Here is a 52,039-nt window from a genome sequence, read left to right on the forward strand (position 1 = left end):
GGGAGGCAGGGGAGGCAGGGGAGGCAGGGGAAGATTAATAACCCAATGCCCAATGACTAATGACTAAGGACTAATGACTATGAACATCAGAATTGGTAACGGCTACGATATTCACAGATTGGTGAGCGATCGCAATTTAATTTTAGGCGGTGTTCACATTCCTCATGAACTGGGTTTATTAGGACACAGTGATGCTGATGTCCTCACCCACGCAATTATGGACGCAATACTGGGAGCATTATCTTTAGGCGATATTGGCCATTATTTCCCACCTACTGATCCCCAATGGAAAGGTGCTGATAGTCTTGTACTATTAAAACAAGTTCATCAGTTAATTCGTGAGCAAGGTTGGAAAATCGGCAATATTGATTCTGTGGTTGTGGCAGAACGTCCCAAATTAAAACCACATATTAATTCCATGCGGGAGAAATTAGCAGCGGTTTTAGAATTAGAACCCAATCAAGTTGGTGTCAAAGCTACTACTAATGAGAAATTGGGTCCCACAGGTAGAGAAGAAGGTATTTGTGCCTATGCTGTAGTTTTGTTGGTATCAGGTGATTAATTAATAGGAGGATTGCTATATGTTTAGTTTAGATAAACCGGAAGAATTAGTTAAATTAAGGCTGATATCCAGTATTTGGAATAATGAATTTGATTCACCGGAAAAAATAGAAAGATTATTGCTTCTGTCTTATCCAGATATTGTTGTATTAGATAAAAATCAGCAAATAGCACTATTGGTTGACATAAAAGCAAAAAAAATACACGACGAAGACAAAAAAAGTAATTTATCAAAAATTACACAATTATATTTACAGAATTCTCAAAAAATTCGTTTTGCAATGCTGGCTGAATTAGACAATATCACTATTTTTCAGTACAAAAATGGTACAACACAAAATAGTCCATTAAAGCTAGAAACTGCTGAGATTCTCAGCACTTATGACAGCGATTTTAAAGACAAGAAGCATAAAATATTTGCGTTCTATTTGAAAACACTAGTAGAATCTTGGTTAAGAGACTTAGCTTATCACTGGAAATCAGACAAACCACCAGCATCTAACCAATTACAAGAGATTGAATTATTGGATAAAATAGAAGGGGGAGATACTTATTCGCACAATGATGAATAAAAAATATAGAGAATTTAATTATCAGGTAGATTAAGGTGACAATACTTTACATAGAAACTAATTTTTTAATGGCTATTGCTAAAGGGCAAGATCCAGAAGCAGAAAATTTACTATATAACCCACCTAATGAAGTACGTATATTTGTACCAAATATTTGTTATGTTGAAGCTGTATCTGTATTCAAGATAGAGAAACAAGCAATAAAGTCTTTTAAAATGGAAATAGAAAATAAAATTAAAGAAGCTAAACGTGATCGATCTTCTGCTAATGCTATATCTTTAATTAACAATTTAGAACAAGCAAAAAATGATAATGATTCATTGCTTAATGATATTCAATATCGTCTTTCCAGTGCTATTGATGGAGAAAATTCTCAGGCAGAAAGTATATTTCTACCCGATGATCAACTCCAGCATACTTGTAGAATAATGTTAACTCAACCAGAAACATTGTTAGTCAAAAACGATATCATGGATAACTTAATCTTAAGATGTATTTTAAATCATGCGGATTCACATTCTCAAGAAAAAAAAGCATTTATTAGCGATAATAAAGAGGACTTTGGTAAACCAGAAGTAAAAGAATCTTTACGCAAAGCAGGTATTAAATATTTTACCAAGGCACAATATTTTCTTCAATGGGTTAATTCTAGTTCATCAACTTAAATAATATTTCTATTAGTGAAATTATGGCATTTATTAAAAACATTCTCAACCACACAAAAAGCCTTTTATTAATCATCACTATCCTCTCCTTCACAGTATTATCAATCACAGGTTGCAATCACAGTAATTTCAAAAGTAATGCCAGTCAAGAAGTACCGCAATTAGTCACGAGTATTCTCAGTGTTCCTACAACCTTTAACTATGCCCTAAGTCCCGAATCTCCTAATATTTTCGGTTATACTTATGAGGGATTACTCAATCAAAATCCCCTCACTGGTGAACTAGAACCAAATTTAGCTGAATCCTGGGAAGTTTCTGATGATAAATTAAAAATAACTTTCACTTTAAAGGATACTTTAAAATGGTCAGATGGTAAACCATTAACAGTAGATGATGTCGTCTTTACCTATAACGATATTTATCTAAATGAAGACATACCCACTGATGTTAGAGATATTTTGAGAATTGGTAAAGAACGCAAATTACCAACTGTGAAAAAAGTGGATAATAGAAGGGTAGAATTTAGTGTACCCGAACCTTTTAGACCTTTCTTACAAAGTGCTGGTGCGGCTATTTTACCTGCTCATATATTAAGAGAATCCATAAAAACAAAAGATCAAGATGGTAAACCGAAATTTCTGACAATATGGGGTGTGGATACTCCACCTGAGCAAATAATTGTTAATGGTCCTTATAAACTAGAACGTTATGATACCAGTCAACGAATAATTTTCCGTCGTAATCCTTATTATTGGCGTAAAGATGCTGAAGGTAAACCCCAACCTTATATTGAGCGTATTGTTTGGCAAATTGTCGAATCAACAGATACCTCTTTGTTACAATTTCGCTCTGGTGGTTTAGATTCTGTAGGGGTGACACCTGATTATTTCTCTTTGCTGAAAGCACAAGAAAAACAAGGTAATTTCCAAATTTATAATGGTGGTCCATCTACAAGTACAAGTTTTGTATTTTTTAATTTAAATCAAGGCAAAAGAAATGGTAAACCATTAGTAGAGCCAATTAAATCACGTTGGTTTAATAATGTAGACTTTCGCCAAGCTGTGGCTTATGCAATTGATAGACAAACCATGATTAATAATATTTATCGTGGTTTAGGTAAGCCGCAAAATTCACCGATTTCTGTCCAAAGTCCCTATTATCTTTCTCCAGAACAAGGGTTAAAAGTTTACAATTATAATCCCGCAAAAGCCAAGGAAATATTACTCAAAGCAGGATTTAAATACAATGCTCAAAATCAACTAGAAGATGCTCAAGGAAACCTGGTCAGATTTGCTTTACTTACCAATGCTGGAAACAAGATTCGTGAAGCAATGGGTTCGCAAATTAAACAGGACTTGAGTAAAATTGGTATTCAAGTTGATTTTACTCCTCTAGCATGGAATACTTTTACAGATAAACTATCTAATACTTTAGATTGGGAAGCATCTTTAATCGGATTAACTGGTGGATTAGAACCAAATGATGGAGCTAATGTATGGTCTCCTGAAGGTGGTTTACATATGTTTAATCAAAAACCCCAACCAGGACAAAAGCCAATAGAAGGCTGGAAAGTTGCACCTTGGGAAGCTCAGATTCATGCACTTTATATTCAAGGCGCACAGGAATTTGATGAAGCAAAAGTTAAAGAAATTTACGCAGAAAGTCAGCGATTAACACAGGAAAATTTACCGTTTATTTATTTGGTAAACTCCTATTCTCTGTCCGCAGTAAGAAACCGTTTTGAAGGGATTAAGTTTTCGGCTTTGGGTGGTCCATTCTGGAACATTCATGAAATTAAAATCACAAAGTAGGTGACAGGTGATAGGTGATAGGTGACAGGTGACAGCAAGAAGGGAATAGTCCGCATCTCACCAATTAAGCGTTACCAAAATATCAATCTAAAATCCAAAATCTAAAATCCAAAATCTAAAATCTAAAATTGAATGACTCAACCTGAAGCTTTGCGATCGCTCCTAGAAGCGGTTGCCAATGGTAAAATAAGCCCTGATATAGCCTTTAACTCACTCAAAGACCTAGCTTATGAATCTGTCGGTGAGTTTGCCAAAATAGATAACCATCGTCAGTTAAGAACAGGTTTTCCAGAAGTGATTTGGGGGCCTGGTAAAACTATCGATCAAATTGTGCAGATTATAGAAGTGATGCGCCAGAAGACTTCTGTAGTCATGGCAACCCGCATAGAACCGTTAGTTTACGCTGAACTGCAAAAAAAAGTCAGAGGTCTTAAATACTACGAATTGGCAAGAATTTGTGCCATTACTCCCCCAGAAATCGAAATCAAATTCCCAGGACAAATCGGTATTCTCTCTGCGGGAACCGCTGATTTACCTGTAGCAGAAGAAGCCGCAGTCACCGCAGAACTTTCTGGTTTCCGTGTCCAGCGTCTTTGGGATGTGGGCGTAGCGGGAATTCACCGGTTACTTAGTCACCGTTACCTGCTAGAATCCTCTTCGGTATTAATTGTTGTTGCGGGTATGGAAGGGGCTTTACCCAGTGTGGTAGCGGGTTTAGCAGATTGCCCAGTAGTTGCCGTTCCCACTAGCATCGGCTATGGTGCGAGCTTTTCGGGTTTAGCCCCACTATTGACAATGCTTAACTCCTGTGCAGCGGGTGTGGGAGTAGTTAATATTGATAATGGCTTTGGTGCAGCAGTTTTAGCAGGACAAATTTTAAGAACTTCAGAAAAATTACGCTTGGCATCTCAAAGTTAGTAAGCTAATACAGTAAAAACTCTGTATAATTGCGGTGATTAGCTATGAGACTAGTTACGGCAATTCTTGAGAACAGTCTATAAGTAAACCCTTGGGGCTGAAGATTATGGAACATCTGCATGATATTGTATTTCCCGTCTTAGGAAATTTGCATTTCGATCTTATCTTTCTAGCTGCTGATTACACCAATGTAAAAGATCCAGATGTTATCGGTCAGATGCAAGGTGCTTGGAATAACTTTGTCAAAACTGGGCAAATTTGGGCAACTTTGATTGGTATAATTATCGGCTATGTTTTTAAGAGTTTAACCAGTTATGGTTAAGATAATTTGGGATTTTAGATTTTGAATTGATGGTACTTTAAAGTCTAAAATCACAAATTGTTTTTTCCTCTTCCTTCTAAATTTATGACCGAAAAACAAACTTGGAGCCAGCGATTTGAATCTGCACTACATCCAGCGATCGCTCGTTTTAATGCCAGTATAACTTTTGATATTGAACTGATAGAATATGATATCACTGGTTCTCAAGCTCATGCTCAAATGCTGGCTCACACAGGAATTATTTCCTCAGAAGAAGGAGAGCAATTAGTTACAGGGTTAGAACAAATTCGTCAAGAATACCGACAAGGTAAATTTCAGCCCGGTATTGATGCTGAAGATGTACATTTTGCTGTAGAAAAGCGACTGACGGAAATTGTTGGTGATGTTGGTAAAAAGTTACATACCGCCCGTTCTCGTAACGACCAAGTAGGAACTGATACTAGACTTTATCTGCGCGACCAAATCCAACAAATTCGCCAGCATTTACGGGAATTTCAAACAGTTTTACTTGACATCGCTGAAAAAAACGTTGAAACCCTAATTCCTGGCTATACTCACCTCCAACGCGCCCAACCCCTCAGTTTAGCTCACCACCTCTTGGCATACTTTCAAATGGCACAACGGGACTGGGAACGCTTAGGAGATGTTTTCCAACGGGTGAATATTTCCCCCTTGGGTTGTGGTGCTTTAGCAGGAACAACTTTCCCTATTGACAGGCATTACAGCGCCAAACTACTGCATTTTGATGATATTTATGCCAATAGCTTGGATGGAGTCAGCGACCGAGATTTTGCCATAGAATTTCTCTGTGCAGCAAGTCTGATCATGGTTCACCTCAGCAGACTCTCAGAAGAAGTTATTCTCTGGTCTTCAGAAGAATTTCGCTTTGTCACCCTCAAAGATAGCTGTGCTACAGGTTCTAGCATCATGCCCCAAAAGAAAAACCCGGACGTGCCAGAATTAGTACGAGGGAAAACAGGGCGTGTTTTTGGTCATCTCCAGGCGATGTTAGTAATTATGAAGGGTCTACCCCTGGCATATAACAAAGACCTGCAAGAAGACAAAGAAGGCATATTTGACAGCGTGAATACTGTGAAAGCCTGTCTAGAAGCCATGACTATTTTGCTGCAAGAAGGCTTAGAATTTCGTACCCAGCGACTAGCACAAGCGGTTACAGAAGACTTTTCTAACGCTACAGATGTAGCAGATTATCTAGCAGCACGAGGAGTACCCTTCCGGGAAGCCTATAACCTCGTCGGTAAGGTAGTAAAAACCAGTATAGCAGCAGGTAAACTGCTCAAAGACTTAACCTTAGAAGAATGGCAACAACTACATCCAGCCTTTGCAGCGGATATTTATGAAGCTATATCACCTCATCAAGTAGTTTCATCCCGCAACAGCTACGGTGGTACTGGTTTTGCACAAGTGAGACAAGCTATTATCAAAGCCCGTACTCAAGTTAACTAGCTAGACCTCATCAGCTGTTAAACCAATAAGAGTTACACATTCAGGACTTACGCACAAAATTTATCATCCGGGCTGGGTGTAGGGTGTGGGGTGTAGGGTGTAGGGGTTTTTTTCTTTGATGAACCTATCCTCCGAAAACCTTATTTTTTCTTTTTTTTGCGTAAGTCCTAACATTGAGGCAAGCAGAGGGGCTTCAGGAGAATAATGTATTAATTACCTATTCCCTCTCACCTATCACCTATTCCCTCTCACCTATGACCTGTCACCTGTCACCTATGACCTGTCACCTGTCACCTGCTATAAACAAGGGCGTACAAATAAAGATAAATGTACGCCCAAATATAGCAAATTAATCCCAGAGGAAATATTTAAACAGTTAATTTAATCAGCTGCATCCATTGCTGCTGCTCCTGTTTCTTCATCTTCACTCTTAGGTGGTCTTTGTTGGAACCTTCTTTGCATTCTTCCTGTCGTAGTCCGTTTACGAAACTTTCTGGCATAAGCCTGGTTCCGTAGCGCCTTTTCTTTTTTCGGGTTGCGGCGCTTGGCCATATTCACCTCATGAATAAACAACAAAAAATCGACATCTAGGCATTACGTAGGCAATATCAGCTACCGACGTTATTGATATAGTTCCTAAAAGCATAGATATTTATTTATCTCATGCCTTGGGTCAATCGGGTATTAGGTTATGAAACCATAGACTCCGTTTCCCTAGACTATAAAGCGGTCGGGATTATTTTTCGCCTAGTGCAGTAAATATCAACACTTTAAACAGCATACCATCTTAGCGTACTCAGATATTTGCTGTCAAGCTAGATTGATATTTACTCAGAGAATAGGCTAAAACCCTAAAGCACAAACAACAAATTTCATCGGGTTTCTCAGTTTGGCAATTTTCATACACCAACTAGTACTACCATGGTTTCAAAATTCAAAATGAATACAGAGTAAGCGTTTCAGTGATTGGGAATGGTTGAGTTATTTCCGCCGTTATGTACTCAGAATCTTATGACAGCTAAAAAATTCGTAATCTCCGCATTTCAATTTTTATTAAAACAGCCGGAATATAGTTACATACCCTAGTATTTATTATTGCTGTCAATCAAACTAATACCAGCTAATAGTCTTGAAAATCAGGAAACACTTAAAACTGTCGAGTTATCTATTTTATCTTGGCTGAGAATGAAAACACAAAATGAAGACACAAAACAGCGGGATGAATTTAATCATCTTTGTTGATTTATGGATATACGTATTATAAATTTTTGCTATTCAATCATGTCTAGTAAATAGTAAAATTGATGTATTATACGTATATCATCTACAAGAAAATCTCTCACTAAACCATGTTTACAGACAACAGAACTCAGTCTCTATTTTATTAGGGAAATAACCAACTACAATCTAAAATTTGCAGCTTGAATATTATTACTTTTTTTATGCCAGTGATTCAGTCCACACGCAGTTTATGGCACTTTGGACAAACGGTTTTGGGTATTATATTTCGTCATCCCATTACTGGTACTAGTGTGATTCCAATTTTACCTGATGGTCGAATAGTATTGATTCGACGGAGAGATGATGGTTGTTGGTCTTTACCTGGTGGTATGGTGGACTGGGGAGAAGATATTCCTCATGCAGTGCGTCGAGAGTTAATGGAAGAAACTGGACTGGATGTACTAAAAATCCGGCGCTTGGTGGGAGTTTATTCTTCACCAGATCGTGATCCAAGAATTCATTCTATTTGTATTGTTGTGGAAGCAGAAGTACAAGGAGAAATGAAGGTTAAAGATGATTTGGAAGTGATGGAAATTAAAGCTTTTGAACCTAGTTGTTTACCTCAACCCAAAATGTCTCATGACCATGCAAGACAACTGCAAGACTATTTGCATGGTTTAACTACTTTGGCATAAAATAATTTTTTGATTTTTGATTTTTGATTTTTGATTGATATATGTAGGGTGTGTTAGCGACAGTGTAACGCACTGGATTTTTGATGATTGTGCATTCAAGATTTCTTTAGATTTCTTTTTTTATTAACGAACCGCAGAGGACACAGAGAAATAGTTTAAGATACCTGCATTTTTGAAGACGTAAAGGATCTGGGTTATTTATATAGGACTTACGCAAAAAAACGAAAAAATAAGGTTTTCGGAGGATAGGTTGATCAAAGAAAAAAACCCCTACACCCTACACCCCACACCCTACACCCAGCCCGGATGATCAATTTTGTGCGTAAGTCCTGTTATATTGCCTTTACTCAAAGAATGTGACAAAATAATTACTGTATCTGCTTATCCTCAGTAAATCACTGCTTTATGGGTGTCAAACTGCGTCAACGCTATGAAATCATCCGCGTTTTGGGTAGCGGTGCTTTTGGTGATACCTACCTAGCAGCAGATTTAGATTTACCTAACCATCCTCAGTGTGTGGTGAAACATCTGCAAATTAAACCACCCAACACCGCAGCAGCTTTACCTATCGCTAGAAGGTTATTTGCACAGGAAGCAGAAGCATTACAGAAGTTAGGAACTCATCATCAAATTCCGCAACTCTTTGCTTATTTTGAAGAAAATAATGAATTTTATTTAGTTCAAGAATTTGTTAACGGTCAAGATTTAACTAGGGAAGTTTATCCTAAAAATAAGTTACCTGAAAATCAGGTGAAAAAGTTACTCAGAGAAATTTTAGAAGTTTTAATTTTTGTCCATCAACAAAATATTATTCACCGCGATCTTAAACCCCAAAATATCATGCGTCGCAGTGGTGATGGTAAAATTATGTTAATTGACTTTGGGGCGGTAAAAGAAACGATGAGGGTAAATGCCCAAGGTCAAACTATTTTAACCGTTACTATTGGTACTCCTGGTTATATGCCTAGTGAACAAACCGCAGGAAGACCAAAGTTAGCGAGTGATGTTTATGCGGTGGGAATGTTGGGAATTTATGCGTTGACGGGTATACAACCCCACGAATTACCTACAGATCCTACCAATGAAGAGGTAATTTGGCGGAATTGGGCAAATGTCAGTGAAGATTTTGCTAATATTTTAACTAAGATGGTGCGTTATCACTTCAGCGCACGTTACCAAGATGCACAGGAAGCACTAAAAGCTTTAACTCCTGCACCACCACCACCACCACCACCTCCTCCTCCAAACCGTCGTCATTTTTTACAACTTGCTGGTGTTGCTGTGGGAAGTTTTGGTTTAGCGGTTGTTGGTAATAAGTTATTTTCTGGAAGTGGGGAAAAAACAACTTCTGTTTCGACCACATCTTCTCCTTCACCTTCCCCAGAACCAGTTCCCCAAGTTTCTCAAACTCCTGTTTCGACCACATCAAATAATTCCAACCTGAAAACTTTTAATTTTGAAGTTGTGAAAACCGACTCACGGGGAAGCATTATTGATAGGAGTAATTCTTCCGCAAGATACTATGAGGAAGATTTAGGAAATGGTGTAGTTTTGGAAATGGTGGAAATTCCAGGGGGAACTTTTATGATGGGTTCACCGGAAAGTGAGGAAGGGAGGTATAAAGATGAAAGTCCCCAACATCAAGTGACTGTTCCCAGTTTTTTTATCGGGAAATATCAGTTGACCCAGGCACAATATCAAGCTATTATAGGTAGCAATCCTTCTGAATTCAAAGGTGATAATCGTCCAGTTGAAACAGTCAGTTGGGATGATGCTTTTAAATTCTGTGAACGGTTAAGCGAAAAAACAGGAAAAACCTACAGATTACCGAGTGAAGCAGAATGGGAGTATGCTTGTAGGGCAGGAACTACGACACCATTTTATTTTGGTGAAAGTATTACCCCAGATTTGGTAAATTATGATGGTAATTCAACCTACAAAGATGCACCGAAGGGATTGTACAGGAAACAAACCACTAATGTAGGAACTTTTCCCCCCAATGCTTTTGGTTTGTATGATATGCACGGGAATGTCTGGGAATGGTGTCAGGATACTTGGCATGAAAATTATATAAACTCGCCTACAGATGGTAGTGCTTGGATTGGACAAAGCACTTTCCATGTTGTTCGAGGCGGTTCTTGGAACTACGATTCTAGGTTCTGTCGTTGTGCGACTCGCGTCATTTTCGACGGCAACGACCTCGACCTCGGTTTTCGTGTTGTGCGTGTTCCCCCCAGGACTTAGTAGCCCTTTACACTTTTGCCCTCTTGCCCTATCGCCTTCGGCGATCAAATTTTTTTAGCGATTTTTAATATGTCTGAATCGGGCTATCCAGGATTTAAGGATGTACAGGATTGAGATTTTTGACTTCTTGGGTTTAGGAACTTCCAAATAAAAAATATTCAATTAATTCTTGTGGGGTAGGCATACTTCGACTTCGCTCAGTACAAGTCTTGCCTGCCCTTAAACATGGACGGGCTAGAAGCCCATCCCACAAGATTGGATAATTTATTTCTTGGAAGTCTCTTAGTTATGGGAAGTAAGAAAAATCTATTTTATTAAGTTGAGTATTTTGGATAGACAGATATAGGAATCCCTTGGGTCTGTCTTTTTTATCATAACATAAGCTGTGGAGATGTCAAGAACCTTGAAAATTCGTTGACTGATTTTGGCTTGTTGACATGATTCTCAATAGTTATTGAGAATAAACAGTTTTTTTTTGAGAATCAGGGGGTTGGTTGTTCTTTTTTTTGTCAGAATCAGGATTTAAGGATGTACAGGATGTACAGGATGTACAGGATGAGGTTTTTTGATTTCTGGTGTTGATTTTTTGTCAGAATCAGGATGTCCTGATATGGCTGGTGCCACGCTACGCTATCAGACAATTTCCCAATCTTCTAATTTTAATTCGGGTATACGTGAAAATTCTCTGGTGTTGTGAGTGACTAAAATTAAATTGTTAGTTAAAGCAATAGCAGCAATTTGTAAATCATAACCACTTTCGCTGTTTGTTGATAACCCGCCTGGGAATGAATTCCCAGTCTCATAGCTAAAGTCATCTAAAGATGACTAAAATCAACAAAAAATGTTTATTGAAATTGATTTTCTCTGTGTTCTCTGCGCCTCTGTGGTTCGTATTTCTTATATAAATTAGTCAGAAATTGAAATAAATTCCGGTGCTTTGATTTAAGAAACATCATCAATAAAATCCTGTAAATTCTTAAATCCTGGATATTATCTCGACTTCGCTCGATAACCACCTGATTCAGACAAAATAAACTTCCCACATTCCGCGAAATATCAAATTTTTATCTATAATTAACCGTTCTCCAATTTCGGTGAACTGTTGTATTAAATAGGCTTTCAATAACTCACTATCTCCTCCTGTAATTGCAATTTTACTATCAGGAAATAATAATAACCAGTTATCAATAAAATCCTTGATTCCTGCTAATAAAATGTAAATAATTCCACTTTGAATTGCTGATTTTGTATCCAAAGAAAAACGCGGTGGCAATTCTACAATTTCCCTAGTTTTTAACAATGGTAATTGTCCTGTATTTTGTCCCAAACTGTTCAACTGTAAACTGAGTCCTGGTAAAATTGCGCCACCTACTAAATATTGCTGATTATCAACACCTGTAAAAGTTATTGCTGTACCGGCATCAATGACTAACATCGGAAATCCATAAGTTTTCCCGGCACCATATAAAGCCAGAGCGCGATCAACTCCTAATGAGGAATACATATTTTGAATAGGAATGTGATTTAAGGTAATTAAGCGAACATTTGGGTAAGTTTGCCAAAGTTTTGTTTGACTAGGAACTACGGAAGCTAAAACGAGAGTGATGGGGAGGTTGGAAGAGAGGAACATGGGACGAGCGGAAGATGGCGAGAGAGGAAGAGTATTGGTTTTAGCTAACTTTTGCATATCAGATGCTGATAGATGGTCTGTATCCCAAGTTGAGTTGAGAGTATTGTCTACAAACAAAGCCCAATGTAAGCGGGAGTTACCAATCATTAATCCTAGCCAAAGATTATCTGTGCCTTGTTGGTAAGTATTCTGTTTCACACTTTTAACTTTCTTAAGTCAGTCATAGGTTTTTTAATAAAAATTAATATTCAACCCGTGTCACAATAAAGCAAGAGGAATAAATACTCAATGAGAGTTAAGGAGGGGAGTTATGGTATTGCTCACCGATAAATATGATGGACAGGGAAATCCTATCACTGTTAAACGGCTTACCATACAGACTGTAGAAATTACTCAGGATACTACGGCTATTCGTTCTTTGGACTGGGATCGAGACCGCTTTGATATTGAGTTTGGTCTGCAAAACGGTACAACATATAACTCGTTTTTGATCTGCGGTGAGCAAACTGCCCTAGTTGACACCTCCCATGAAAAGTTTCGTCAGCTATATTTTGATACACTCACTGGTTTAATCAATCCCCAAGATATTGATTATTTAATTATTAGCCACACAGAACCAGACCACAGCGGCTTAGTGAAAGATTTGCTGCAAATGGCTCCTGATATCACTGTAGTTGCTTCTAAGGTAGCAATTCAGTTTTTAGAAGACTTGGTACATCGGCCATTTAAACGGAGAATTGTCAAAAATGGCGATCGCCTCGACTTGGGAAACGGTCACGAGTTTGAATTCGTGATTGCGCCTAATTTACACTGGCCTGATACCATTTTCAGCTTTGACCACAAAACCCAAACTCTGTTTACCTGTGATGCCTTTGGGCTGCACTACTGCACAGAAAGCACGTTTGATGATAACTTGTCTGCCATTGAAGAAGACTTTAAATATTACTATGACTGCTTAATGGGTCCTAATGCTCGCTCTGTGCTTTCTGCTATGAAGCGGATGGCAGAATTAAAAACCATCAAAATGATCGCTACTGGTCACGGACCATTACTGTACCACAACGTTGAGGAATTAACTGGACGTTACCGGAATTGGAGTCAAAGCCAAACCAAGGCAGAAACACCAGTCGGGATATTTTACGTTTCTGAGTATGGATATAGCGATCGCTTGGCCCAATCAATTGCTAACGGTATCACTAAAACCGGTGTAGCAGTGGAATTGGTCGATTTGGGTGGAGCAGTCGATTTACAAGAGCTACGGGAGCTTGTAGGACGCTGTACAGGTATAGTTGTGGGAATGCCACCTGTTTCTGGTAGTGCCACTATTCAAGCTGGACTGAGTACGGTTTTAGGTTCTGCCAAAGAAAAACAGGCAATTGGTATTTTTGAAACCGGTGGTGGCGACGATGAACCCACTTACCCACTCTTAAATCAATTCCGGGCTGCGGGTTTGAGTGTAGCTTTTCCCGTGATTGAAATTCGGGAAACACCCACAGAAAACATTTACAAAAAATGTGAAGAAGCCGGAACTGATTTAGGTCAATGGGTGACTAGAGACAAAAGTATCAAAGCCATGAAATCCCTTGGTGCTGATTTAGACAAAGCACTAGGAAGAATTAGCGGCGGTTTATATATCATCACTGCTAAAAAAGGTGATGTGTCCAGCGCCATGTTAGCTTCTTGGGTGAGTCAAGCCAGTTTTAAACCTTTGGGTTTTTCCATTGCGGTAGCTAAAGATCGGGCGATAGAATCTTTGATGCAAGTAGGCGATCGCTTTGTTCTCAATGTATTAGAAGAAGGCAGTTATCAACCCTTGATGAAACACTTCTTAAAACGGTTCGCCCCTGGTGCTGACCGCTTTGAAGGAGTTAAAACCCAACCAGCAGAAAATGGTGCGCCAATTTTAGGTGATGCTCTCGCTTACATGGAATGTGAAGTAGTCAGTCGGATGGACTGCGGTGATCACTGGGCAGTATACAGCACAGTTTATGCCGGCAGAGTATCTAAACCCGAAGCACTGACAGCAGTACACCATCGGAAAGTTGGTAATCACTATTAATTCGTAATTCGTAATTCGTAATTCGTAATTCGTAATTCGTAATTCGTAATTCGTAATTAAACAAAAATTTCCCATCACGAATTATGAATTACATTTTATCAATTACGTTGTTGTGCGGGTAATGCCCACTTTGTAAAAAATCAGGCATTTTATCCTAGGAACTAATGATTTTATCAACGAACCAATCCAGGCACAGAGAACGCAGAGAAATTCTATCGTAGGCTTTAAGTTGAAATAAAAAACTAGAAATACAAGATATTTAAAAAAGCAAAAAAGGAGATTACAGTTATGTCAAATACTAAACCCCGTGATGTTCAAATATTGCCCATTGGCACAGATACTACTATATTGCGATCGCGCAGTTGGGCAAGATTAAGATTTGAAATAGAATATGCTCTCGCTAAAGGTACAACTGCTAATTCTTTTATTATTCAAGGTGATAAAATTGCCTTAATTGATCCACCTGGTGAAACTTTTACAGCCATTTATTTAGAGGCTTTACAACAGCGGTTTGATCTCAAAGCGATTGATTATGTAATTCTCGGTCACATTAATCCTAACCGCGCCGCAACATTAAAAGCATTACTAGAAATTGCCCCACAAATTACTTTTGTTTGTTCTAATCCAGGGGCGAAAAATTTAAAAGCTGCATTGGAAAATGAATATCTACCAATTTTGGTAATGCGGGGTGAAGAAACTTTAGATTTAGGTAAAGGACATCATCTGCAATTTATTCCTACACCTAATCCCCGCTACGCTGACGAACTTTGCACCTACGATCCTCAAACAGAAATTTTATTTTCCGATAAATTATTTGGGGCGCATATTTGTGGTGATCAAGTATTTGATGAAGGTTGGGAAGTATTTAACGAAGATAGGCGTTATTATTTCGATTGTCTCATGGCTCCCCACGCCAGACAAGTAGAAACAGCCTTGGATAAATTAGCAGATTTGCCGGTGAGATTATACGCCACTGGTCACGGTCCATTAGTTCGTTATGGTTTAATTGAACTTACCCATTCTTACCGAGAATGGATTCAGCAACAAACCAATGCTGACATGAGTGTAGCTTTGATTTATGCTTCTGCTTATGGGAATACTGCAACTTTAGCTGGTGCGATCGCTCGTGGTATAACGAAAGCAGGTGTGAGTGTTGAATCAATTAACTGCGAATTTGCAGACCCGGAAGAAATCAAAACCGCAATTGAAAAATCAGCAGGTTTTGTCATCGGTTCTCCCACATTAGGAGGACACGCACCCACACCAGTACAAACAGCTTTAGGAATTGTTCTATCAACAGCTACTAACAACAAACTTGCAGGTGTTTTCGGTTCTTTTGGTTGGAGTGGAGAAGCGGTTGATTTAATTGAAAGTAAACTCAAAGATGCAGGTTACAGATTTGGTTTTGACACCATTCGCGTCAAGTTCAAACCCAACGAAGTCACCTTACAAACCTGTGAAGAAGCAGGAACAGATTTCGCCCAAGCATTAAAACGCGCTGCTAGAAAATCCGTAGTTGCTAAACAACCAGCCACAAATGTAGAACAAGCCGTTGGGCGCATTGTTGGTTCTCTGTGTGTTGTCACCGCTACTCAAGGAGAAGTGAAAACGGGAATGTTAGCATCTTGGGTGACACAAGCCAGCTTTAGTCCTCCTGGTTTAACTATTGCAGTTGCTAAGGATAGGGCGATGGAAAACCTGACTCACACGGGTAATCAATTTGTTGTCAATATCTTGACAGAAGGTCGGGAAATACGCAAGCAATTTATGAAGGTTTATGCGCCTGGGCAAGATAGATTTGCTGGTTTAGAAACCACAGAAGCTAGTAATGGTGGTGTGATTCTCAATGGTGCTTTAGCTTACTTGGAATGTACCGTAAACAATCGGATGGAAGTGGGCGATCATTGGTTGGTTTATGCCACAGTTGATGATGGTAAGGTGTTAAACCAAGATGGTGTAACTGCTGTGCATCATCGTAAATCAGCGAGTTATTATTAAACAGTAGGGTGGGCATTGCCCACCTAAATGTACAGTTTAATTAAAATTACCAGCTTTAAAAATTTGTTCCGCAGTCAACTTTAATTCTGGGAAAGTTGATGATACTATCAATTCACTACCTGTAAATTGACTAACTTGGTATTCTCCATCTATCATTTGATGAATAGAAATAGTTGGTTGTTTAGGACTACCAATAAACCTTTTACTTCCCAGTGCTAAATAATCCACAATCCAATATTCAGAAATACCTAATCTTTCATAATCTCCCAGCTTTTTATAATAATCATCTTGCCAATTTGTACTCACAACTTCAATAACTAAAGGAATAGAATCAGGTTCAGAAATTACTGCTGATTTTCTCCAGTTTAGGTCAGTTGCTAGAATGTTTCTATTGATTACTAACACATCTGGTAAATAGCTGGATTCGCTTCCTGGTGTTTTAACAAAAGTAGTTTTTGGGATTCCATAGGGTAAATTTAAGCGTAAATATTCAGCCGTGATTCTCTCAGCTAAAAAACAAATAATATCTTCATGAAAACCTACTGGTGGATTCATTTCAACAATTACTCCATCATGTAATTCATAGCGTCCCTTATCAGGTAGCCATTCTATAAATTCTGCAAAAGTTACTATTTTTGGTAAGGCTTGAAGCATAATTTACCTACCTTTGTAAATTCAAAATCATTCAAATTGCAGCGACTCCTAAAGGGAATGATATTTCTAAGCGAGTATAGACAAGTCTAGTCTCATCTCATCGTTGCGTTATGTATATGCAAATACTAATATTCAACCAAGAGCATCCATTTTACATATTTAACCATGTTTTATTTTAGTTATTTTACTTGTTTTAGAATGGAATTAAAACAGACATACTGCTCGTTCCCAGACTCCGGCTGGGAATGCCTACAGTTTAAATTCTACAATTTAGATAACAATTCTATTTAAATTCTACAATTTAGATAACAATTCTATTGCCTACCGGGAGGCTCTGCCTCCAATCCCAGAATACAAGCCATTTTACCTGGTTTTGTGCTGGTAGTTGAGTCAGAGACTCATCAACTGCATTCCTAGTCAGAGACTAGGAACGAGAAAAACTCGTTACGATAATCTAAAAACTCCTGTAAGACTTGACGACGACAGGTGAAAGTTGTAATATTAAATATGTCAGTAAAAAAAGGGCAGTGCTACCAACACCACCCCTATTTTTGTGCATTTAAAAATACAAGCAAAATCTAACAATGCTTGTTATAAGTACACGAATATGATTGATTTGATTTAAGCGTAAGATTTTGTTATCTTACTTCTCCTTAATTTTCGTAACTACTGATTCTACTGTCTTGACCGTTGAATCGCTGTACTTGGCTGTAGTTGCAACATTGTGAGATATATAGGATATCGCACACAAGCACGCGAAAATACAAAAATAGTGCTTAAGCACTTTTTCCTCCATGAACTCATTTTAGATTAAAATTCACCCCATCTAACAAATAGTTACTGGGGTTAATGCCCTATGTATTGCTACATAGGATAATTAGAAGTGTAACATACTATGAATGAATTTAGTGCAATTTTTTAAACCTAATTGCTGATTTAGGTAAAAAATCACCAGATGGTAATTCCATGCAAATGGAAAAAATATCAATTTCCTTACCAGCGCCATTAGTAGAGTTTGTTGATAACTACAAAATTATTAAAGTCTGTAAATCTAGTTCTCAAGTAATAAGGTTAGCACTGGATTGATTGCGATATCAAGAATTAGAACAAGCATATAGTGAAGTTGACATTTCTTTTTTGCAGCCGTTATGTATCAAACAGACCCACCGCGTTCTGCTAAGGAATTCCTACCGACAATGTATGATTTACCTAGCGAAGATCCAGAGGAACCCGGGTTGCCAGACGAATTTCATCTTTTACAACCGCAGTTATTACGGGAAACTTTTTGTCTGTCAAACTTCCCGGAAAATCAGGTATTTATCGCCACAGACTTAAATCTTTACTATGATGTTCATCATCCATTATGGTATAAACGCCCTGACTGGTTTGCTGTCGTTGATGTCCCCAGGTTGTATGCACAAAAAGAACTACGGCTGAGTTATGTGGTTTGGCAAGAAGGCGTTAATCCTTTTGTGGTGGTAGAATTTATTTCACCAGGAACAGAAAAAGAAGATTTAGGGAGAACCTTACGAGATGCTAGTCAACCTCCAACTAAGTGGGAAGTTTACGAACGAGTTTTAAGAGTACCCTATTATATAGTTTTTGATCGTTACACTGACCAGTTAAGAGGATTTCAATTACAGGGAAGTAGTTATGCTGAATTGGAAATCAATCAACTGCGTGTATGGCTAAATGATATTGAATTAGGTTTAGGACTGTGGCAAGGTGTATATCACGGCATTGAACGGCAGTGGTTACGCTGGTATGATGCTTCAGGTAACTGGGTTCTCACACCGGAAGAACGGGAAAGAAAACAAGGGGAGCGAGAAAGACAACGCGCAAATAAAGAAAGACTACGAGCAGAAAGATTAGCAGCACAATTACGCGCTCTTGGTGTTGAACCTGATTTTGGTGATGACGAAGAAGGTTAAACGGCTGACTCTGAAAAATTGAAGCCAGAACAATTGCACTAATGATCTGCTATGAATACCGTCACCTTAAACCTAGCACCTATTATTCACCTTACAGACGACCAATTCTACCAACTCTGTACGATAATAAAGACTTAAACCTAGAACTAACTGCAACAGGACAACTAATAATTCTCCCAGGTTCAGGAGGAGAAAAAGGTATTCAAGAAGCAAACTTAACTACTAGTGTAGGTAATTGGAATCACCAAACAATCAATTGATAATTGACAATTGACAATTGACAATTGTTTCATTCAAGGTTTAAAACCTCTCCTTTCCAGGAGAAAAAAGAAAAAATTTCCTATTTCCCAATCCTCTCACTTCCAGGTAAGGACAGGTAATTGTCCATTTTTGAAACCTGGAAAATTAAAAATCAAAAACTTAAAAAGCAACCCACCCCGAAGTCGGAGTGGGTCACTTTTAGTTAATGGAAATTAGCAATACGGGTGAATATTAGTAGCGATTGCGACCGCCGCCGCCGCCACCACCGTAACCACCGCGACCACCGCCACCACCGTAGCCACCGCCACGGTCTTCTTTGGGCTTGGCTTTGTTAACTTTTAAATCACGACCCATCCATTCAGCGCCATCAAGTGCTTCAATGGCAGCAGTTTCTTCTGCTTCTGAACTCATTTCTACAAAAGCAAAACCACGTACACGGCCTGTTTCCCGGTCAGTAGGAATCTGAACTCGCTTTACAGAACCGTATTCTGCAAAGACTTGAGTTAAAGCATCCTGTGTAACTTCATAAGAAAGATTGCCTACGTAAACTGACATATTATGTCTCCAAAATCACGAGTTTGTAGAGATTTAGATTTCGGAGAGCAGTCTGTAAATACCACAAGTAAAAAGCCTGTCAATACTAACAACAAAACACTAATCGCCGAATTAATTCTCTCCCTTATGATGACATACAAACTAGATTTTTGGGTGAAGATTTTACAAAATTTTGAGAGAAAATTTTGCCAGCCCTGTAAATACAAGTTGTGGCTAGTGTTTCCAGCTAATAGCTGATGAATGTAGACAGACTTTGAGTCAAGATGATTTGAAATTTTGTATTAGCGTTACAGCTTACGATTCAATCCGCTTTTCCAAGTATTGACCAATCATTAACTGCTCACCAGCACGGGAAATAATAGATTGTCTGGTGCGGTACTTGTCACCAATGAGTTTGATTTCTTCCTCAAATACTGAATTGTTGTACTCAGTTCGCAAACACAGGGTTTTCTGGCTGGGGAAATAATATTGCGCCGTGACTGGTTTAGTCGTCGCAAAACCGCGATCGCGGTACAAAATATCTCCCAAAGCACCGAACACAGTTGTTCCGCTGGCTTCCTTTGTGGCGCTGCGTACATTCATACTATCCCAAGCGACTTTTGCACCACAAGTCAAACTCTCTAAATCTGACAAATCATGTAAAGCAGCCAAGTTTTGCAATTCATCATCCCCCTGTGCCAGAAATTGGATGGTAACAATACTCACAATTTCCTTAGTTTCTCCTTGGGGGAGAGTGTAATAGCGCCGTTCAGAACGCCATTGACCTACTGATGCTTGGAAAAATTCAGCAATTTGCTGTTCATCAGCAGTTTGGGCAATTTTCAGCAGTGATGTCACTTGTTACCTTCCTCACCTAACGTCAAACAACTTTGGATTTTAGATTTGGGATTTGAGATTGACTGCTGACTGCACCTGGCTTGGCTTCATCTATGCCACAGCTTCATCACAAATCTGGCTATACTTGATAGTGGTTACAAAATCAATATTTGTTTACTATTTTTAATATATACATAAAATCCTCAAAAATTCCAGCTTCATTCCCCTTTAATCGAGCAATTTGTCGTGAAAACCAAACTTTGCATAACTAAATCATGACCAATTACCTATTACTCATTGCTGGCATAATCTTTATACTAACTTTATAATTTTTGATAATCTGAGCAGTTCTATACATCTATATCCTGTGGATATAGTGGGAATTCTGTCAGTTTTATTTGGCTAAAAAAGTAATGCGGAATACATAAATAGCAGAAAAATAGCTGAATTTTGATCGCTATTTTTCGTTATTCATTTCTATTGAAAATCACTTGCTTGCTAAAAACTTTTTGAATACGAATACTTGCCCAATTGGAGAAAAGTTCATGGTTTTGGACAAAAATAAGTCACAAAAACAATTGAAAATACCAACTCCTAAAGTTACCAACCCAGTCATAAATAACCATAATTTATTGATGTTCTGTATGTTACTGCTGGCCTTACTAACAGCCAGTTGTGGTTCATTACCAAAAGAATCAGCCGAAGCCCAATCGAGGCGGCCTGGTGGTAGAGAAAGGGGTAATAGAGAAACATCTGTAGATGTAGCGATCGCTCGGACTAACTTACTACGTCCGCCAGCAGATTATATCGGTAACACCACCCCATATAGAACGGTTTCAGTGCGATCGCAAGTAGAAGGAAGACTAATAGCATTAAATTTAGATGTGGGAGATATAGTCAAACGGGGACAAATCATTAGTCAGTTAGACGACGTGCTACTGATGACCGCATCACAGCAAGCAGAAGCAGAACTAGCAGCCAGTCAATCAGAAGTAGCCAGGGCGATGACACAGGTAAGTAATGCTCAAGCCGAAGTTGAAAAAGCCCGCTTAGAAGTGATCCAAGCTCAATCAGACTCCCAAAGACAACAGCAATTATTGAAAGAAGGGGCAATTTCTGAACAAACCGCCCAACAAACCCGAACCAAAGCCCAAACAGCAGCCCAAGCCCTCAAAGCTACTATTGAACAAGTTAGAACAGAAAAACAAGCCGTAGCCGCCGCCCAAGGAAGAGTATTTGCCCAACAAGCAGCAGTAAAAGCTGCCAAAGAACGCCGTTCCTACTCCCGCTTAATCTCTCCTATCAACGGCGTAGTCACAGAAAAAGTCACAGAACCAGGAAATTTACTGCAACCAGGAAGCGAAGTTTTAAAAATTGCTGACTTGAGCCGAATTAAAGTCGTAGTCCAAGTTTCTGAATTAGAACTAGCCAAAATTCAAGTCGGTCAATCTGTACAAGTGCGTTTAGATGCCTTCCCAGATCAAACAATTATTGGTAGAGTAGAGCGCATTTCTCCCTCAGCTAATAGCACAGCCCGGTTAATACCCATAGAAGTAGTTATTCCCAACAGTGGCGGAAAAATTGGCAGTGGACTACTAGCACGAGTCAACTTTACATCCCCAACACCACAGCGAGTAGTGGTATCAAAAACAGCAATTAATGGCATAGACCAACAAACACAATTAGAAAACACCACAGGGACAATATTTATTGTCCAAGAAACTGACGGTAAAGCCAAAGTCAAAGAAAGATCCGTCACTTTGGGTAAAAAAGCAGACGGTAATGTAGAAGTTCTTTCTGGCTTACAACCAGGAGAAAGTTATGTTGTTCGCAGTAGTAAGCCTTTAAAAGATGGTGAAACTGTCAAGTTATCAATTTTGTCAGAAACAGATTTAAACAAACCGCAAAGACATAATTTGTAAGTTTTTTAGCAGTCTCAACTCTGTCACCTCTCACCTGTCAACTGTCACCTCTCACCTGCTATAAAAATGCAAACAACAAACAATAACGGCTTTAGTATTAGCGCCATTTCTATCCGTCAGCATATCGGTACTCTGATGCTGACTTTGGCTGTAATTGTCATAGGCGTATTTTTCATTATTCGTTTACCTGTAGATTTACTGCCATCAATTACTTATCCTCGAATTAGCGTAAGAATAGACGCACCAGGAATTTCTCCAGAGGTAGCAGTTGATGAAATTACTAAACCTTTGGAAGAATCTTTTTCGGCGACAGAAGGTGTAATTCAAGTTTTTTCTCGTACCCGTGAAGGTCAAGTAAGTTTAGATTTGTACTTTCAACCAGGAGGAAATATTGACCAAGCCTTGAATGATGCTACCGCTACCTTTAACCGTTCCAGAAACAGATTACCAGACACAATAGAAGAACCGCGCATATTTAAAATTGATCCTTCTCAATCACCTGTTTATGAATTTGCTCTTACTTCACCTACTCTGAAAGGTGTTGACTTACGGGTTTTTGCAGAAGAAGAATTAGCCCGCGAATTAGGTGTTGTGCCGGGAGTAGCAGTGGTAGATGTATCAGGAGGAGTAAAGGAAGAAGTCAGAGTCAATATTGATTTAGATCGTCTGCAAGCTATTGGTGTTGGTTTAACCGATATTTTAAACGAACTACAGAATCGTAACCAAGATATATCTGGGGGAAGAATTTTAGGAACTAATTCTGAACCATTAACCCGGACTGTAGGACGTTTTCAAAATGCAGAGGAAATAAATAATCTTTCCTTTGAAGTATCTACCCCTAATTCTCCTCTCAAAAATCGTGTTTATTTGCGTGACTTCGCCGATGTTATTGACGGTTCAGAAAAACAGAGAGTATACGTCTTCCTTGACAGTCAAGAAGCGGTAAAAGTCAGTATTCAAAAACAACCAGATGCTAATACTGTTAGTGTTGTTGATGGAGTTAAAAAAAGGTTAGAAGAACTAAAGCAAGCTGGTGTGATTCCATCCGAAGCAACGTTCACCCCTACCTTAGATGAGTCTATTTTTATTAGAAATTCTCTATCTAATGTCACTTATTCTGGATTGATTGGTTCAGTTTTAGCTGCCATAGCAGTGCTGTTGTTTTTAGGTTCTCTGCGACAAACTTTTATCATTGTTTTATCAATCCCTTTAGCAACTTTAGCTGCTATCATTCTCATGGGATTTTTTGGATTATCCCTAAACATTTTTAGTTTAGGTGGTCTAGCATTAGGTGTGGGAATTGTGGTTGATAATTCTATTGTGATGCTCGAAAGTATTACGGAAGGAATTAATCAATCAAAATTACAGCATCAAACAGCAAAATTACCAACGAATTTAATTATTCAACAAGCAGAACAAAGTAGTCGGGAAGTTGAATCGGCTTTAATTGCTTCCACCAGTACAAACTTAGTTGCCGTATTACCATTTTTGCTGATTGGTGGTTTTATTTCCTTACTATTTAATGAATTGATTCTCACCATTAGCTTTTCAGTAGCAGCTTCAATTTTAATTGCTGTTACGATTGTCCCGATGTTGACATCGCGGTTATTAGCTTTACCAGTTCCTATTTCCCTTACTAATTTTTGGTTCTTCCAAGAATTTAATCGTCGTTTTGATGCAGCTACAATTTTATATGGTCGTTTTTTATCAGGAATATTGCGTTGGCGGTTATTAACTATTGCGATCGCTATTATCGTCTTAGGTGGTGGTGGTTACTGGTTAGCACCCCAGCTTCCTCAAGAAATTCTCCCCCGTATCAACACCGGACAAGTTAGCCTAATTGCTCAATTTCCACCCGGTACACCCCTGGAAACTAACCAAAAAGTCATGAAGGCTATAGATGACATTCTCCGTCAACAGCCGGAAACAGAATATGTTTTTTCTACAGTTGGTGGTTTTCTCTTTGGTAACAGCAGTACCGCTAATCCCCTGCGTAGTTCTAGTACCATTACCCTTAAACCTAACGTCAAAGATGTAGATCGGTATATTGAGCGTGTCACTGAAGAATTTCAAAAGCTGAATTTAGTAGATATTCGCCCCCGTATAGTCCCTGGACAAGTGCGTGGTTTAATTCTTAACAACTCTCCTACTCGTGGTGGTGATGTTGATTTAATTCTCCAAGGGAATAACTCAGACACTTTAGAAAAAGCAGGTCGTCAATTATTAGAGACACTAGAAGAGAAAGTCACCTCAGTCAGATTTCGTCCCGATGCAGATGCAAGACAACCAGAAATCCAGATTTTACCTGACTGGGAACGAGTAGCTAATGTTGGTCTGAATACTAAAGATATTGGTGAAACTATTCAAACGGCAATTACAGGTAGCGTACCCACTCAAATACAACGTAATAACCGTTTGGTTGATGTGCGAGTAGAGTTAAATGAAACTTCAGTCCAAACCACTTCCCAATTAGAAAGATTACCTTTATTTGTAAACGGTAATTACCAAATTCGTTTGAGTGATGTAGCAACAATTAAAGAAAGTAAAGCTCTAGGAGAAATTCAACGAATTAATCAACGTCAAGTCTTCTTAATTGCTGGGAATTTAGCAGAAGGAGCAAGTCTGGGTACAGCTTTAAATCAAATTAATGAAGTTCTTAAAAATGTTAATTTGCCTGAAGGCGTTAGTTTTTTACCCAGCGCCACAGCAGAATCCAATCAACAACTACAAAAATCACTGCCACTGCTAGGAGGTTTGGCAATCTTTTTAGTTTTTGTCGTGATGGCAGTACAATACAATTCTCTCGTTGACCCTTTGGTAATTCTATTTACTATTCCTTTAGCTTTAGCTGGAGGAATTTTTGGGCTTTACATTACCCAAACTGCCATTGGTGCAACAGTAATCGTTGGTGCAGTGTTATTAGTAGGTATTGTGGTGAACAACGCCATTATTATGGTGGAATTAGCCAATCAAATTCGGGAAAGAGAAAAAATTGATCGTCGCACCGCAATTTTAAAAGCCGCACCTCAACGTTTACGTCCCATTTTAATGACTACAATTACCACGGTTTTAGGGATGTTTCCTGTCGCCGTAGGCAGTGGACAAGGATCAGAATTTCTGCAACCTTTAGGTATAGTAGTATTTTCTGGTTTGTCTTTAGCAACGTTGTTAACGCTGTTTATTATTCCTTGTTTCTACACTCTGCTGCACGATTTAATTGGTGGACGCTGGGCAAAACCTGTAGTTATCAAGCTCCGTATCTGGAAGAAAAATTTCAAGAAAGCTTAACCTCAACACCCCTCTCCACCGAAAAATTTGCACTCCACTGCAAATGTGTGGACTCTTAGGCAGTTATGGATTTATGATTGATGATCGTGGGTTTTTTTCAGAAAATAAACAGATTATGAACGCTCAAGAAATTATTCGTTCTATCGAAGCGGAACATATTAAATCCGATCTACCCGCTATCTATGTGGGTGATACAGTCCGCGTCGGAGTCAAAATTAAGGAAGGCGATAAATTCCGTGTCCAACCCTATGAAGGAGTGGTCATCGGTAAACGTAATGGTGGAATTAATGAAACAATCACCGTCCGCCGAGTTTTTCAAGGTGTAGGCGTTGAGCGTGTGTTTTTGTTGCACTCTCCCCGCATTGACAGCATCAAAGTCTTGCGTCGTGGTAAGGTAAGACGTGCTAAACTCTACTATTTACGTGGGTTGTCTGGCAAAGCCACCCGGATTAAGCAACGGTTTGACCGCGCTCTGTGATTTGCTTTCTCCTAGTCATGGAGAACAGGAATTCCAAGCTAAAAGCGGCATCTGCCGCTGATTTGCTTATTGCTAACTTGCTAATTTGCAAAAATTAAGTTACAATCTCAAAAGAATTGTGTTAGACTAGAGAAAGTTCAGCGCAATCACTGAAACAAGGACAGCTTGTGCGCTCTTAGTTCAGTTGGTAGAACGCAGGTCTCCAAAACCTGATGTCGGGGGTTCAAGTCCTCCAGGGCGCGCTCAAAAGCCAAAAATATAGCCCGAAACAAAAACGCATCTGCAAAACTCGCAGCCAGCGTTATTTATTTCGGGTATAATTATTTTTTACTTACAGCTTTCTTGTTTTTATTTAACGGGTTGAAGTTGTAAACCTTGGTGCAAAATAACAAGGTCTAGCTATGTGAGAAACGGGGGGTATGACGACCGTGGCCAAAAAAAACGAAGCAGAAATGCCAGAAACCGAAAATGGGTTTAGCTTAAACAACTTCTTCCAAGGAACAAAAGAAGAACTTGATAAAGTAGTTTGGCCCAGTCGGAAGCAGTTGGTGAGCGAATCAGCAGCTGTGTTATTAATGGTAACTCTCTCCGCGTCTTTGATATATTTGGTCGATGGATTGTTTGCTTGGGCAGCAAAACAGGTATTCTGATGACTTCTGCAACAGACGAACCACGGGATGCTTTGCAGTCAGAGGAAGCACTAGAAGCAGCGATAAAAGAAGCCCGCTGGTATGCAGTGCAAGTAGCCTCTGGTTGTGAGAAGCGTGTGAAGACAAACTTAGAGCAGCGCATTCAAACATTTGATGTAGCTGACAAAATAATTCAGGTGGAAATTCCCCACACGCCAGCGGTAAAAATCCGTAAAAATGGCAGCCGCCAGCATACCGAGGAAAAAGTTTTTCCTGGGTATGTGTTAGTGCGAATGATGATGAATGACGAAACCTGGCAGGTAGTACGCAACACTACCCATGTAATTAACTTTGTGGGCGCAGAACAAAAACGTGGCAGCGGCCGTGGTCGCGGTCACGTCAAGCCAGTACCCCTGAGTAACTCAGAAGTAGAACGCATATTCAAACAAACCAGTGAACAAGAGCCAGTAGTCAAAATTGATATGGCTACAGGTGATAAGATAATGGTGCTTTCGGGTCCGTTTAAAGATTTTGAAGGCGAGGTGATTGAAGTTTCGCCAGAAAGGAGTAAGCTTAAAGCTCTACTCTCGATTTTCGGACGAGATACACCAGTAGAATTGGAATTTAATCAGGTAGAAAAACAGAGCTAAATCCAAATGGCGAAGAAAGTAGTAGCGGTCATTAAACTGGCCCTGAATGCTGGAAAAGCCAACCCAGCACCGCCAGTAGGCCCAGCATTGGGTCAACATGGCGTTAACATCATGATGTTCTGCAAAGAGTACAACGCCAAAACAGCAGACCAAGCTGGAATGGTTATCCCCGTAGAAATCTCGGTTTTTGAAGACCGGAGTTTTACATTTGTACTCAAAACACCCCCAGCATCAGTTTTGATTCGCAAGGCAGCGAAAATTGAAAGAGGCTCAAATGAACCCAACAAAAAGAAAGTTGGTAGCATTACCAGAGCGCAGTTAAGAGAAATTGCCCAAACCAAACTTCCTGATCTCAACGCTAACGACATCGAAGCAGCGATGAATATTGTGGAAGGAACAGCCAAAAACATGGGTGTAACGGTTAAAGATTAGGTGACAGGATTAGGTGATAGGGAACAGATGACAGGTGACAGTAAATAAGCAAAATTAAAACTGCCATCTAGCAACTGACCAATAACAAAATCCAAAATCTAAAATCCAAAATCTAAAATCCAAAATTATATCGGGGGAGAGGTGAAAAACTTCGAGATCACCCCAGGAGCAAAAAATGGGAAAGAAAGTATCACGCCGTTTGCAGGCGTTGTTAGACAAGGTAGAAGATCGGGATTACGCTCCCTTAGAAGCGTTAAATCTGTTAAAAGAGACAGCAACAGCTAAATTCCCCGAAGCCGCAGAAGCACATATTCGGTTAGGAATTGACCCCAAGTATACAGACCAACAGTTGCGGACAACAGTAGCACTGCCTAAAGGTACAGGCCAAATAGTCCGGGTAGCAGTTATCGCTAGAGGTGAAAAGGTAACAGAAGCTACTAATGCAGGTGCTGACATAGCTGGTTCGGAAGAACTGATTGACGAAATCCAAAAAGGCATGATGGACTTCGACAAGCTAATTGCTACTCCTGATGTGATGCCACAGGTGGCAAAGCTGGGTAAGTTGCTAGGTCCCCGTGGATTGATGCCATCACCCAAAGGTGGTACAGTGACATTTGATATTGCTAGTGCGATCGCAGAATTCAAAGCTGGTAAATTAGAATTCCGTGCTGATCGAACTGGTATTGTCCATGTTATGTTTGGTAAGGCATCCTTCAACCCTGAAGATTTGTTAGTCAACCTCAAAGCTTTACAAGAGACAATTGACCGTAACCGTCCTTCAGGAGCAAAAGGCCGTTATTGGCGTACATTCTACGTCTCTGCCACAATGGGTCCTGCGATTAAAGTCGATATCAGCGCCCTAAGAGATTTAAAACTGACTGACGCTGCATAATTTGAGATTTGAGATTTGAGGTTTTAGATTGAGAATCGGTAGATAGGGAATTGAATTTTTTGCTTCATTATCAACCTTTAATTTCAAATCCAAAATCCAAAATCCAAAATCCAAAATTTAATCAAGCCGGAGACAGCAGGTGCTAATAGCTTAAATATCCTGCCGAGGTTGTAATTTTAAGTGACTGAAGTTTTCTCAGTAAAGGTGTGAGAACGACAGCATTAAAACTACTACTGTGAAACCCCGGCAAAGATAGCTGGGGTTTATTGTTTTCGGCAGGTCAGAAAACAGGTGACAGGTGACTGGGGACTGGGAAAATTAACCTTTTGCCTTTTACCTTTTGCCTTTTCCCACTGACCACTAATATGATTTTGCCCTTGGAGGTGAAAAGAGAATGGGTCGAACGTTAGAAAACAAGAAAGAAATAGTAGCTGACCTGAAAGGGACTTTGAGTGAGTCAACTTTAGCATTGGTAATTGATTACCAAGGTCTAACAGTTTCTGAAATCACTGACTTAAGGCGGCGTTTGCGTCCTAGTGGCACAGTTTGTAAGGTGACTAAAAACACCTTTATGGGCATCGCCATTCAGGAAGATGAAAAATGGCAGCCAATGTCAGAACTGCTGAAAGGCTCTTCAGCCTTTTTGCTAGTAAAAGAAGATTTCTCTTCAGCAATTAAGGCTTACCAAGAATTCCAAAAAGCCACCAAGAAGACAGAACTTCGTGGCGGTGTGATGGAAGGTCGCCTGCTGCAAGAAAAAGATGTCAAGGCATTAGGAGACTTGCCATCTAAGGAACAACTCATGGCGCAAATTGCTGGAGCTATCAACGCCTTGGCTACCAAAGTTGCTGTGGGTATCAACGAAGTTCCCAGTTCTTTGGCTCGCTCTATTCAGGCTGTCGCTGATAAAGACAAAGACGGTGCTGAAGCTGCGGCTGAATAAAACTTTTTCATTAGTTGAATGCTGTTAGTTAAAACTAATAATTAATGACTAATGGCTAATAACTGATGACAACCAACAAACAACAAATCAAAATTTTTTAGGAGTTATATCCATGTCTGCTGCAACCGATCAAATTTTAGAACAATTAAAATCCTTGACCTTGTTAGAAGCTTCAGAATTAGTTAAGCAAATTGAAGAAGCTTTTGGTGTCAGTGCTGCTGCTCCTGCTGGTGGAATGATGATGATGGCGGCTGCTCCTGCTGCTGCTGCTGAAGCTGTTGAAGAGAAGACCGAATTTGACGCAATTCTGGAAGCTGTACCTGCTGATAAGAAGATTGCAGTTCTGAAGATTGTTCGTGAAATCACCGGTTTGGGTCTGAAGGAAGCTAAAGACCTAGTAGAAGCTGCTCCTAAGCCAATTAAAGAAGGTGTAGCTAAGGACGCTGCTGAAGATATCAAGAAGCGCATCGCAGAAGCTGGTGGTACTGTAAGCATCAAGTAATTACTAATTCGTAATTCGTAATTCGTAATTCGTAATTCGTAATTCGTAATTCGTAATTATGTAAATTATGGATTATTTGATTACTGAATTACTTAATTAGGGAGTCTGAAATAGACTCCTTTTTTATTGGTAATTTTTAATTGGTTTAACACTGTTTAGCACTGGCAGGATCAACAAAATCATGTAAGTCAGCATCCCAAATACTGATGTAAATAGAATCGCAGTTTTGTCGAATTATTTGACCTTTAATTGCACCTTTCCTAAAAGTAAAATTGTCTGTTTGACGCTGTTGAATTTGTTGAAGTCCTTGTTGAATTTCTGCTGTAGCTTGTCCAGATAATAAACCATTTAAGGTTGTTTGCATGATTTGATGATCTACAGTTCCCGCAAAACCGACTTCTGTTTGTCTGAGTCTACCAGTGTCACGGTCAAATAAATAACCCAGGTCTATTTTATCGGGTACTACTTCATATATAACCGCACGGGTATTAGGCCATAATCCCCTTAAATCTTTTTTTGGTTTACCTAGTGTTGCTTCTACATTGCTTCTTGATGTGCCTGTAGGAAATGCTGGTACACTTTGCCTAATGTTGGTAGCTAATTGCTCTGGTAATTTCTTTTTTTTCTGATCTGGTTTTTTCTTCTCCTCGGAATATGCTTCAACTGAGGGAACTACTTCTGGTTGGGGTTGCTGTTGTTGTATTTCTGGTTCGGGTGTGGGAGTAGGAGTATCTTCAATTACAGGTTCATCAACGGGTGGTGGTGTCAATACCTCAGAAGAATTAGTTTCTGGTATGGGGTTAGAAGTAATTTCTTGTTGAATTGGGAGAGTTGGTGTAGTTACTGGTGTTGAGGGAATTTCCTGTGTAATTGGGGAATTTGTCGGTAAAACTGTGGGGGTTTCGGTTTGATTTGTGACAGTAGAGTTGGTAGCAATTGGGGCTGAAGATTGTTGCTGAGGGTTGGATAATGTTACTGCACCAAGAATACCCATAACCAAGCCACCAACAATAAAAGCGGGTTTTTGCCAGTTAGGAGAATTATTAATTTCTCTGATAACTGGAGTTTTGGCAGGTGAAGATATGGGTTGGTTTGGGTAGCTGGTAGGAGGAGGGGGACTAAGGCTAACTGTGGCACTGGTGGCGGGAGAATGGGAAGATATGTAGTTAGTATTACCAGAATTATAACCAGATTTTAAAGCATAGAGCATTTTACTGGCTGTGGTGTAGCGATCGCTCGGACGTGGTTCAATAGCTTGAGTGAGGATCTGCACCATTTCTGGTGATATTCCTGTTGCGTATTGCTGCCAAAGTATTTGTCCTGTTTGGGGGTGAGTTTCTAATTCTTGGGGTTGTTTACCTGTAAGTAAATAAATCGCCGTTAAGCCTAAACTATAAATATCAGTAGCATATACTGGGCGACCGATGGCTTGTTCACTAGGCATATACCCAGGTGTACCTATGACTATTGATTGTATGGGATTGCCTGAAGGATTAATGACGGTACGGATAGTTTCTTTAACTGCACCGAAATCAATTAAAACTGGTTTGTTATCGTGGGAGCGTAGGATGATATTATCTGGTTTTATATCTCGATGAATGATGCCTTTGCTGTGGACATAATCTAAAACCGACAGCAAACTGACAAGAATTTCTCTAACTATAGTTTCGTTTAATTTGCCTTGTGATTGGATAATGTTGGTGAGGGTATGGCCTTCAATCCATTCTTGTACAAGGTAAAATTTACCGTTTTCAGGGAAATAAGCGTAAAGTTTGGGGATTTGATCGCTGGTTTCTCCTAAATTTTCCAAGATAGCGGCTTCTCTTTCAAATCTTTGTTGAATTAGTGTAGAGGTTGCTGGATCATGGTTAATTGGTTTTAGTTCTTTAATGACAAAGCGACGACGGGATGGTAGATGGGTATCTTCTGCGAGAGAGGTTTCCCCAAAGCCACCTGCACCCAGTACCTGAATAACTTGATAGCGGTTGTTTAACAGTTTTGTGGTCATGAAACGTTACACGCGAGATCCTTTCCCAATGTATACCAGATACTCTGACGATGTAGCGATGGGATGTTTCCTAGTGATTTACGATTTTGCAGAAATCAGCTTTTCACTTAGCATATACGCTAATGCTTTGCCGCCCTCGTTCATAATGGCGTTATATGCTGTCGTGATGATTAACGGTTAGAGTCTGTCATCCGATCAAAAACAAATTTAGACATTTCTGGAAAAATTGTTCTGCTTTTACTATAGGCTGGATCATCACCAAATATTGCTAGGATGTAACGAGTTTTACCATCTGGAGTAGCTACATACGCTACTTCTTGTCGAGAACTCGTTGTCCAACCTGCTTTGGATGCAAATTGCACTTTTTCATTAGCTAAACCTTCACCTAAAAAGTTTTCTACTGGATTAAATTCATCTGGATTTGGTGGATTTAATTTCCAAACTTCTGGACGTAAATCTCTGGTTAGTAAAACCAACATTTTTTGACTATATTCTTTTCCTACTGCTTGTCCTGTCAGAATTTCATACATTAGTCTTGCTGCATGGAATGTGGTGATTTTATTTCTAATTGGTTTTTGGGGATTATCTCCACGTATTTGCAAGTCTGTTCCTTGAGGTTCATTAATTTGTAAATAGGTGATGGGAAATGTTTTTTGACTGATATTAATATCTTGATAGTTAGCTTTTTTAAAAAAAACGTTAATACTTTCACGCTGTTGTTTCCACTCAGAAAATCCCTCTTTTCCTAGTTTTTGTTTGAGAGATTGAGCATTAGTAATACGATCTATTATTCTACTCGCTGCATTATTATCTGATTTTAGAATCATTTCATTTAAATCAGCATCAAGTTGAGACTCTGGTTGAATCAACCCTGAGTTTATTTGAGCTTCTAGAACTACCATCCAAAACAATTTCACAACACTAGCAGGATAACGAGGTGTCTTTTGTTTGTATCCAGATATAGTTTGTTTATTTACATCTATTAAGGTGATTGATAAATTTTCTACTGGTAAGTTTTTACTGTTAGCTAATCTAGTTAAATCTTGGATGATTTTTTCTAATTTTTGGCTTTCCTGAAAATTAGGTGGATTAATTACATTATAAATAATTTGTTTATAATTTTCTAATTGTAAACTAGAGCTTTGAGTGTTTGGTAAAATAGGATTCCGATCAATAGGAATATTAGTTTGTGGTTCAGATACAGTTGGTAATGTTTGAGATTTAGATTGTTGATTAGATGATTTTTGGGTATTTTTGATTGGTTGATTATTGTTACGATTATTAAATAATGTACTCATCCAAAATAACACAAGTATGGAAATTACTACCAAAGAAGTAAGTCCATAAAATTGCCACTCAGATAGTTGAGTAAGTCGAGATTTACGGATAATTTTTCTGTAACCAGATGAGTTGATATGTTGTCGAGTAGATTGTTGAGTTTTAATTTGTGATTTTCTTTGAACTTCATCATTTTCTAAATGTTCGATATATTTTTTGAGTTCAATATTCTGTTGTTGTAATTGAGCAATAATTTGATTAGCATTGTTTAATTTTGCTTCTAGTTCAGCTATTTTATAATCGCGGATTTCTGAATTACCTTGTGATTGTTGTTCCACAAAAATACACCTTGGTGCTAAATAGTTTACTGGCTTAATCAATGTAGGAGGAATATAATTGTCGATATTTGACATATCATCAATTATTATTCCTTCCATACTTTCGTTGAGATTGTTTTTAAAGTGAAAATTTATTTATAATTAGATATTTTGATGTCTCCATTTTCATATTGTAAATCGTAGCTAGTTGTTGATGTAAAAAGACCTGATTGTGTTTTATCTACACTTCCACGACTACTATAAAGTGTGCGTTGTTCTGTAACTACGACTACAATTGTTGCATTACTGCCACTGGAAACAAAATCATTTACCGCTTGGATCTTTTGTACACCATATACCCAATAAGCTCCGTTTCTTCTCAACCAATCTACAGAACTAAGACAATCATCTTCATTGTTACCTCTGGCAATACAACCGTCAGGATCATCTGTTTTGGTAATAAATTTTGTATAGACTGAACCTGTTAACAATTGCGCTCCCAATTCTTTATTATAAGGAGGAGCAAATATTTCTCTTTTAGCTGCTAACCATCTTTCTAATAGTGCTATAGCTGCTTCTTGTGAAATATAAGCAGTTGTTCTTGATTGTATGGGTTCTGGAGTTGATGATTCTGGTGTAATAGTAGGAGTATTTGCCGTATTTTGGGGGGTAGTATTTGTATTCTCTGAGGGAGAATTGGTTGGTTGTGATGTGTTATTACTAACTGTTTGTTGTGGTTTATTAACTATTCCTAATACCCATAAACCAGCTACTAGAAATGTTCCAATTACACCACCAATAATTACAGCTTGTTGCCAAGTTCCTAAATTATTAGCAGCAGGAACTGGATATTGGGTTGGAAGATGTGGTTGATGGGATGGTTGTGAAGTTGGGGGAGATGTGACTGTTACTGGTGGAACATAAGCTGGTGTTACAGGTGCAGCAATAACTGTAGGTGTAGATTGGGGAATGGGTACAGTGGGTGCAACGGGATTGGTAAGAGTTTGTAAAGCGGTCAACATTTCCCTAGCATTTGAATAGCGATCGCGCGGATGATAAGCAATAGCTTTGTCTAAAATATCCCCAAAAGTAACATTTAAATAGGGTGCAAAATGTCGCCACAAAATGTTACCCATAGTTGGATCGGTTGGTAACTCTTGGGGGATTTTACCTGTAAGTAAATAAATTGCTGTTAATCCTAAACTATACAAATCACTAGAAAATACAGGTCTTCCTACTGTTTGTTCCATCGGCATAAATCCCGGTGTACCAATCACAATAGACTGAGTAGAATTTCCAGAAGGACTCATTTCTGTATTCATGGTGACTTTGACAGCACCAAAATCTATTAATACTGGTTTGCCGTCAGAAAAACGCAAAATGATATTATCTGGTTTAATGTCTCGATGAACTATGCCTTTACTGTGAACATATTCGAGAATTTGCAGGATGTTGATTAATATTTCCTTAACTGTAATTTCATGAAAAACCCCTTGCTGTTTTAATTTCTCGCTTAAAGTTTGCCCTTCAATATATTCTTGAACTAAATAAAATTCTCCACCTTCACAAAAATAAGCATATAACCGGGGTATTTGACTATTGCGATCGCCTAATTCTTCTAAAATGGCCGCTTCTTGCTGAAACCGTTCTTGCACCAGTTGGTATACCTGGGGATTGTTCACCACTGGGATGAGTTGTTTAATCACACACCTTTTATTAGAAGGCATTTGGGTATCTTCTGCTAAAAATGTTTTCCCAAATCCCCCACTACCCAGTATCCGCAACACCTGATAACGATTATTTACTAGTGTCTGAGTCATAACAGTTCACTTTTGTTGACTTTTCGCTAATTTAGGTAAAATTTTCATTTATTTCTAGATGTTATCAACATTTTATACGTAAAATATTCTCAATCTTCTCTCAGGACACCGTAATTTAAATTACTTTTTATTACAAAATGTCTATGTCATACCAACCAGGACAGCATCCCACGGTTTTAGGTATAGATCCTTACCTAGAATTAAACAATCAAGGCAAAATTTTACACTTAAACTTACGGAAACCACAGCACATTTTGGGACGTGAACCCAATCTCGCAGACTTGGTTGTTCCTCAAGACTGGGAACTGGTTTCTCGTGTGCAAGCTGTGTTACGCAAGGAAGGTACAGAATATCGAATTTATGATGGTGATGGTCAAAAACCTAGTAGTAATAAACTTTATATTAATCATTCCTTGATTACTGCTACTCAAGGTTATTTGTTAACAAATGGTGCAGAGATTCATATTTCCCAAAATCCCCAGCAACTGATTCAAATTAGATATTTTAATCCTGCAACATCTCAGGGTATTACTACACCCAATAAACAGAGTATTTATTTAAACCAAAAGTCTGTTTTAATCGGACGTGATCCAACAGCAAATTTATATTTAGATGCGCCCACAATTTCCCGTCGTCATGCCATTATTGATAGTGATCATCAAGGACGTTATATTTTACAGGATTACAGCACTAACGGGGTTTTTGTTAATGGTCAACAAGTGATTGGAAAAGCCACTTTAACTAATGGTTCACAAATTCGCATTGGACCTTATACTTTAGTTTTACGTGATGATAATTTAGAAATATTAGACCAAGGTACTCACATCCGGTTAGAAGCACATAATTTGATTTTGGAAACAAATGGTAAACGCAGAATAGATGATTTATCTTTTGCTATTGAACCAGGACAATTTGTAGCTTTGGTGGGAGGAAGTGGTGCTGGTAAATCTACTTTAATGCGGACGCTGTTAGGAATTGAAAAAACTACTCAAGGAATAGTTTATTTGAATGGTGAAGATTTACAAAAAAACTTTAATTTGTACCGGACTCAAATTGGTTATGTTCCCCAAGATGATATTATTCATCGAGAATTAACAGTTGCTGAAGTTCTGACTTATGCTGCAAAGTTGCGTTTACCTCCTGATATTAATTTACAGCAAGTTGTAGAACAAGCATTAGCAGCAATTAAAATGAGTCATCGTCGTCACGCTTTAATTAGTGATCTTAGTGGTGGACAAAGAAAAAGAGTAAGTATCGGGGTAGAATTATTAGCAGATCCCAAATTATTCTTTTTAGATGAACCAACTTCAGGACTTGATCCAGGTTTGGATAAACAGATGATGCAGTTATTAAAAGAGTTAGCGCATCAGGGTGGAAGAACAGTTATTTTAGTGACTCATGCAACGGCAAATATTACAGCGTGCGATAGAATTGTATTTTTAGGCATAGGTGGAAAACTTTGTTATTTTGGTACTCCTCAAGACGCTTTGCAATTTTTCCAAGTTAAAGATTTTGCGGATATTTATATTAAGTTAGAAGATGAACAAGAGGCAATAAAATGTGTGCATAGATTTCGTCAATCTAGTTATTATCAAAAATATATCGCTAATCAATTAAATTCAGGAATACAACCACCATCAATAGCAATACCACCAAAACAGAAAGGAATTTCATTTTGGCAACAATGGCTGTTATTAACTCAACGTTCTGGTCAATTAATTTTACGAGATAAAATCAATCTTGCTTTAGCTCTTTTAACTGCTCCTATTGGTATTATTCTCATCACTTTAGCGATGAAAGATAAAACACCTTTTGTAGTAGGGGATGAATCAGATCCCGCTTTAGCATCTTTAGCTTTGCGTGTTTTGTTTGTATTTACCTGTGCTGGTTTATGGGTAGGCTTTTCTAGTTCTTTGCAAGAAATAGTCAAAGAATCTGCTATTTATTTACGAGAAAGATTAGTGAATTTAGGTTTATTTGCTTATCTGGGTTCTAAAATTGCAATTTTATCAGGTTTAGCATTATTACAAACTATACTAATTTTAATTGTGATTCTGATTGGTTTTAAATCTCCTAATCCTGAATTGATATCCTGGAATATGGGATTATTAATCACTAGCTTTTTGACTTTATTTGCTAGTTTTAGTTTAGGTTTATTAGTTTCGGCAATTGTCAAAAATAGCAGTCAAGCTAATAGTGCTTTACCGCTGTTGATTTTACCGCAAATCATTTTTTCAGGAGTGTTGTTTAAAACTGAAGGTATTGTCAGTAAACTTATATCATGGTTAACAATTAGTCGCTGGTCTGTTGGTGCTTATGGGACAATATTAAATGTTAATGCTTTAGTTCCAGAAGCAGTTAAATTACCAGATGGTAGCATAGTTCCTCAACCTTTTGAACCCACATCTGTCTATGATACAACCTGGGGAAATTTAAGTGTAAATTGGGGAATTCTATTATTACACGCGATGGTTTATTTGTTGATAACTTTGGGTTTGCAAAAGCGAAAAGATATTTTTTAAGTAGAATAAAATATATAGCAGTGCTAAACCCCTACAGTAAATTGGAAAAATAATTATTTTTAGAAATGCCTCAAATTATATCTTTCTTGATATTGATTAATAAATTCTGCATTTTCAATTTCTAATTTTGACAGCAACCTAACAGGAAATTGCTTTGGTGAATATTGGGGATTATACCAAGATTTTTGATTAAAGTAATCTTGCAAACCAGGAGTATCAAACCTGCGTCCATGAACTGCAAAAATTGTATTTCTCATAATATCCAATTCATAACCACTTTTACCTACTAAATCTGGTTCTGTAACTGGTCTTTGAGAAAGCCAGAAATAATTATTAGTATTACTATTTTTAGTATTTACTGGTGATGCTTCAGATATGGAAATCTTAAAAATTTCCTTGAAATATACCCGATCAGGTGATGTATTAGCGTCTTTACTAGCAAGCGCACAATAAGCATCTGAATTAACTTGTCCATAGGTTTTTAGGAAGTTTATACAATTAGTGCGATCGCTAAACCGACTAGCATATACTTCATATAAAAGCTTTCCTGATAGATTTGGATAATCTGGTATCCAAAATATCCCAGCTTGAGAATAACCTCTAACTTGTAAAGTTCTAACTTGTTGAGTAGCAGTTGGTAAATCTTTAAAGGCAGAATCAGCTACAAAATATGAATTATTGACTACAGATTTATCTGGTAATTTGCGATTAATTTGAGTCTGTGTTGTGTCAGTAAATTGAGATGAAGTATTTTTAGATGATTCTGTGTTTTTATCTTCCTGATTTGGTGATGAAGATTCTACTGAATCTTTAGTGGAAGATACAGTTGTGTTTGTGTTATTTTCAGATTTAACAGATGGAGATGGTTTATTAATAGCAAACCCAATAATAATAGAACCACCAATCAAACTACTAGCGATAAGACTAGGTAGAATCATTCCTGCTTTTTTATTATTCTGATTTTCTGGAGGAATGGTATTACCTGGATTAACTGTAACTGTATTTTGCAGTGGAGGAGCAATTATTGTTTGAGTAACTGGTGATTGACTATTACTAACTGACTTTATTTGCAACGCATTCAACATTTCTCTAGCAGATGCAAAACGTTCCCGTGGATGATAAGCTATAGCTTTATCAATTACTCCTGCTAAATGAGGATGAATATGACTGGCAAAATGTCGCCAAACTATTTCCGCTGTGTGCGGATCTGTTTCTAATTGTTGTGGTTGTTTACCAGTTAATAGATAAATTGCCGTTAAACCTAAACTATATAAATCACTGGCATAAACAGGTCTTCCTGCTGCTTGTTCACTGGGCATAAATCCCGGTGTACCAATCACAATTGAACTCGTAGGATTTCCTTGAGAATTTAACGCCGTTCCCATAGATTCTCGGACTGCACCAAAATCAATTAAGACTGGTTTACCATTACTATGGCGCAAAATTATGTTATCTGGTTTAATGTCACGATGTACTATATGTTGACCATGAACATACTCTAAAACAGGTAATATATTCACTAGTAATTCTTCAATTGCACTGGCAGTAAATAATCCCTGTTTTTGCATTTTCGCTGTTAAAGTATCTCCTTCTATCCACTCCTGCACTAAGTAAAACTCTCCCCCAGTAGAGAAATAAGCATATAAAGCGGGAATTTGATCCGATGCACTACCAAGTGTTTCTAAAATAGCTGCTTCTCTTTGGAATCTTTCTTTTACTAATTGATAAATCTGAGGATTATTTTGAATAGGTTTTAACTGTTTGACCACACAGAGGCGCTGTGATGGCATATTGGTATCTTGAGCGAGAAATGTTTCACCAAACCCACCAGATCCCAGGGTGCGGATGACTTGATAACGGTTGTTTAACAGCATTGTTTTTATGACTGGTAAGATGCAATATACTTAGTACCCATACTTTCGTTTTTTATTAGCAGATTGACTAGCTCTTGATTCTAAGGTAAATACTGGAATTTCTTCAAGTTCATCCTCAGTTAAATTATACTGCTCACAAACTAAACTTAAGCGATTTCCGGGAGTTTTGACTGCATTCACAGAATGGGTTAAATCACCTTGAAAGTAAACCAGAGTATTGCTTTGAGGTTTAACTTGTCCAACTTGGCGTTTAGGCGATTTTAGCACTAATTCTCCCCCCTCCATGTTTTCTGGTACTCGCACATAGAGAACACTAACAAGAAGAGGAGGTTCAATGGTTTTGCAGTAAGAACGCAGAGAGCGATCTATGTGTGGATCAACACGAGAACCTTCTTTTAAAAGTAAGGGATTGAGATAAAAAGCATTACAGTTTGGCTGGAGTGCTAAATCTAAATAAGGTTTAAAAAAGGGAAACTTTTGTGCAACTGTTGTTAATCCTTGACGTTGAAAAACTACAGAAAATCCTTTAGTGTTGATAAAGTCGCGGTTGAGATTGTTGACAGCAAAGTAAGGACTAGCTTGGATTTCTCCCCACAAATCATGCAAGTAGTTATTAGGTAAAACGTTGGTTTGTAATTGATAGTATTTCACATTCAGTAAATAAAAAGATTATAGGATTGGGGTGTAGTTAAAGATTAAACTATTGTTACCGCTGAAACCTGACATTTCAGACATTTTTCAAAATTCTCTCAATCATTCCATTTGCTTGGGAAGCATAACTACCACCAAACAAATTAAAATGATTTAAAATATGATAGAGATTATAAAGAGTTTTGCGTTGTTCATAACCATGTTCTAATGGAAATTCCTCTTCATAGCCTTGATAAAAAGCTACCGGAAAACCACCAAATAATTCTGTCATAGCAATATCAACTTCTCTATCACCAAAATAAGTAGCTGGATCAAAAATCACTGGTTCACCATCAATAGTAAATCCTGCATTTCCTCCCCATAAATCACCATGTACTAAGGAAGGTTGAACTTGATGATCTGCTAATAATTCTGGAATAGCTGTTAATAATTTATTTTCGAGAGGAAAACTTCCTCCCCGTCGCTTTGCTAATTGAAATTGATAACCTAAACGGTGTTGAGTATAGAATTCTATCCAATCAGATTTCCAAGTATTAATTTGGGGTATTGAACCGATAGTATTATTCATGTTCCAGCCAAACCCTTGGTTACTAATGGTTTTGTGCATTGCTGCTAAGTTACGCCCCATTTTTTGCCAAGAGTTGCTATTACCATCGGTCATTTCTAGCCATTCCAAAACTATATAACTAGAATTGCCAGTAGTTCCCCAACATAAAGGTTGAGGAACGCGGATAGTTTTGGTGTTATACATCTGTTGTAACCCAAGCATTTCTGCTGCAAACATCTCTCCTTGAGACGCTTGGTTAAGTTTGACAAAATAGGTTGATTTACCATTACTAATTGCATAACCTTGGTTAATACATCCACCACTGACAGAGGAATATTGGGAAGTTTTAAATTTCTGGTTAGTTACTTGGCTAATATGGTTATCAATTTCTTGCCAAATCATAGTTTTTTTATTTGTCAGTTGTCTGTTGTAGGGCTAAAGCGCAATTCTCACCAGTGTCAATTTAACGTAAAACCGATAGCCCGCAAGTAAATATATTTCCTTGCTAATAGCTAAAGTCATCTAAGAGGTTGTTTTAAAAGTTTGAGAGGTTATTTTCAACACTTCTAGATCCCCCCTAACCCCCCTTATTAAGGGGGAAACTAGATTCAAAGTCCCCCTTTTTAAGGGAGATTTAGGGGGATCTGAAAATCTTTGATACACCATCAGAGATTTTTCAAACATCCTCTAAAGATGACTAAATAACCTGAAAATTTTTTAGTCAACTTTAGTTTACTTTGGCTATTAGACCAGAATTTAAGTTACGGGTAGGTGTGTGTGTAAACCAACAGATAAGCCGAATGGGGGAATCTCGATAATACCTGAATAATGTACAAAAATCTTACAAGAATAGATTACCAAAGACTAATGACTCATGACTAAGCTGGTTTGATCACCACTACACCATAAGCATTGGGAGAAAGATATTTTTGTGCAGCTTGGATTAAATCATTTGCATCTTGTGCTTGGATATATTGGGGATAATTAAAAGCTGGTTCTAAGTCACCTATTAAAGATTGATAATAACCATACAATCCAGAGCGATCGCTTGGTGTCTCGTTGCCAAATATAAACCGATTTGCGACTCGTCTTTGTACACGGGTAATTTCTGATTCTTTGACTAATTCTGTTTGTAGTATTTGCAAATGTTCAATTATTGCTGTTTCTACTGCTGCTAAATCTTCCACTTCACATTTAGCGGAAATAGAAAATACTCCTTGCAACAGATGGTTCATGTTACTGACAGAAATTGAAGACACAAGTCCTCTTTCTTCTCGTAAATCATTGACTAATCTGGATGTGCGTCCATGTCCCAGAACACCTGCTAACACATCTAAAGAGTATGTTTCATGTAATTCCATCAGTCCAGGTACTCGCCACAGCATGATGATCCGGGCTTGTTGTAGACTTTCGTCAATAAATTCCCGACGGACAATTTCTGTAAATGCCGGTTCGGAGCTAACTGTTAATTGGGGATGATTAAATGTTGATTGATGACTGTGTTGATTAAATCCCTCAGCTACAATTTCTATTAATTCTTCAACTGGTAAATTACCTACTGCAACCGCAGTTATGGAAGATGGTTGATACCAGGTGTGATGAAAATCTCGCATTTGCTGGGGTGTAACCTGGGAAATTACTGTTTCAGGACCGAGTACCGGACGACGATACGGTAAAACATCAAAAGCAGTTTCCATTGTGCGCCGATAAATACGTCGGCGGGGATTATCTTCTGAACGTCTGATTTCTTCTAAAACTACTAACCTTTCTCTCTCAAAAGCATCATTAGGAATACTGGGATTACAAACAACATCTATTTGCAGTGGTGCTAATTCTGCAAAGTCTTTAGGTGCGGTTGTAATATAATAATGTGTATAGTCTTGACTAGTTGCCGCATTAGTCACAGCACCACGCTCTTCAATCCGACGTTCAAACTCCCCACTGCTTAGTCTTTCTGTTCCTTTAAAAACAATATGTTCTAAAAAGTGAGCCATGCCATTAATAGCATCTGACTCCACAGCAGAACCAATTTTTACCCATACATTCAGGTTAACTGCTTCTACTGGCATTTGCTCGGCGATGACAGTTAAACCGTTGGGTAGAGTACTCACTGTGGGGGCATTGAGGCGCGGTAATTTCAACAAAGTTGATGTCATTTGCTGCTGGTGAGGGCGATAGTACTTCTTCTATCTTATAACTCCCTTAATGCTGTAAATCACAAGTCTGAGATCGGCTAATTTTTAGAGAATTCGGGAAAGTCATCCGATTTTGGAGTTTGGACATTTGCGTACCGCAGTTGCACTATTTTCCATTGACACCAGGGAGCAATCCTGTGGCTTGTAACATCTAGGAATTATGGCTTCCAGTAGACTAACACGCCATCTCAAAATTTCCAACCCATGCTGACGGTACTTCCAGTAAGTATACTTATAATCTATAACACCTGTTTTTTACTGCACTTAAGTATATATTTTACACAAGTTTTACACACTTTATTTCTATATTTCTATATTATTGAATATGCGACTTCACAAAGGGTAAACTATGGCGATTTCAGGATTCCTCTCTGAACTTTCTCTACCAGAAATCTTTCAGCTACTAGAGCAAGGAAATAAAACAGGAAGACTAACCATTAAATCACACTTACCTAACTCATCTCTGCAAGACCCAATTTTTCACATTTGGTTTAAACAAGGACTGATTGTTGCTGCTGCTAATAGATTGGATGGACAGGGTTTATTATCCATCATCCAACAGCAAGGTTGGCTCAGTGCGCGTGCTGCGGCTCGAATTACAGATGTCTGTGCAACTAATCAACCCACAGGTTTATGTCTCAAATTACAAGGAGTATTGGAAGTACAACAATTAAAAATGTTATTTAGTTATCAAGTGCTTAATCAAGTTTGTAACCTATTTGAATTGCAAGATGGAGTGTTTCAGTTTGACCATAAAACGCCTATACCTACTTCAGAAATGACAGGTCTGACTGCTAAACCCAAAGAAGTCATACTCAAAGGTTTAAGGGTATTACGTAATTGGAAAATGCTGGAAGAGAAATTACCAGATCCAACTTGTGCTTTAGTCAGCAAAATTGATGACAAGCCTCAACTACCCTTAAATCCACTAGAATGGCAAATCTGGGAATTCACTAAAGGCACAGTTTCAATTACAGCGATCGCTCAACAGTTGGATGTACCTGTAGAAAAGATCCAACAAGCCGCATTTCGACTTATAGTTGTTGGTCTAGTAGAAGAAGTTCCCATTATTTTAGAAGCAGCAGATCAGCTATGTGAGTTAGAATCAACCATGCTTGACATACAATTTGAGTCGAACAAACAAGAAAGAGGTACAGTCAGTCAATCTTTTCTCAAGAGCCTGGTTGGATTTCTCAAAAACAGAATTTAATTTAGCTTTAAATCCAACATACCAGGACTCTACCGCTAATTTTTCAGCATCAACATCCGATTTGATTTTGGCAAAATTATATATCTGCTTTTCTCTGATGTTTCTCATCTCTTAACATCACACTGGTTTAACTCTTACCTGTTTTTACAAGAGGACAACATAAGGTATCACTCATCAAATAGTGTGCCTGTATAAATACCACATCTACATTGGTATGAATCAGAGCTTAAAAAAGATAAATGTCCACAACTTCTGCACAATCATTATTTATCTTTAAAACTAAGTTCAATTTCACAAAATACTTGTTCACAATATCCAAAATTTAGTGCATATACCTGGAGATTTAAATTATGTCAGTTTTCCGCAAAGAATTAGGTGATTTTAATAGTATTGTCTGCTTTAAGTCCGCTATTACAGGCATGGAAGAAGCTTTAGGAGAAAAAGCCACAGCCATTGCTCTCACTACAGCCGGTCGTAGTAGGGGGAAAAAGTTAGCTGAGGAATTAGGTTTAGCCGGAAGTTCAATGTCATTAGATGAAGCCGCAAATAAATTAAGAGTGGCTTTAGGTAAAGAAGGTACTCGTTTATGCATAATAGAAAAAATTGTCGCTGAAGGTGACATCATCAAAGTCTATACTTCTGAAACCTTTTGTTCTGCTGGTGAACCACTAAATTCACCCCGCAAGTGTACTTTTACGATGGGTGCAGTTTGGGGTGCTATTGAGCAACTAATTGGTAAACGATTAAGGGGAGTACAAACTGAATCTGTACTCAGAGGTGGTACTTATGATGTGTTTGAATTCACTTCTTTTGAGTAACAAATAGATGTTGCTTACATCTAGGTTGAGAATTCCTGATTCTCTGCCAATCTTCCACACACGCTAATATTAATAGAGAATTCTCAAATGGCAATTAACACGGAAAAACTGGGACTGATTTTGCAGAACTTTGTAACTGCAACTACTGATGTTCAAGGAGCAGCCCTTGTGACACCTGATGGTTTACCTTTAGCTACAAGCTTACCAGGTTCGATGGATGAAGAAAGAGTATCAGCAATGTCAGCATCCATGCTATCTTTAGGCGAACGCATAGGTATGGAATTAGCTAGAGGCACAGTTGAGCGTATCTTTGTAGAAGGCAATAAAGGCTTTGGGATTCTGACTGGTTGTGGTGAAGATGCTGTGTTACTAGTTTTAGCTAATGAAACCGCTAAACAAGGAATTTTGATGTTAGAAATTAAGCGTGTAATCGCTGAAATCAAATCAGTTTTGTTTTGATTGATAACTTATATCATGTTCGGTTGTCAGCTTTGTTGTTCGTCACAGACACCAATGATCATACCTGTGAGTGCTGGTAATTGGTAAATAACAATTACTAACCCATAATTTATATCCTCAGTGATAAGCCGGACTTGATATGAATTGAACTTAATATCTAAGAGATTGTTTGAGAAAAATATATGGAAATTATGCGCTTGGTTGTGACGGGAACAGTAGGAGCAGGTAAATCTACTTTCATCCGTTCTGTCAGTGAAATTGAAGTTGTAGATACAGATACCCGTGCAACTGATGAAACAGCATTATTGAAACAAAAAACTACTGTTGCATTTGATTTTGGTCGGTTGCAATTTGGTCCAGAGATGGCTTTACACCTTTATGGAACACCAGGTCAATCTCGCTTTGATTTTATGTGGGATATTTTAATTCGCAAAGCTCATGCTTATATTTTACTGATAGCAGCCCACCGTCCTGGTGAATTCCGGCAAGCACGTAAAATTATTCATTTTATGAATCAGCGAATGCAAATTCCAATGATTATTGGTCTAACCCACACTGACTGTCCTGGCGCTTGGAATGACGAAGATGTTTTCTTTGCTCTGGGATATATAGATGAAAAAAATCGTCCTCCTATGGTGAATGTAAACCCTACACAGACGGAATCTGTGGCTGAAGCTGTTATCACCCTAGTAGAACAATTGATGCAAAAAAATTATTGTCTGTAATTTGCACAAGAAACAAAATTAATTATTCCTGGGTCAAGCGATCGCTCCCTATATGTACATTCCACTCTACTACTCTCGCTGAGTCGGCTAACATTCCATCTCGCACACGAGGACTAGTATTAACTATTTTGTGGGCTTCTTCAACATTTTCTGCTTTGATTACCCATAATCCTGTGCCATCATGAGGTACAAATGGCCCACAACAAAGCAGAATTCCCTTGGCATATTGTTCCTGAAACCATGCCAGTTGGTCTTGATCATGTTCTGGATGTTCTTTTTTGTATTCGTAGTAGTTTGGAACAGTGGCCACAACAACAGCAAAAAGTTTGGACATAATTATTTGCACCTTTAAAAAATCTTTACTTGATAAAATAGTATATCTTAGCTGCTGGATTTTTTATTGCACTTTATTCACGGTGAATTGTAGTGTATGGTAATGTGTTTTAGGAGGTAACTATCGGCTGGTGATATGCTGGGATTTGCAAATCAATTTATATTTTCATGCTAATTCTTAGAGAATTTAGGTATCTTGTTTTTCAGTATCAACTTTTTACTTACTTAAATAATCCTATTGATTGTAAACTGCTTAGTAATTGAGCAATACCTTGTGCAGCTAGTCCAACACTAGTAGCTAAACCACCAGCAATTTGAATAATCTTTAGAAAATCACCAGACTTATCTTGTGCGTCATCTAAATCATCTTGACCATTTTGGATTTCAATTTTAATATTATTAACTATATGATCATTTTTATGGTTAAGAGAATCAAGCAAATTTTCCATTTTTTCAATACGCTGTTCTTGTGATTTGATGCGTTTTTTCAGATTCTCTAACTTACCATCCATTTGTGTTTTAACTTCACCAATTTTTTCTTTACACTCCTCAACATTAGTTTCACGAGTTTGAATTGCCGCTTCTACAGTAGCAATAATTTTGTTATCTGAATTTGCATAAACTCCTTTATGACTTTTGAGCATCTTCAATTTTTCTTGTAAACTTTCTATGTCTTCCTGATACTCTTTTTGCGATTCTCCGAGAGTTTCAATTTGTTTACCATAGTCTTTAACTTCTCTTTCTAAATCCTGGCGATCGCTATATTCTTGTGACATAATTCTTAACCTCAATTATTTATTGATTTTAATAATCATATCTTGTAAATCTGCCAAATCTATGCTATTTACAAAATCTATCATTATTTGGCAATCATGGGCAATATTTTTCAATGTTTCCGCTTCAGCATTAACAGTAAAATGTAATTGTGCTTTAGCAATTAATTGTGATAATTCCTGAAATTTTGATACAATTATTTCTTGTTCTTCTTGCATGGAAGTAACAGTTTTTAATGTTGAACTTCCAGACTTTTCTAATTCAGAAAACCAGTCTGGTGCTAAAATTAGTTCTTCATATATTTTTAATAGTTGTAAATAAGCATGATTGAACTTTATAGCCTGATTTGCTAAAGTCTCGTAAGATAAAACCAGATTTTTAACTGCTATATCCAAAATAATTTTCTCCCGATTACATTCTTCTGATTATATATTATGTTATAATACGATTGTCAAAGTTACAAAAATAATAATTTTACTCAAATAAAACAACAAGGAAATAGTAAAAATGCTGGCAACTTATATTGATAAAGCAATGGAATTAGCGGTTTATGAAATTATTGAAGATGATGGTACTTATTGGGGTGAAATTCCCGGTTTACAGGGAGTATGGGCAAATTATAAAACATTGTCAGGTTGTCAGCGTGAACTAAGAGAAGCTTTAAGTGATTGGTTAGCTTTGCGTTTGCGTTTAGGGTTAGATATTCCCGTGATTGAGGATATTAATTTAAATCAAATTACACAGCTAGTATAAAATTTAGTATAAAATAAAATGCCTAGATTAACACCTGTTTCTTGGAATAATTTGGTAAAACGTTTGCGTGAATTGGGGTTTGAAGGACCTTATGCTGGAGGGAGACATCCACAAATGCGACGCAGTGATGTAACTGTAATTATTCCTAATCCTCATGAGGGTGATATTAGTGTGGGTTTGTTATCAAGGTTGTTACGACAAGCGGGTGTTTCTAGAGAAGAATGGTTAGGATAATAAAATTTATTCCTAGTTATTTTACTCCTATTTGTAAATCATGTTTAACCTTATTGATTTTCGCTTGTTGAATAGCTAAACTCAAAACTCCCGTTAACTTCTCCTGTAATTCTTGTTTTTCATTTTGCAGACGCTTCAAATTATCTTTTAAACCTGATTCCTCAATATCAGTAATACGTCTTTGTTCATAATCAAGATTTTCTTTTAATTTTTGAATATCCGTAACTTGTGATTCTCTATCTAAAACCTGTGCTAAATTGAGAATCTGTTGTTGAATAGTTTGCATCTGACGAGATAATTTTTGCCAAAGTTGTTGATAATGACTACGACGAATACGGTTATTTGTATCCAATACCTTTTGATAATATTCGTCAAATATTCCTAATTTCAGATTTACCAAAGATTGTAATTCTACCAAATCAGTTAAAGTTAAATTAGCAGCAAGTTGCAAATATTTCAAACTGCGAATATTATTCGCATCAATTCGTCTATCTATTTGCAGTGATAATTCATCAGGAACGGGGTTTAAATCAAAACGTAACTCTCCAGCTAACCGATAAAAAATTTCCTGTTTTAAATTTGATAATAACAGTTGTAATTCTGTACAACCTTGGGAAACTTCCTGTAATTCCTCCCGAATATCAGTTAAACTTTGATTATGTTCTTTATATAAACGTTGATATTCTTGTAAAGCAGTGCTTAGTAAAGTTTCCTGACCTTTAATATACCAAGAACGGGATTTAATCACATCTTTAATTTTATCATTAGTAATCGAACTTTCTACCCCTAACTTCTCTTTAGCACTATTTTCATAAGGAATTTTTACCGGGTGGGGACGATACCAACCTTCCATATATAAGAAAGATTCACCGGGTTGCAAACGCGCAATTTCTTCCATTTGTGATTGGTCTAAAAGCATTGCTTGACCAATATCTTTTCTATCATCTGCTGACACCAAACGATGGGCAATTTTCACATTTGTATTTTTGACAACCTCTGCTGCTACTCCTGTGGGTAATTGGTCAGCAATAATAATAGATTCTCTTAATGCCCGCATTTCTGCTAACATTCTTGTAACATAATTTGCGGCTTCTTGTTTTGTATTTGCATCTTCAGCGGAAGAAGTACCTAAATTTCTCCCGACTAAATTATGTGCTTCTTCTAATAAGAGAATATGTTCAGGATTTCCATCTTTTTCTGTACGTTGACGTTTGATATATTCCCGAATTTTCGTTAGTAAAAAGAAAGTCATTAAATTCGCTTGGTCTTGGTTCAAATAATCTAACTCTAAAATTGTGGGATATTTCAATAAATCAGCAATTGTGGGACTACTGCGTTGAGTATTTAACATTGCACCTACACCACGTTTTAATAAACTACCAATTCTCACTTCTAAAGCAGTTTTCAGGTTAGATTTTACCTCACCTGCGTAATCTTTAGTTTCAAATAAAGCGGTGATTTTTTCATATAAATCCCGCATGGTAGGAATTGGTAAATTTTCTGGTGTTCCTTCTTCGCTTCCCGTCCATTCCCGGTCATAATATATTTCTTCCAATGCTTCGGAAAGTAAAGCAGGTAAGGGACCAGAAAGGGGTAAAGCACCACGAAAAGATGCTTCTAAATTAGAAATGTGTTCATAAAAAGGTACACCTGCGGAGACTTCAAAGGGATTAAAACGGAAAGGGGAAATTAAATCATTTCCTAAAGTGTAAACTCGTAATTCTTGGGTGAGAATTTTTAGAGATTTGAGAAATTCTATATCAGCACGAGTAAATTTACTCAGATTAGGATTGATAGCTAACAGTGAACGATATTCAGTTTTTGCAGGTTCAAAGACTAAAAACGGAATTTTATGACTCCATAACTGAGTGAGTAAATTAAAAGCTGTGGTGGTTTTTCCACTTCCAGGAACACCACAAATAAAAGCGTGTTTATTCAGTTGTTTTAATTCTATTTGGATTTTATTTTCTTCACCTCGACTGGTTTCATAACCACCAAAATCAATCCATTGTTTATCTTGTTCTAAACTGGTAATATCATTTTCTTGACTAATTCCCGCTACAGGTGCATCACTGGGAACGACTATCCGAAATAAACCGCTAATTTCATTTAATGTCGCATAACGGTGTAAAGGTTTTAAATCTAAAACGCGCACACTACCTTTACCTGTGATAGAGTCACCACCAAATTCTGCTTCTCCCAGTCCTCTATCCCATTCTTCCCAGTGGGTAGCGGTGGAAAGTTTTCCTGATTGGGTAGCTGCAAGACTGGCTGCAAATGTGGGATGATTAGGAGTGAGAATTACTGTGCGGTAGCGGCTTTTTTTCGTTCCACTTAATAATAATGTTCCTAAAACGCTGCGAACTGCTAACTCATTTTTACCCAAAACTTTGAAACTATAACGAAATAAACTTTCTGTCAGGTAGGAAGATTGATATTTCTCATAAATACGAGAAACTAATTGTGCGTTTCTGTCTCCTTCCCTAGCAGAACTCAAACTAGAACCACTACTAGCTTGTCGCAGTTGGGATAACATTTGATCTAGGGCGTTAATCCAACTCGATTTTTCTTGTAAGGTAGTAGTATCTGGTTGAAAAGTAATCTCTAGCATGAGGGGACTATTGAAGCGAGAAATTACTTGACAAACTACTAACATATCGTTAGCTTCATCTGCTTCTAATTGCAGTGGTACATAATAATTTGGTAGTCCTTTTGTATTGAGTGATGCTAAGGAATCTTTGGGACGGGTGCTGATAATTTCTTCGTGTTTTATTGCTTCACCAATACAGTCTACCCAATTGAGATTTTGCAGTTGGGGAACTTGTGATTGTAATTCGATTTTATAAAATTGGTTGAGAAATCCATCGGTGATAATTTTTTTAATATCTTCAGCAATTTGAGTTTCGGTATCTGGTGAAATAGGTTCTGATTGACTGACGACCAAGTAAATACCAAGTCGTTTATCGAAGGGTAAACCAGGTGTGTAGCGATAGCGAATGGAAAAGGTGAGGTTATACACTTTACCAATATCGCTGAGGAGAAGTAAGAAGTCTTTTTGACTGCTGAGGACTTTTTGACGTACTCCTTGGCCGTATTGGGAGATGTATTTTTGGGATTTTAAATCGGGGAGTTGGGGTATTTGGAATATGAGGGGGAACATGATTAAATATTAATTATGTTTATACAATTTTTTTAATTTTCTTTGATTATTAAGGCTCTTTTAATTAATATTGTTGATAAGCTTCAGTATTTTCTCTTTCTCTTTACAGAATTTTTCAATATCTTGTTCAATATTAGTTAGTTTTTGACTTAAATTTTTACATTCATTGTTTAAATTATCTTTGCTTTCTGAAAGGGCATTTATTTTTAAACTATAAGACCTCTTTTGATATTCAATTAAAATAC

General features: G+C 37.8%; 46 protein-coding genes, 1 tRNA gene, 1 pseudogene and 1 other annotated feature. Of the genes and pseudogenes, 30 read left to right on the top strand and 18 right to left on the bottom strand.

What is annotated here, in order from left to right; translation table 11 throughout:
- Positions 1–73: 73 nt before the first annotated feature.
- The 7 genes from ispF (at position 74) to argH (ending at position 6,316) form a co-directional block, all read left to right on the top strand.
- A complete protein-coding gene (gene ispF, locus A0J48_RS10605) occupies positions 74–562 on the top strand; it encodes a 2-C-methyl-D-erythritol 2,4-cyclodiphosphate synthase (protein WP_200322899.1) in 489 nt (162 codons plus the stop codon).
- Positions 563–581: 19 nt separating this feature from the next.
- Positions 582–1,133 (top strand): hypothetical protein, encoded by a 552-nt coding sequence (locus tag A0J48_RS10610; RefSeq protein ID WP_234300838.1) that lies wholly within the window; start codon positions 582–584, stop codon positions 1,131–1,133.
- A 35-nt stretch (positions 1,134–1,168) separates the two neighbouring features.
- Positions 1,169–1,798 carry a PIN domain-containing protein gene (locus A0J48_RS10615; protein WP_200322900.1) on the top strand — a complete coding sequence of 210 codons (630 nt, stop codon included), beginning with the start codon at positions 1,169–1,171 and terminating at the stop codon, positions 1,796–1,798.
- Positions 1,799–1,821: 23 nt separating this feature from the next.
- Positions 1,822–3,609 (top strand): ABC transporter substrate-binding protein, encoded by a 1,788-nt coding sequence (locus A0J48_RS10620; protein ID WP_200322901.1) that lies wholly within the window; start codon positions 1,822–1,824, stop codon positions 3,607–3,609.
- 132 nt (positions 3,610–3,741) lie between these two features.
- Entirely contained in the window at positions 3,742–4,527 is a 786-nt protein-coding gene (larB, locus tag A0J48_RS10625; protein WP_200322902.1) for a nickel pincer cofactor biosynthesis protein LarB, read from the top strand.
- Positions 4,528–4,633: 106 nt separating this feature from the next.
- Positions 4,634–4,849: a hypothetical protein gene (locus tag A0J48_RS10630; protein WP_200322903.1), complete on the top strand. Its 216-nt coding sequence runs from the start codon at positions 4,634–4,636 to the stop codon at positions 4,847–4,849.
- An 84-nt stretch (positions 4,850–4,933) separates the two neighbouring features.
- On the top strand, positions 4,934–6,316 hold the full coding sequence (gene argH / locus A0J48_RS10635) for an argininosuccinate lyase (RefSeq protein WP_200322904.1): 1,383 nt from the start codon (positions 4,934–4,936) through the stop codon (positions 6,314–6,316).
- A 381-nt stretch (positions 6,317–6,697) separates the two neighbouring features.
- Here argH and A0J48_RS10640 read toward each other — a convergent pair whose 3' ends face one another.
- Positions 6,698–6,868: a hypothetical protein gene (locus tag A0J48_RS10640; RefSeq protein WP_187039505.1), complete on the bottom strand. Its 171-nt coding sequence runs from the start codon at positions 6,866–6,868 to the stop codon at positions 6,698–6,700.
- A gap of 890 nt (positions 6,869–7,758) precedes the next feature.
- Between A0J48_RS10640 and A0J48_RS10645 the strand changes: the two genes are divergently transcribed.
- Both A0J48_RS10645 and A0J48_RS10650 read left to right on the top strand, forming a co-directional pair.
- The gene (locus tag A0J48_RS10645; RefSeq protein WP_411841127.1) at positions 7,759–8,232 is read left to right on the top strand and encodes an NUDIX hydrolase; all 474 of its coding nucleotides are present in this window, start codon (positions 7,759–7,761) and stop codon (positions 8,230–8,232) included.
- Between the two features lie 405 nt (positions 8,233–8,637).
- Positions 8,638–10,476 carry a bifunctional serine/threonine-protein kinase/formylglycine-generating enzyme family protein gene (locus A0J48_RS10650; protein WP_200322908.1) on the top strand — a complete coding sequence of 613 codons (1,839 nt, stop codon included), beginning with the start codon at positions 8,638–8,640 and terminating at the stop codon, positions 10,474–10,476.
- Between the two features lie 633 nt (positions 10,477–11,109).
- On the opposite strand, the pseudogene A0J48_RS26880 reads toward A0J48_RS10650, so the two are convergent.
- Positions 11,110–11,226: pseudogene (locus A0J48_RS26880) on the bottom strand (type II toxin-antitoxin system VapC family toxin); the annotation flags it as partial.
- Positions 11,227–11,497: 271 nt separating this feature from the next.
- Complete coding sequence (locus A0J48_RS10655) at positions 11,498–12,304, bottom strand: pantothenate kinase (protein ID WP_200322910.1); 807 nt, start codon at positions 12,302–12,304, stop codon at positions 11,498–11,500.
- 112 nt (positions 12,305–12,416) lie between these two features.
- Between A0J48_RS10655 and A0J48_RS10660 the strand changes: the two genes are divergently transcribed.
- Together A0J48_RS10660 and A0J48_RS10665 are read left to right on the top strand one after the other, a co-directional pair.
- Positions 12,417–14,165 carry a diflavin flavoprotein gene (locus A0J48_RS10660; RefSeq protein WP_200322912.1) on the top strand — a complete coding sequence of 583 codons (1,749 nt, stop codon included), beginning with the start codon at positions 12,417–12,419 and terminating at the stop codon, positions 14,163–14,165.
- A 288-nt stretch (positions 14,166–14,453) separates the two neighbouring features.
- The gene (locus A0J48_RS10665; RefSeq protein ID WP_200322914.1) at positions 14,454–16,163 is read left to right on the top strand and encodes a diflavin flavoprotein; all 1,710 of its coding nucleotides are present in this window, start codon (positions 14,454–14,456) and stop codon (positions 16,161–16,163) included.
- Positions 16,164–16,199: 36 nt separating this feature from the next.
- Here A0J48_RS10665 and A0J48_RS10670 read toward each other — a convergent pair whose 3' ends face one another.
- Complete coding sequence (locus A0J48_RS10670; protein ID WP_200322916.1) at positions 16,200–16,817, bottom strand: Uma2 family endonuclease; 618 nt, start codon at positions 16,815–16,817, stop codon at positions 16,200–16,202.
- A gap of 1,148 nt (positions 16,818–17,965) precedes the next feature.
- On the opposite strand from A0J48_RS10670, the gene A0J48_RS10675 reads away from it, so the two are divergent.
- Positions 17,966–18,748, top strand: coding sequence for a Uma2 family endonuclease (locus A0J48_RS10675; protein WP_200322918.1), 783 nt, complete (start codon positions 17,966–17,968; stop codon positions 18,746–18,748).
- Positions 18,749–18,789: 41 nt separating this feature from the next.
- On the top strand, positions 18,790–19,008 hold the full coding sequence (locus tag A0J48_RS10680) for a PDDEXK family nuclease (RefSeq protein WP_325078603.1): 219 nt from the start codon (positions 18,790–18,792) through the stop codon (positions 19,006–19,008).
- Between the two features lie 232 nt (positions 19,009–19,240).
- On the opposite strand, the gene A0J48_RS10685 is transcribed toward A0J48_RS10680, so the two are convergent.
- Both A0J48_RS10685 and A0J48_RS10690 read right to left on the bottom strand, forming a co-directional pair.
- Positions 19,241–19,564, bottom strand: a complete 324-nt coding sequence (locus tag A0J48_RS10685) for an RNA recognition motif domain-containing protein (RefSeq protein WP_200322920.1) — start codon at positions 19,562–19,564, stop codon at positions 19,241–19,243.
- Between the two features lie 294 nt (positions 19,565–19,858).
- Entirely contained in the window at positions 19,859–20,401 is a 543-nt protein-coding gene (locus A0J48_RS10690) for a phycobiliprotein lyase (RefSeq protein ID WP_200322922.1), read from the bottom strand.
- A 524-nt stretch (positions 20,402–20,925) separates the two neighbouring features.
- Between A0J48_RS10690 and A0J48_RS10695 the strand changes: the two genes are divergently transcribed.
- The 10 genes from A0J48_RS10695 to rplL all read left to right on the top strand — a co-directional run bounded on the left by A0J48_RS10695 (position 20,926) and on the right by rplL (position 30,116).
- Positions 20,926–22,302, top strand: a complete 1,377-nt coding sequence (locus tag A0J48_RS10695; protein ID WP_200322924.1) for an efflux RND transporter periplasmic adaptor subunit — start codon at positions 20,926–20,928, stop codon at positions 22,300–22,302.
- A 66-nt stretch (positions 22,303–22,368) separates the two neighbouring features.
- Positions 22,369–25,590, top strand: a complete 3,222-nt coding sequence (locus A0J48_RS10700) for an efflux RND transporter permease subunit (RefSeq protein ID WP_200322926.1) — start codon at positions 22,369–22,371, stop codon at positions 25,588–25,590.
- 115 nt (positions 25,591–25,705) lie between these two features.
- Positions 25,706–26,068, top strand: coding sequence for a 50S ribosomal protein L19 (gene rplS, locus A0J48_RS10705; protein WP_200322928.1), 363 nt, complete (start codon positions 25,706–25,708; stop codon positions 26,066–26,068).
- 169 nt (positions 26,069–26,237) lie between these two features.
- Positions 26,238–26,310 (top strand) — tRNA-Trp (locus tag A0J48_RS10710).
- Between the two features lie 186 nt (positions 26,311–26,496).
- Complete coding sequence (gene secE / locus A0J48_RS10715) at positions 26,497–26,718, top strand: preprotein translocase subunit SecE (RefSeq protein WP_200322962.1); 222 nt, start codon at positions 26,497–26,499, stop codon at positions 26,716–26,718.
- Positions 26,718–27,347: a transcription termination/antitermination protein NusG gene (gene nusG, locus A0J48_RS10720; protein WP_200322930.1), complete on the top strand. Its 630-nt coding sequence runs from the start codon at positions 26,718–26,720 to the stop codon at positions 27,345–27,347. The genes secE and nusG overlap by 1 nt, the downstream gene beginning before the upstream one ends.
- Before the next feature lie 6 nt (positions 27,348–27,353).
- Positions 27,354–27,779: a 50S ribosomal protein L11 gene (gene rplK / locus A0J48_RS10725; RefSeq protein ID WP_200322932.1), complete on the top strand. Its 426-nt coding sequence runs from the start codon at positions 27,354–27,356 to the stop codon at positions 27,777–27,779.
- Between the two features lie 175 nt (positions 27,780–27,954).
- Entirely contained in the window at positions 27,955–28,671 is a 717-nt protein-coding gene (gene rplA, locus A0J48_RS10730) for a 50S ribosomal protein L1 (RefSeq protein ID WP_200322934.1), read from the top strand.
- Positions 28,672–28,779: 108 nt separating this feature from the next.
- Positions 28,780–28,948, top strand: a sequence feature (ribosomal protein L10 leader region).
- Between the two features lie 117 nt (positions 28,949–29,065).
- The gene (gene rplJ, locus A0J48_RS10735; RefSeq protein ID WP_200322936.1) at positions 29,066–29,614 is read left to right on the top strand and encodes a 50S ribosomal protein L10; all 549 of its coding nucleotides are present in this window, start codon (positions 29,066–29,068) and stop codon (positions 29,612–29,614) included.
- 112 nt (positions 29,615–29,726) lie between these two features.
- Positions 29,727–30,116: a 50S ribosomal protein L7/L12 gene (rplL, locus tag A0J48_RS10740; RefSeq protein ID WP_200322938.1), complete on the top strand. Its 390-nt coding sequence runs from the start codon at positions 29,727–29,729 to the stop codon at positions 30,114–30,116.
- 145 nt (positions 30,117–30,261) lie between these two features.
- On the opposite strand, the gene A0J48_RS10745 is transcribed toward rplL, so the two are convergent.
- The 3 genes from A0J48_RS10745 to A0J48_RS10755 form a co-directional block, all read right to left on the bottom strand.
- On the bottom strand, positions 30,262–32,124 hold the full coding sequence (locus tag A0J48_RS10745) for a serine/threonine-protein kinase (protein ID WP_200322940.1): 1,863 nt from the start codon (positions 32,122–32,124) through the stop codon (positions 30,262–30,264).
- Between the two features lie 170 nt (positions 32,125–32,294).
- Positions 32,295–33,839, bottom strand: coding sequence for a serine hydrolase (locus A0J48_RS10750; protein ID WP_234300841.1), 1,545 nt, complete (start codon positions 33,837–33,839; stop codon positions 32,295–32,297).
- A 32-nt stretch (positions 33,840–33,871) separates the two neighbouring features.
- A complete protein-coding gene (locus A0J48_RS10755) occupies positions 33,872–35,539 on the bottom strand; it encodes a protein kinase domain-containing protein (RefSeq protein WP_200322941.1) in 1,668 nt (555 codons plus the stop codon).
- A gap of 143 nt (positions 35,540–35,682) precedes the next feature.
- On the opposite strand from A0J48_RS10755, the gene A0J48_RS10760 reads away from it, so the two are divergent.
- A complete protein-coding gene (locus A0J48_RS10760; RefSeq protein WP_411841128.1) occupies positions 35,683–38,061 on the top strand; it encodes an ATP-binding cassette domain-containing protein in 2,379 nt (792 codons plus the stop codon).
- Positions 38,062–38,120: 59 nt separating this feature from the next.
- Here the strand turns inward: A0J48_RS10760 and A0J48_RS10765 are convergent, their stop codons facing one another.
- The 4 genes from A0J48_RS10765 to A0J48_RS10780 form a co-directional block, all read right to left on the bottom strand.
- Positions 38,121–39,935, bottom strand: coding sequence for a protein kinase domain-containing protein (locus A0J48_RS10765; RefSeq protein WP_200322944.1), 1,815 nt, complete (start codon positions 39,933–39,935; stop codon positions 38,121–38,123).
- 30 nt (positions 39,936–39,965) lie between these two features.
- Entirely contained in the window at positions 39,966–40,586 is a 621-nt protein-coding gene (locus A0J48_RS10770) for a 2OG-Fe(II) oxygenase (protein WP_200322945.1), read from the bottom strand.
- Positions 40,587–40,662: 76 nt separating this feature from the next.
- Entirely contained in the window at positions 40,663–41,532 is an 870-nt protein-coding gene (locus A0J48_RS10775; protein ID WP_200322964.1) for a fructosamine kinase family protein, read from the bottom strand.
- Positions 41,533–42,011: 479 nt separating this feature from the next.
- Positions 42,012–43,289: a M16 family metallopeptidase gene (locus tag A0J48_RS10780; protein ID WP_200322946.1), complete on the bottom strand. Its 1,278-nt coding sequence runs from the start codon at positions 43,287–43,289 to the stop codon at positions 42,012–42,014.
- Positions 43,290–43,677: 388 nt separating this feature from the next.
- Between A0J48_RS10780 and A0J48_RS10785 the strand changes: the two genes are divergently transcribed.
- The 4 genes from A0J48_RS10785 (at position 43,678) to A0J48_RS10800 (ending at position 46,540) form a co-directional block, all read left to right on the top strand.
- Positions 43,678–44,538: a DUF4388 domain-containing protein gene (locus tag A0J48_RS10785; protein WP_200322947.1), complete on the top strand. Its 861-nt coding sequence runs from the start codon at positions 43,678–43,680 to the stop codon at positions 44,536–44,538.
- A 350-nt stretch (positions 44,539–44,888) separates the two neighbouring features.
- Complete coding sequence (locus tag A0J48_RS10790; protein WP_200322948.1) at positions 44,889–45,356, top strand: hydrocarbon-binding protein; 468 nt, start codon at positions 44,889–44,891, stop codon at positions 45,354–45,356.
- Between the two features lie 87 nt (positions 45,357–45,443).
- Entirely contained in the window at positions 45,444–45,815 is a 372-nt protein-coding gene (locus A0J48_RS10795) for a roadblock/LC7 domain-containing protein (RefSeq protein ID WP_200322950.1), read from the top strand.
- 182 nt (positions 45,816–45,997) lie between these two features.
- The gene (locus A0J48_RS10800) at positions 45,998–46,540 is read left to right on the top strand and encodes a GTP-binding protein (RefSeq protein WP_200322952.1); all 543 of its coding nucleotides are present in this window, start codon (positions 45,998–46,000) and stop codon (positions 46,538–46,540) included.
- Between the two features lie 22 nt (positions 46,541–46,562).
- On the opposite strand, the gene A0J48_RS10805 is transcribed toward A0J48_RS10800, so the two are convergent.
- From A0J48_RS10805 to A0J48_RS10815, 3 genes are all read right to left on the bottom strand, one after another.
- A complete protein-coding gene (locus A0J48_RS10805) occupies positions 46,563–46,874 on the bottom strand; it encodes a YciI family protein (RefSeq protein WP_200322954.1) in 312 nt (103 codons plus the stop codon).
- 220 nt (positions 46,875–47,094) lie between these two features.
- A complete protein-coding gene (locus A0J48_RS10810) occupies positions 47,095–47,649 on the bottom strand; it encodes a hypothetical protein (protein WP_200322956.1) in 555 nt (184 codons plus the stop codon).
- Positions 47,650–47,664: 15 nt separating this feature from the next.
- Complete coding sequence (locus A0J48_RS10815; protein WP_200322957.1) at positions 47,665–48,042, bottom strand: hypothetical protein; 378 nt, start codon at positions 48,040–48,042, stop codon at positions 47,665–47,667.
- Between the two features lie 112 nt (positions 48,043–48,154).
- On the opposite strand from A0J48_RS10815, the gene A0J48_RS10820 reads away from it, so the two are divergent.
- On the top strand, positions 48,155–48,400 hold the full coding sequence (locus A0J48_RS10820) for a type II toxin-antitoxin system HicB family antitoxin (RefSeq protein WP_200322958.1): 246 nt from the start codon (positions 48,155–48,157) through the stop codon (positions 48,398–48,400).
- A gap of 18 nt (positions 48,401–48,418) precedes the next feature.
- Complete coding sequence (locus A0J48_RS10825) at positions 48,419–48,634, top strand: type II toxin-antitoxin system HicA family toxin (RefSeq protein ID WP_200322959.1); 216 nt, start codon at positions 48,419–48,421, stop codon at positions 48,632–48,634.
- Positions 48,635–48,650: 16 nt separating this feature from the next.
- On the opposite strand, the gene A0J48_RS10830 is transcribed toward A0J48_RS10825, so the two are convergent.
- Together A0J48_RS10830 and A0J48_RS26890 are read right to left on the bottom strand one after the other, a co-directional pair.
- Positions 48,651–51,794, bottom strand: a complete 3,144-nt coding sequence (locus A0J48_RS10830) for an ATP-binding protein (protein ID WP_200322960.1) — start codon at positions 51,792–51,794, stop codon at positions 48,651–48,653.
- 60 nt (positions 51,795–51,854) lie between these two features.
- Positions 51,855–52,039 (bottom strand): hypothetical protein (locus tag A0J48_RS26890; RefSeq protein ID WP_234300843.1); only part of this gene is annotated, 185 nt, incomplete at its 5' end.

Origin of the sequence: Sphaerospermopsis aphanizomenoides BCCUSP55 (assembly GCF_001586785.1) — a bacterium.
In the GTDB taxonomy this organism is placed as follows: Bacteria; Cyanobacteriota; Cyanobacteriia; order Cyanobacteriales; family Nostocaceae; genus Sphaerospermopsis_A; species Sphaerospermopsis_A aphanizomenoides_A.

Bases quoted from the DNA above. Each gene is read 5' to 3' on its own strand.
- ispF (WP_200322899.1), top strand. From the start codon at position 74: ATGACTATGAACATCAGAATTGGTAACGGCTACGATATTCACAGATTG.
- A0J48_RS10610 (WP_234300838.1), top strand. From the start codon at position 582: ATGTTTAGTTTAGATAAACCGGAAGAATTAGTTAAATTAAGGCTGATA.
- A0J48_RS10620 (WP_200322901.1), top strand. From the start codon at position 1,822: ATGGCATTTATTAAAAACATTCTCAACCACACAAAAAGCCTTTTATTA.
- larB (WP_200322902.1), top strand. From the start codon at position 3,742: ATGACTCAACCTGAAGCTTTGCGATCGCTCCTAGAAGCGGTTGCCAAT.
- A0J48_RS10630 (WP_200322903.1), top strand. From the start codon at position 4,634: ATGGAACATCTGCATGATATTGTATTTCCCGTCTTAGGAAATTTGCAT.
- argH (WP_200322904.1), top strand. From the start codon at position 4,934: ATGACCGAAAAACAAACTTGGAGCCAGCGATTTGAATCTGCACTACAT.
- A0J48_RS10640 (WP_187039505.1), bottom strand. From the start codon at position 6,868: ATGGCCAAGCGCCGCAACCCGAAAAAAGAAAAGGCGCTACGGAACCAG.
- A0J48_RS10645 (WP_411841127.1), top strand. From the start codon at position 7,759: ATGCCAGTGATTCAGTCCACACGCAGTTTATGGCACTTTGGACAAACG.
- A0J48_RS10650 (WP_200322908.1), top strand. From the start codon at position 8,638: ATGGGTGTCAAACTGCGTCAACGCTATGAAATCATCCGCGTTTTGGGT.
- A0J48_RS10660 (WP_200322912.1), top strand. From the start codon at position 12,417: ATGGTATTGCTCACCGATAAATATGATGGACAGGGAAATCCTATCACT.
- A0J48_RS10665 (WP_200322914.1), top strand. From the start codon at position 14,454: ATGTCAAATACTAAACCCCGTGATGTTCAAATATTGCCCATTGGCACA.
- A0J48_RS10670 (WP_200322916.1), bottom strand. From the start codon at position 16,817: ATGCTTCAAGCCTTACCAAAAATAGTAACTTTTGCAGAATTTATAGAA.
- A0J48_RS10675 (WP_200322918.1), top strand. From the start codon at position 17,966: ATGTATCAAACAGACCCACCGCGTTCTGCTAAGGAATTCCTACCGACA.
- A0J48_RS10680 (WP_325078603.1), top strand. From the start codon at position 18,790: ATGATCTGCTATGAATACCGTCACCTTAAACCTAGCACCTATTATTCA.
- A0J48_RS10685 (WP_200322920.1), bottom strand. From the start codon at position 19,564: ATGTCAGTTTACGTAGGCAATCTTTCTTATGAAGTTACACAGGATGCT.
- A0J48_RS10695 (WP_200322924.1), top strand. From the start codon at position 20,926: ATGGTTTTGGACAAAAATAAGTCACAAAAACAATTGAAAATACCAACT.
- A0J48_RS10700 (WP_200322926.1), top strand. From the start codon at position 22,369: ATGCAAACAACAAACAATAACGGCTTTAGTATTAGCGCCATTTCTATC.
- rplS (WP_200322928.1), top strand. From the start codon at position 25,706: ATGAACGCTCAAGAAATTATTCGTTCTATCGAAGCGGAACATATTAAA.
- nusG (WP_200322930.1), top strand. From the start codon at position 26,718: ATGACTTCTGCAACAGACGAACCACGGGATGCTTTGCAGTCAGAGGAA.
- rplK (WP_200322932.1), top strand. From the start codon at position 27,354: ATGGCGAAGAAAGTAGTAGCGGTCATTAAACTGGCCCTGAATGCTGGA.
- rplA (WP_200322934.1), top strand. From the start codon at position 27,955: ATGGGAAAGAAAGTATCACGCCGTTTGCAGGCGTTGTTAGACAAGGTA.
- rplJ (WP_200322936.1), top strand. From the start codon at position 29,066: ATGGGTCGAACGTTAGAAAACAAGAAAGAAATAGTAGCTGACCTGAAA.
- rplL (WP_200322938.1), top strand. From the start codon at position 29,727: ATGTCTGCTGCAACCGATCAAATTTTAGAACAATTAAAATCCTTGACC.
- A0J48_RS10745 (WP_200322940.1), bottom strand. From the start codon at position 32,124: ATGACCACAAAACTGTTAAACAACCGCTATCAAGTTATTCAGGTACTG.
- A0J48_RS10750 (WP_234300841.1), bottom strand. From the start codon at position 33,839: ATGGAAGGAATAATAATTGATGATATGTCAAATATCGACAATTATATT.
- A0J48_RS10755 (WP_200322941.1), bottom strand. From the start codon at position 35,539: ATGACTCAGACACTAGTAAATAATCGTTATCAGGTGTTGCGGATACTG.
- A0J48_RS10760 (WP_411841128.1), top strand. From the start codon at position 35,683: ATGTCATACCAACCAGGACAGCATCCCACGGTTTTAGGTATAGATCCT.
- A0J48_RS10765 (WP_200322944.1), bottom strand. From the start codon at position 39,935: ATGCTGTTAAACAACCGTTATCAAGTCATCCGCACCCTGGGATCTGGT.
- A0J48_RS10780 (WP_200322946.1), bottom strand. From the start codon at position 43,289: ATGACATCAACTTTGTTGAAATTACCGCGCCTCAATGCCCCCACAGTG.
- A0J48_RS10785 (WP_200322947.1), top strand. From the start codon at position 43,678: ATGGCGATTTCAGGATTCCTCTCTGAACTTTCTCTACCAGAAATCTTT.
- A0J48_RS10790 (WP_200322948.1), top strand. From the start codon at position 44,889: ATGTCAGTTTTCCGCAAAGAATTAGGTGATTTTAATAGTATTGTCTGC.
- A0J48_RS10795 (WP_200322950.1), top strand. From the start codon at position 45,444: ATGGCAATTAACACGGAAAAACTGGGACTGATTTTGCAGAACTTTGTA.
- A0J48_RS10800 (WP_200322952.1), top strand. From the start codon at position 45,998: ATGGAAATTATGCGCTTGGTTGTGACGGGAACAGTAGGAGCAGGTAAA.
- A0J48_RS10805 (WP_200322954.1), bottom strand. From the start codon at position 46,874: ATGTCCAAACTTTTTGCTGTTGTTGTGGCCACTGTTCCAAACTACTAC.
- A0J48_RS10810 (WP_200322956.1), bottom strand. From the start codon at position 47,649: ATGTCACAAGAATATAGCGATCGCCAGGATTTAGAAAGAGAAGTTAAA.
- A0J48_RS10820 (WP_200322958.1), top strand. From the start codon at position 48,155: ATGCTGGCAACTTATATTGATAAAGCAATGGAATTAGCGGTTTATGAA.
- A0J48_RS10825 (WP_200322959.1), top strand. From the start codon at position 48,419: ATGCCTAGATTAACACCTGTTTCTTGGAATAATTTGGTAAAACGTTTG.
- A0J48_RS10830 (WP_200322960.1), bottom strand. From the start codon at position 51,794: ATGTTCCCCCTCATATTCCAAATACCCCAACTCCCCGATTTAAAATCC.